The organism is Erwinia typographi, assembly GCF_000773975.1.
Lineage (GTDB): Bacteria > Pseudomonadota > Gammaproteobacteria > Enterobacterales > Enterobacteriaceae > Erwinia > Erwinia typographi.
Window position 1 is genome coordinate 1 of sequence record NZ_JRUQ01000006.1, and the last position, 56,821, is coordinate 56,821.

General features: G+C 48.4%; 57 protein-coding genes, 2 pseudogenes and 3 riboswitches (1 of these 62 cut by a window edge). Of the genes and pseudogenes, 39 read left to right on the plus strand and 20 right to left on the minus strand.

Translation table 11 applies throughout. From position 1 onward, the window contains the following. Positions 1–199 precede the first annotated feature (199 nt). The 3 genes from NG99_RS01005 (at position 200) to cirA (ending at position 4,148) form a co-directional block, all read left to right on the plus strand. Positions 200–1,282, plus strand: coding sequence for a FecCD family ABC transporter permease (locus tag NG99_RS01005; RefSeq protein WP_034887476.1), 1,083 nt, complete (start codon positions 200–202; stop codon positions 1,280–1,282). Continuing rightward, complete coding sequence (locus NG99_RS01010; protein WP_157032522.1) at positions 1,279–2,067, plus strand: ABC transporter ATP-binding protein; 789 nt, start codon at positions 1,279–1,281, stop codon at positions 2,065–2,067. The genes NG99_RS01005 and NG99_RS01010 overlap by 4 nt, the downstream gene beginning before the upstream one ends. 110 nt (positions 2,068–2,177) lie before the next feature. After that, entirely contained in the window at positions 2,178–4,148 is a 1,971-nt protein-coding gene (gene cirA / locus NG99_RS01015; RefSeq protein WP_034887479.1) for a catecholate siderophore receptor CirA, read from the plus strand. 56 nt (positions 4,149–4,204) lie between these two features. Here the strand turns inward: cirA and fghA are convergent, their stop codons facing one another. The 3 genes from fghA to ptrR are packed head-to-tail and all read right to left on the minus strand — an operon-like array spanning position 4,205 to position 7,102. Then, positions 4,205–5,047: an S-formylglutathione hydrolase gene (fghA, locus tag NG99_RS01020; protein WP_034887481.1), complete on the minus strand. Its 843-nt coding sequence runs from the start codon at positions 5,045–5,047 to the stop codon at positions 4,205–4,207. Positions 5,048–5,060: 13 nt separating this feature from the next. Then, positions 5,061–6,185 (minus strand): S-(hydroxymethyl)glutathione dehydrogenase/class III alcohol dehydrogenase, encoded by a 1,125-nt coding sequence (locus NG99_RS01025; protein WP_034887482.1) that lies wholly within the window; start codon positions 6,183–6,185, stop codon positions 5,061–5,063. A gap of 23 nt (positions 6,186–6,208) precedes the next feature. Next, positions 6,209–7,102, minus strand: coding sequence for a putrescine utilization regulator PtrR (gene ptrR / locus NG99_RS01030; RefSeq protein ID WP_034887484.1), 894 nt, complete (start codon positions 7,100–7,102; stop codon positions 6,209–6,211). A 130-nt stretch (positions 7,103–7,232) separates the two neighbouring features. Here ptrR and NG99_RS01035 point away from each other — a divergent pair, with 130 nt between their 5' ends. The 7 genes from NG99_RS01035 to mglC all read left to right on the plus strand — a co-directional run bounded on the left by NG99_RS01035 (position 7,233) and on the right by mglC (position 15,466). Next, on the plus strand, positions 7,233–8,369 hold the full coding sequence (locus NG99_RS01035) for a YbfB/YjiJ family MFS transporter (RefSeq protein WP_034887486.1): 1,137 nt from the start codon (positions 7,233–7,235) through the stop codon (positions 8,367–8,369). A 124-nt stretch (positions 8,370–8,493) separates the two neighbouring features. Then, positions 8,494–9,159 (plus strand): GTP cyclohydrolase I FolE, encoded by a 666-nt coding sequence (gene folE, locus NG99_RS01040; protein ID WP_034887487.1) that lies wholly within the window; start codon positions 8,494–8,496, stop codon positions 9,157–9,159. Positions 9,160–9,179: 20 nt separating this feature from the next. Further along, positions 9,180–10,346: a DUF418 domain-containing protein YeiB gene (gene yeiB / locus NG99_RS01045; protein WP_034887489.1), complete on the plus strand. Its 1,167-nt coding sequence runs from the start codon at positions 9,180–9,182 to the stop codon at positions 10,344–10,346. Positions 10,347–10,497: 151 nt separating this feature from the next. Beyond that, positions 10,498–11,538 (plus strand): HTH-type transcriptional regulator GalS, encoded by a 1,041-nt coding sequence (gene galS, locus NG99_RS01050; protein WP_034887491.1) that lies wholly within the window; start codon positions 10,498–10,500, stop codon positions 11,536–11,538. A gap of 318 nt (positions 11,539–11,856) precedes the next feature. Beyond that, positions 11,857–12,852, plus strand: a complete 996-nt coding sequence (gene mglB / locus NG99_RS01055) for a galactose/glucose ABC transporter substrate-binding protein MglB (protein WP_034887493.1) — start codon at positions 11,857–11,859, stop codon at positions 12,850–12,852. 69 nt (positions 12,853–12,921) lie between these two features. Continuing rightward, positions 12,922–14,442: a galactose/methyl galactoside ABC transporter ATP-binding protein MglA gene (mglA, locus tag NG99_RS01060; protein ID WP_034887495.1), complete on the plus strand. Its 1,521-nt coding sequence runs from the start codon at positions 12,922–12,924 to the stop codon at positions 14,440–14,442. 13 nt (positions 14,443–14,455) lie between these two features. Next, positions 14,456–15,466 carry a galactose/methyl galactoside ABC transporter permease MglC gene (gene mglC / locus NG99_RS01065; protein WP_034887497.1) on the plus strand — a complete coding sequence of 337 codons (1,011 nt, stop codon included), beginning with the start codon at positions 14,456–14,458 and terminating at the stop codon, positions 15,464–15,466. Between the two features lie 56 nt (positions 15,467–15,522). On the opposite strand, the gene sanA is transcribed toward mglC, so the two are convergent. From sanA to metG, 6 genes are all read right to left on the minus strand, one after another. Then, positions 15,523–16,341, minus strand: coding sequence for an outer membrane permeability protein SanA (gene sanA / locus NG99_RS01070; protein ID WP_052130501.1), 819 nt, complete (start codon positions 16,339–16,341; stop codon positions 15,523–15,525). 163 nt (positions 16,342–16,504) lie between these two features. Further along, on the minus strand, positions 16,505–18,202 hold the full coding sequence (locus NG99_RS01075; protein ID WP_034887499.1) for an NAD-dependent malic enzyme: 1,698 nt from the start codon (positions 18,200–18,202) through the stop codon (positions 16,505–16,507). 176 nt (positions 18,203–18,378) lie between these two features. Next, on the minus strand, positions 18,379–19,263 hold the full coding sequence (gene cdd, locus NG99_RS01080) for a cytidine deaminase (protein ID WP_034887501.1): 885 nt from the start codon (positions 19,261–19,263) through the stop codon (positions 18,379–18,381). Positions 19,264–19,390: 127 nt separating this feature from the next. After that, complete coding sequence (locus NG99_RS01085; RefSeq protein WP_034887504.1) at positions 19,391–20,083, minus strand: CidB/LrgB family autolysis modulator; 693 nt, start codon at positions 20,081–20,083, stop codon at positions 19,391–19,393. Further along, positions 20,076–20,471, minus strand: coding sequence for a CidA/LrgA family protein (locus NG99_RS01090; protein WP_034887507.1), 396 nt, complete (start codon positions 20,469–20,471; stop codon positions 20,076–20,078). The genes NG99_RS01085 and NG99_RS01090 overlap by 8 nt, the downstream gene beginning before the upstream one ends. Before the next feature lie 159 nt (positions 20,472–20,630). Continuing rightward, entirely contained in the window at positions 20,631–22,664 is a 2,034-nt protein-coding gene (gene metG, locus NG99_RS01095; protein ID WP_034887510.1) for a methionine--tRNA ligase, read from the minus strand. 174 nt (positions 22,665–22,838) lie between these two features. Here metG and apbC point away from each other — a divergent pair, with 174 nt between their 5' ends. Next, on the plus strand, positions 22,839–23,951 hold the full coding sequence (gene apbC / locus NG99_RS01100; protein WP_034887511.1) for an iron-sulfur cluster carrier protein ApbC: 1,113 nt from the start codon (positions 22,839–22,841) through the stop codon (positions 23,949–23,951). Between the two features lie 58 nt (positions 23,952–24,009). Here apbC and NG99_RS01105 read toward each other — a convergent pair whose 3' ends face one another. The 3 genes from NG99_RS01105 to NG99_RS29035 form a co-directional block, all read right to left on the minus strand. Then, positions 24,010–24,432, minus strand: a complete 423-nt coding sequence (locus NG99_RS01105) for a GNAT family N-acetyltransferase (protein WP_034887513.1) — start codon at positions 24,430–24,432, stop codon at positions 24,010–24,012. A gap of 36 nt (positions 24,433–24,468) precedes the next feature. Continuing rightward, complete coding sequence (locus tag NG99_RS01110) at positions 24,469–24,717, minus strand: hypothetical protein (RefSeq protein ID WP_034887515.1); 249 nt, start codon at positions 24,715–24,717, stop codon at positions 24,469–24,471. Between the two features lie 187 nt (positions 24,718–24,904). Then, complete coding sequence (locus NG99_RS29035) at positions 24,905–25,078, minus strand: hypothetical protein (protein WP_157032523.1); 174 nt, start codon at positions 25,076–25,078, stop codon at positions 24,905–24,907. An 897-nt stretch (positions 25,079–25,975) separates the two neighbouring features. On the opposite strand from NG99_RS29035, the pseudogene NG99_RS01120 reads away from it, so the two are divergent. The 3 genes and pseudogenes from NG99_RS01120 to NG99_RS29625 form a co-directional block, all read left to right on the plus strand. After that, positions 25,976–26,431 (plus strand): annotated as a pseudogene (locus NG99_RS01120) (STM2901 family protein). Further along, a complete protein-coding gene (locus tag NG99_RS01125; RefSeq protein ID WP_034887519.1) occupies positions 26,428–26,748 on the plus strand; it encodes a DUF1493 family protein in 321 nt (106 codons plus the stop codon). Before NG99_RS01120 ends, NG99_RS01125 begins: the two are co-directional and overlap by 4 nt. Before the next feature lie 274 nt (positions 26,749–27,022). Then, positions 27,023–27,436: pseudogene (locus tag NG99_RS29625) on the plus strand (integrase); the annotation flags it as partial. A gap of 39 nt (positions 27,437–27,475) precedes the next feature. On the opposite strand, the gene NG99_RS01135 reads toward NG99_RS29625, so the two are convergent. The 4 genes from NG99_RS01135 to NG99_RS01145 form a co-directional block, all read right to left on the minus strand. Further along, positions 27,476–27,898 carry a hypothetical protein gene (locus NG99_RS01135; RefSeq protein WP_034887522.1) on the minus strand — a complete coding sequence of 141 codons (423 nt, stop codon included), beginning with the start codon at positions 27,896–27,898 and terminating at the stop codon, positions 27,476–27,478. Beyond that, positions 27,879–28,439 (minus strand): hypothetical protein, encoded by a 561-nt coding sequence (locus NG99_RS29815; protein ID WP_232298142.1) that lies wholly within the window; start codon positions 28,437–28,439, stop codon positions 27,879–27,881. Before NG99_RS29815 ends, NG99_RS01135 begins: the two co-directional genes overlap by 20 nt. Before the next feature lie 144 nt (positions 28,440–28,583). Next, on the minus strand, positions 28,584–29,240 hold the full coding sequence (locus NG99_RS29820) for a PAAR domain-containing protein (RefSeq protein ID WP_232298143.1): 657 nt from the start codon (positions 29,238–29,240) through the stop codon (positions 28,584–28,586). A gap of 10 nt (positions 29,241–29,250) precedes the next feature. Next, entirely contained in the window at positions 29,251–29,769 is a 519-nt protein-coding gene (locus NG99_RS01145; RefSeq protein WP_052130502.1) for a hypothetical protein, read from the minus strand. Positions 29,770–29,932: 163 nt separating this feature from the next. Here NG99_RS01145 and NG99_RS01150 point away from each other — a divergent pair, with 163 nt between their 5' ends. The 7 genes from NG99_RS01150 (at position 29,933) to NG99_RS30180 (ending at position 37,924) form a co-directional block, all read left to right on the plus strand. After that, a complete protein-coding gene (locus NG99_RS01150; protein ID WP_034887801.1) occupies positions 29,933–30,337 on the plus strand; it encodes a hypothetical protein in 405 nt (134 codons plus the stop codon). 444 nt (positions 30,338–30,781) lie between these two features. Beyond that, positions 30,782–30,877, plus strand: a riboswitch (TPP riboswitch). Between the two features lie 67 nt (positions 30,878–30,944). Beyond that, positions 30,945–32,246 carry a tyrosine-type recombinase/integrase gene (locus tag NG99_RS01160; protein ID WP_034887526.1) on the plus strand — a complete coding sequence of 434 codons (1,302 nt, stop codon included), beginning with the start codon at positions 30,945–30,947 and terminating at the stop codon, positions 32,244–32,246. 215 nt (positions 32,247–32,461) lie between these two features. Next, positions 32,462–33,364 (plus strand): HamA C-terminal domain-containing protein, encoded by a 903-nt coding sequence (locus NG99_RS01165; protein ID WP_034887528.1) that lies wholly within the window; start codon positions 32,462–32,464, stop codon positions 33,362–33,364. Next, positions 33,361–35,931 (plus strand): DEAD/DEAH box helicase, encoded by a 2,571-nt coding sequence (locus NG99_RS01170; protein ID WP_034887530.1) that lies wholly within the window; start codon positions 33,361–33,363, stop codon positions 35,929–35,931. The genes NG99_RS01165 and NG99_RS01170 overlap by 4 nt, the downstream gene beginning before the upstream one ends. Before the next feature lie 563 nt (positions 35,932–36,494). Beyond that, the gene (locus NG99_RS01175) at positions 36,495–37,088 is read left to right on the plus strand and encodes a phosphoribosyltransferase (RefSeq protein ID WP_034887532.1); all 594 of its coding nucleotides are present in this window, start codon (positions 36,495–36,497) and stop codon (positions 37,086–37,088) included. Next, complete coding sequence (locus NG99_RS01180; protein WP_034887534.1) at positions 37,085–37,639, plus strand: hypothetical protein; 555 nt, start codon at positions 37,085–37,087, stop codon at positions 37,637–37,639. Before NG99_RS01175 ends, NG99_RS01180 begins: the two co-directional genes overlap by 4 nt. A gap of 156 nt (positions 37,640–37,795) precedes the next feature. After that, complete coding sequence (locus tag NG99_RS30180) at positions 37,796–37,924, plus strand: hypothetical protein (protein ID WP_269745662.1); 129 nt, start codon at positions 37,796–37,798, stop codon at positions 37,922–37,924. Positions 37,925–38,327: 403 nt separating this feature from the next. Here NG99_RS30180 and NG99_RS01185 read toward each other — a convergent pair whose 3' ends face one another. Next, the gene (locus NG99_RS01185; RefSeq protein ID WP_034887536.1) at positions 38,328–38,885 is read right to left on the minus strand and encodes a recombinase family protein; all 558 of its coding nucleotides are present in this window, start codon (positions 38,883–38,885) and stop codon (positions 38,328–38,330) included. 1,662 nt (positions 38,886–40,547) lie between these two features. Between NG99_RS01185 and NG99_RS27845 the strand changes: the two genes are divergently transcribed. Genes NG99_RS27845 through NG99_RS01200 form a run of 3 tightly spaced genes read left to right on the plus strand, consistent with a single transcriptional unit; the run spans position 40,548 to position 41,642 of the window. Beyond that, the gene (locus NG99_RS27845; RefSeq protein WP_232298144.1) at positions 40,548–40,739 is read left to right on the plus strand and encodes a hypothetical protein; all 192 of its coding nucleotides are present in this window, start codon (positions 40,548–40,550) and stop codon (positions 40,737–40,739) included. A gap of 20 nt (positions 40,740–40,759) precedes the next feature. After that, on the plus strand, positions 40,760–40,915 hold the full coding sequence (locus tag NG99_RS29630; RefSeq protein WP_198138713.1) for a hypothetical protein: 156 nt from the start codon (positions 40,760–40,762) through the stop codon (positions 40,913–40,915). Then, on the plus strand, positions 40,884–41,642 hold the full coding sequence (locus NG99_RS01200; protein WP_034887542.1) for a hypothetical protein: 759 nt from the start codon (positions 40,884–40,886) through the stop codon (positions 41,640–41,642). Before NG99_RS29630 ends, NG99_RS01200 begins: the two co-directional genes overlap by 32 nt. A gap of 96 nt (positions 41,643–41,738) precedes the next feature. Here NG99_RS01200 and NG99_RS01205 read toward each other — a convergent pair whose 3' ends face one another. Continuing rightward, on the minus strand, positions 41,739–42,176 hold the full coding sequence (locus tag NG99_RS01205; RefSeq protein WP_034887543.1) for a DUF6998 domain-containing protein: 438 nt from the start codon (positions 42,174–42,176) through the stop codon (positions 41,739–41,741). A 46-nt stretch (positions 42,177–42,222) separates the two neighbouring features. Then, positions 42,223–42,462, minus strand: coding sequence for an HTH-like domain-containing protein (locus NG99_RS01210; protein ID WP_001318412.1), 240 nt, complete (start codon positions 42,460–42,462; stop codon positions 42,223–42,225). Positions 42,463–42,659: 197 nt separating this feature from the next. After that, positions 42,660–42,754: riboswitch (TPP riboswitch) on the plus strand. A 67-nt stretch (positions 42,755–42,821) separates the two neighbouring features. On the opposite strand from NG99_RS01210, the gene NG99_RS27400 reads away from it, so the two are divergent. The 4 genes from NG99_RS27400 (at position 42,822) to NG99_RS01230 (ending at position 46,492) form a co-directional block, all read left to right on the plus strand. Continuing rightward, positions 42,822–44,510 carry a tyrosine-type recombinase/integrase gene (locus NG99_RS27400; protein WP_052130503.1) on the plus strand — a complete coding sequence of 563 codons (1,689 nt, stop codon included), beginning with the start codon at positions 42,822–42,824 and terminating at the stop codon, positions 44,508–44,510. A gap of 490 nt (positions 44,511–45,000) precedes the next feature. Continuing rightward, positions 45,001–45,507 (plus strand): DUF2778 domain-containing protein, encoded by a 507-nt coding sequence (locus NG99_RS01220; protein ID WP_232298145.1) that lies wholly within the window; start codon positions 45,001–45,003, stop codon positions 45,505–45,507. Continuing rightward, positions 45,485–45,748, plus strand: a complete 264-nt coding sequence (locus tag NG99_RS01225) for a hypothetical protein (RefSeq protein ID WP_052130504.1) — start codon at positions 45,485–45,487, stop codon at positions 45,746–45,748. The genes NG99_RS01220 and NG99_RS01225 overlap by 23 nt, the downstream gene beginning before the upstream one ends. A gap of 189 nt (positions 45,749–45,937) precedes the next feature. Then, entirely contained in the window at positions 45,938–46,492 is a 555-nt protein-coding gene (locus tag NG99_RS01230) for a hypothetical protein (protein WP_034887547.1), read from the plus strand. Between the two features lie 167 nt (positions 46,493–46,659). On the opposite strand, the gene NG99_RS01235 is transcribed toward NG99_RS01230, so the two are convergent. Continuing rightward, positions 46,660–47,220 (minus strand): tyrosine-type recombinase/integrase, encoded by a 561-nt coding sequence (locus NG99_RS01235; RefSeq protein ID WP_034887549.1) that lies wholly within the window; start codon positions 47,218–47,220, stop codon positions 46,660–46,662. Between the two features lie 816 nt (positions 47,221–48,036). On the opposite strand from NG99_RS01235, the gene NG99_RS27850 reads away from it, so the two are divergent. The 11 genes from NG99_RS27850 to thiM form a co-directional block, all read left to right on the plus strand. Further along, a complete protein-coding gene (locus NG99_RS27850) occupies positions 48,037–48,702 on the plus strand; it encodes a hypothetical protein (protein ID WP_034887550.1) in 666 nt (221 codons plus the stop codon). 1,402 nt (positions 48,703–50,104) lie between these two features. Beyond that, positions 50,105–50,269: a hypothetical protein gene (locus NG99_RS29040; RefSeq protein WP_157032524.1), complete on the plus strand. Its 165-nt coding sequence runs from the start codon at positions 50,105–50,107 to the stop codon at positions 50,267–50,269. Further along, positions 50,238–50,906, plus strand: a complete 669-nt coding sequence (locus tag NG99_RS01245; RefSeq protein ID WP_034887552.1) for a DUF6945 domain-containing protein — start codon at positions 50,238–50,240, stop codon at positions 50,904–50,906. The genes NG99_RS29040 and NG99_RS01245 overlap by 32 nt, the downstream gene beginning before the upstream one ends. Positions 50,907–51,142: 236 nt before the next feature. Continuing rightward, positions 51,143–51,478: a hypothetical protein gene (locus NG99_RS01250; protein WP_157032525.1), complete on the plus strand. Its 336-nt coding sequence runs from the start codon at positions 51,143–51,145 to the stop codon at positions 51,476–51,478. A 16-nt stretch (positions 51,479–51,494) separates the two neighbouring features. Next, positions 51,495–51,833 (plus strand): hypothetical protein, encoded by a 339-nt coding sequence (locus tag NG99_RS01255; RefSeq protein WP_034887555.1) that lies wholly within the window; start codon positions 51,495–51,497, stop codon positions 51,831–51,833. Between the two features lie 291 nt (positions 51,834–52,124). Continuing rightward, a complete protein-coding gene (locus NG99_RS01260) occupies positions 52,125–52,367 on the plus strand; it encodes a hypothetical protein (RefSeq protein WP_034887557.1) in 243 nt (80 codons plus the stop codon). After that, positions 52,364–52,732, plus strand: a complete 369-nt coding sequence (locus NG99_RS01265; protein ID WP_034887559.1) for a hypothetical protein — start codon at positions 52,364–52,366, stop codon at positions 52,730–52,732. The genes NG99_RS01260 and NG99_RS01265 overlap by 4 nt, the downstream gene beginning before the upstream one ends. 24 nt (positions 52,733–52,756) lie before the next feature. Next, positions 52,757–53,797 (plus strand): major capsid protein, encoded by a 1,041-nt coding sequence (locus NG99_RS01270; RefSeq protein WP_034887561.1) that lies wholly within the window; start codon positions 52,757–52,759, stop codon positions 53,795–53,797. A 116-nt stretch (positions 53,798–53,913) separates the two neighbouring features. Beyond that, positions 53,914–54,117 (plus strand): hypothetical protein, encoded by a 204-nt coding sequence (locus NG99_RS01275; RefSeq protein WP_034887563.1) that lies wholly within the window; start codon positions 53,914–53,916, stop codon positions 54,115–54,117. 184 nt (positions 54,118–54,301) lie between these two features. Continuing rightward, positions 54,302–55,996: a hypothetical protein gene (locus NG99_RS01280; RefSeq protein WP_157032526.1), complete on the plus strand. Its 1,695-nt coding sequence runs from the start codon at positions 54,302–54,304 to the stop codon at positions 55,994–55,996. Between the two features lie 159 nt (positions 55,997–56,155). After that, positions 56,156–56,246: riboswitch (TPP riboswitch) on the plus strand. A gap of 34 nt (positions 56,247–56,280) precedes the next feature. Next, positions 56,281–56,821 carry the 5' portion of a hydroxyethylthiazole kinase gene (gene thiM / locus NG99_RS01285; protein ID WP_034887808.1) on the plus strand. Its footprint extends 245 nt past the window's final position, so 541 of the gene's 786 nt are visible here — the first part of the coding sequence; the start codon lies at positions 56,281–56,283; the stop codon falls past the right edge of the window.

Genomic DNA, 56,821 nt, shown 5'->3' on the forward strand with positions numbered 1-56,821 from the left:
GCTATTTAGGACGGGTCACATTAATAAGAACAGGCGCGAATTTCGCGCCTTTTTTATTGGGAGCCTGATGTCTCAAATATTATTGATAACTATTATCATTTGCTTTATTGTTACCGCCGTTACCTTTAAGGGCATCACTTTTACACTTTTCCCTTTATTATCGCTGTTCGTCTGACTTAAGTAATCACAGGTATTGAGAATGAGTGTGACCCACGACCCTGCGCAGTACGCCGCAAAACCGCAGACCGACGGCGTGATGGGCCGCTACCATCACATGCTGCGTCATCGTCTGCTGATGATGAGCGTGCTGGTACTGGCTATCCTCGCTTCGCTGGTGTTTGACTTCACCCTCGGCCCGTCTGGCTTATCGCTGGAAGCGCTGTGGCGCACGCTGCTGTCGCCGGAAGCGGTCGATGCCGGCACGCGGGTCATCGTTTGGGACATTCGTCTGCCTTACGCGCTGATGGCGGTGGTAGTGGGCCTTGCCCTTGGCCTGGCCGGGGCGGAGATGCAAACCATCCTGAATAACCCGCTGGCCAGCCCGTTCACCCTTGGGGTTTCCTCGGCGGCGGCGTTTGGCGCTGCGCTGGCGATCGTTCTGGGGATCGGCCTGCCGGGCATTCCTGACCAGTGGTTTATTTCGGCCAACGCCTTCGTTTTTGCGCTGTTTGCCGCCCTGATGCTGGATGGCATCACGCGCTGGACCAGGGTTGCCACCTCTGGCGTGGTGCTGTTTGGGATCGCGCTGGTGTTTACCTTTAATGCGCTGGTGTCGATGATGCAGTTTATTGCCAGCGAAGATACGCTACAGGGGCTGGTGTTCTGGACGATGGGGAGCCTGGCGAGAGCCTCATGGGAAAAGCTGGGGGTTCTGACGCTGGCTTTTGCCCTTCTGGTGCCGTTCTCAATGATGAGCGCCTGGAAGCTGACCGCGCTGCGTCTCGGCGAGGATCGCGCCGTCAGTTTTGGTATTGACGTCCGCCGCCTGCGTCTCGGCACGCTGCTGCGCATCAGCATTCTTTCCGCGCTGGCCGTGGCCTTCGTCGGGCCGATTGGCTTTATCGGCCTGGTGGCTCCCCATATTGCGCGCATGATTTTTGGTGAGGATCACCGTTTCTATCTACCGGCCAGCGCCCTGACCGGCGCGCTGGTGCTGTCGATGGCCTCCGTGGTGTCGAAAAACCTGATCCCAGGCGTGATCATTCCGGTGGGTATCGTGACCTCGCTGGTTGGCGTGCCGTTCTTCCTGAGCATTATTCTGCGCCACCGGGGGACTGTCTGATGGATGGCTTACGCATCAGTGGGTTCCATGCCGGTTACCCAAAACGCAAAATTATCAGCAATCTCAACGTACCGCTGCTGCCGCGCGGCAAAATCACCGTGCTGCTTGGACCGAACGGCTGTGGTAAATCCACGCTGCTGCGCTCGCTGGCCGGACTTAACCGTGCTGAAGGGGAAGTGTGGCTGAACGGCACCGCGCTGATGTCCCAGCCTTTTGCCCGTCGTGCGGAGAAGGTAGTTTATCTGCCGCAGTCGCTGCCGGCTGGCGTTCATCTGCATGTGCTGGAGTCGATCATTGTTGCCCAGCGGGCTTCAGGAGGGCGCAGCAGCAGCGCGAGCGAAGCGGAAGTGATGTCGGTGCTCGAACAGCTGGGGATTTCGCATCTGGCGCTGAGCTATCTGGATCAGCTCTCCGGCGGTCAGAAACAGCTGGTTGGCCTGGCGCAATCCTTAATTCGCCGCCCTGAGCTGTTATTACTGGATGAACCGCTTAGCGCGCTGGATCTGAATTATCAGTTCCACGTAATGGATTTAGTCCGCAGAGAAACGCGCAAGCGCAATATTATTACCATCGTCGTTATTCACGATATTAATATCGCGCTGCGCCATGGCGAACATGTATTAATGTTGCAGAATGGTGAATTAATTGCCGACGGTCTGCCGGAAGAGGTGATTACTCCGGAAAGTCTGGCAACCGTTTATGGGGTGAAGGGCCGCATAGAGCGCTGCACCCAGGGAACGCCACAGGTGCTGATTGATGGCCTGGTAGCGGAACCCACGCTGTAATTTAAAACCGGAAGATAACCGGAAAAAGTCAGCAGAGTTAACTCTGCGGTTTTTGTGTGAGCAAAGGATATTGATATCACTTTTTTAATTTGCGCCTCATGGAGAATAGCATGCTCAGGTTGAATCCCGTTGTTCGCTGCGGGCTGTGCGCGTCTGCGCTGGCCTTCACTTTCCCGGTTGCTGCTGAAGAATCGGAAGAAAAAAAGCAGGATACTCTCGTTGTCACGGCTTCGGCCGTCGAAGTTAACCTCAAAGAAGCCCCTGCCAGTATCAGCGTGATTACCGCTGAAGAGATCAAACGAAAGCCGGTTCAGAACCTCAGGGATGCCCTGCGCGACGTGCCCGGCGTCCAGTTGACCAATGAAGGCGATAACCGCAAGGGCGTCAGCCTGCGCGGGCTGGACAGCAGCTATACGCTGATCCTGATCGACGGCAAGCGGGTTAACTCACGCAATGCCGTGTTCCGCCATAATGACTTTGATTTGAACTGGATCCCCGCCGATGCCATCGAGCGCATCGAAGTGGTACGCGGGCCGATGTCCTCACTGTATGGATCTGATGCCCTTGGCGGCGTGGTGAATATTATCACCCGTAAGGTGGGCAAGGCGTGGCACGGCACCTTCAGCGCCGACACGACGGTGCAGGAGCATCGCGATCGGGGCGACAGCTACAACGGCAATTTTTTCACCAGCGGGCCGATTATTGACGATCTGCTGGGCGTCAAAGTCTACGGTAGCCTCGGCAAGCGCGAAAAGGACGGTCAGCAGGCATCGGCCAGCTCGGCCACCGGTCTCAGCCCGCGCATTGAGGGTTACACCGCCCGCGACGGTAATGTGGAGTTTTCCCTCACGCCGACGGAAAGCCAGGATATGACCTTCGGTTACGGCTTCGATCGTCAGGATCGGGAGTCAGACTCGCTGGATAAAAACCGTCTGGAGCGGCACAACTACTCGCTTGGTCACAATGGCCGCTGGGACTGGGGCACTACCGAGCTGCGTTTTTACGGCGATCGGGTTGACAACTACACCGGCGGGGACAACATCATTGCCAAAAACAACTCGCTGGAGGGCAAGCTGGTCCTGCCGCTGGGCGAAGTGAACCAGCTGTTAACCTTCGGCGGGGAAGTGCGGCACGATAAGCTTGAAGACCCGGTAAACCTGTCGGGCAGCGGTAAAACCTCGGCCAGCCAGTACGCGCTATTTGTCGAGGATGAATGGCGGATTTTCGATGCGCTGGCGCTGACCACCGGCGTGCGCATGGACGATCACCAAACCTATGGCGACCACTGGAGCCCGCGCGCCTATCTGGTCTACAGCGCGACGGATACCGTTACGGTAAAAGGCGGCTGGGCTAATGCTTTCAAGGCCCCGTCGCTGCTACAGCTCAGCCCCGACTGGCAAACTAACTCCTGCCGCGGCAGCTGTAGCATTGTCGGCAGCCCGGATCTGAAGCCGGAAACCAGCGAAAGCTTTGAACTCGGTATTTACTATGCCGGAGATGAGGGGCTGCTGGAGGGCGTAACGGGCAGCATCACCGCCTTCCAGAACAATGTCGATGATATGATCAGCATTGCGCGCACCTCTTCAGCAAGCCTGGCGCCTGGCTATACCAACTTTGTCGGCTTTGACGACAGCGGCCGTCCGGTATTCCGCTACTACAACGTCAACAAAGCGCGAATTACCGGGCTGGAAACGGAATTGAAGATCCCGCTTGATGACCGCTGGAAGTTAACGCTGAACTACACCTATACCGACGGGCGAGACCTGAGCGATGGCGGCAATAAGCCGCTGCAGGAGCTGCCGCTGCACACGGCAAACGGCACGCTGGACTGGACGCCACTAGAGGACTGGTCGCTCTATCTGCAGGCGAACTACTCCGGCGAGCGGCGAACGCTGAACAACGATGGCTCAACGCCGGGCGGTTACGTGCTGTGGAATACCGGGGCATCCTGGCAGGCGACCAAAGCCGTTAAGCTGCGGGCAGGGGTACTGAACCTCGTTGACAAAGATCTCAACCGGGACAGCTACAGTTATAACGAAGATGGCCGTCGCTACTTCGCGGCGCTGGACTATACTTTCTGATCGGGTGAGAGGAAGTGCGATCGATAAGAAGCCGGGCAGCGCCCGGCTTCTCTGTTTTATGCCAGCAGATGCTGCGCATGGAACCGCAGATGATCTTCCACAAAACTGGCGATGAAGAAGTAGCTGTGGTCGTACCCTGGCTGAATCCGCACGGTAAGCGGATAGCCTTTTTCGCTGGCGATCTCTGTCAGGCGCTCAGGATGCAACTGATCGGCCAGGAACTGATCGCTGTCGCCCTGATCGATCAGCATCGGCAGCTTCGCCGTGCTGTTGCGCATCAGCCAGCAGCTGTCGTACTGGCACCAGGTCTGGCGATCTTCACCAAGATAGGCGCTGAACGCTTTTTGTCCCCACGGAACTTCGGCCGGATTAACAATTGGCGCAAACGCTGAGGCAGAGGTGAATCTGCCGGGATTTCTCAGCGCCAGCATTATCGCGCCGTGTCCGCCCATCGAATGCCCCATAATCGCCTGACGATCGCTGACGTTGAAATTACCGGCAATCAGCGCAGGCAGCTCTTCGTTCAGGTAGTCGTACATGCGGAAATGGTCGCTCCACGGGGCCTGGGTTGCGTTCAGATAGAACCCTGCGCCCTGGCCCAGGTCGTAACCCTCATCATTCGCCACGCTTTCACCGCGCGGGCTGGTATCCGGCATCACCAGTACGATACCCAGTTCCGCCGCCAGGCGCTGGGCACCTGACTTGGTGGAAAAGTTCTCATCGGTACAGGTCAGCCCGGCCAGGAAAAACAACACCGGCGGCGGAGACTCCCGCTTTGGCCCCGGCAGGAAAATGCTGAAGGTCATCGCGCAGTTCAGCGAGGTGGACGGATGGCGATAGCGCTGCTGCCAGCCGCCAAACATTCGGTGTTCTTCAAGAAGCTCCAGAGTGGATGGCATCAATCCTCCTGATTTATTTTTTGAAATGCACCACGGAACGGATCGATTTACCTTCATGCATCAGCGTAAAGGCGTCGTTAATCTCTTCCAGCGGCATATTATGGGTAATAAAGTCGTTAAGTTGGAATTCACCGTCCAGATAGCGCTGAACAATGCCGGGCAGCTGCGAGCGGCCTTTTACCCCGCCAAAAGCGGAACCGCGCCAGACGCGGCCGGTGACCAGCTGGAATGGACGGGTAGCGATTTCTTCGCCGGCACCGGCCACGCCAATGATCACCGACTCGCCCCAGCCTTTGTGACAGCACTCAAGCGCAGAACGCATCACATTGACGTTGCCGATACATTCAAACGAGAAGTCGACGCCGCCGTCGGTCATCTCAACGATCACCTCCTGGATGGGCTTGTCAAAATTTTTCGGGTTGATCAGGTCGGTAGCGCCCAGTTTAGTGGCAAGGTCAAACTTGCTGGTGTTAAGGTCAATACCGATAATGCGGCCTGCTTTGGCCATTTTTGCGCCGATAATTGCCGACAGACCGATACCGCCCAGGCCGAAAATCGCCACGGTATCGCCTTCTTTTACCTTCGCCGTATTCATCACTGCGCCCATGCCGGTGGTCACGCCGCAGCCGAGCAGGCAGACTTCTTCCAGCGGCGCTTCCTTGCTGATTTTTGCCAGCGAGATTTCCGGGATCACCGTGTATTCGGAGAAGGTGGAGGTGCCCATGTAGTGGAAAATCGGCTTGCCGTCCTTGAAGAAGCGGGTGGTGCCATCCGGCATCAAACCCTTGCCCTGAGTCGCGCGAATCGCCTGACAGAGGTTAGTTTTGCCGGACAGGCAAAATTTACACTTGCCGCACTCCGGGGTGTAAAGCGGGATCACATGATCGCCAACGGCAACGCTGGTCACGCCTTCACCGATCGCTTCAACTACGCCGCCGCCTTCATGACCGAGGATAGCGGGGAATACGCCTTCCGGATCTTTACCGGACAGGGTATAGGCATCGGTGTGGCAAACGCCGGTGGCGACGATACGCACCAGCACTTCACCTTTCTGCGGCGGCATCAGGTCCACTTCTTCAATTGAAAGAGGTTCACCAGCAGCCCAGGCAATAGCCGCGCGAGTCTTAATCATTTGCATGTCTCTTTTCCTCTGAGGGGTAATTATGGACGAATTTCGTCACCTGCTGGCGCCTCGTCAATTTGTTCGATAATCAGGTATTTCAGCGCTTCCACGTTGGGGGTGAAAGCATCACGCCGCCAGACCAGCCAGGTGGCGGCATTGCGAACCTCATCCGACAGGGCGTGGCGCCTGATGCGACCTTTCGCGGGCAGCTGCTCCAGTACTGATTCCGGCAGCAGGGCCAGGCCCGCGCCGCTGGCTACGCAGGCAAGCATAGCGTGATAGGACTGAATTTCCATAAACGTGCCGGGCTGGACGCCCGCGCTGCGAAACCAGTTTTCAAACCGCAGGCGGTAGGAGCAGCTTGGGCGAAAAGCAAAGAGGGTATTGCCTGCCGCGTCCGCAGGATCAACGATCGGCGGATGCTCAAGGCTGGAGATCAGCACCATCTGCTCGTGAAAGGCTATGCAGCTATTCAGCTCATCAACGCGTATCGGCCCGTCGGCCAGCGCCGCTGCCAGCGTCCCTTCACGTACGCGCTCAATGATTTCGCCGGAGGTGCCGGTGATCAGCGACAGCGCCACGGCAGGAAAGCGCTGGTGATAGGCTGCCAGCAGTGAGGGCAGGCGGGTAGCCGCAGTGCTCTCCATGGAGCCAAGGGCAAAATTGCCGCCGGGTTCGCCGCTATGGGCCATACTCATCGCTTCCTCGCTTAGCGCGAGGATGCGCTGCGCGTAGCCAAGGAAATTATGGCCCATCGGCGAAAGGCGTATCCGCTGTTTCTCACGGATAAAGAGGTCGGCGCCCAGCTCCTGTTCAAGCTGGCGCAGACGCGTAGTCAGATTCGACGGCACCCGATGCATCAGCTCTGCGGCGCGCGCCAGCGAACCGCTATCGGCTACGGAGCAGAACATTTTTAGCTGGGTTAAATCCATTGATTCTCGTCTCGTAAACAACTTGGTTATTATTATTCACTTTCCGTGAGTATAGCTATCGGGCAGGATAGTGGCAACATTTTATCGGCACTGATGCCGGCTGGTACTGAAACAGGGTAAGGAGTCAATGATGGCTTTACGCGTAGCGTTGAGTGCGTTTCTGTCGCTGGTGGTGGCGATGGGGATTGGGCGGTTTGCTTTTACACCCCAGGTTCCACTGATGATTAATGAACACCAGCTTTCGCTGACCAGCGCCGGAGTTGTCGCCGCCTTTAACTACCTGGGCTATCTCTGCGGTTCATGGAACGCAATGCGAGCTACGCGGCAGGTTGAGCTGCGCCTGAAGCTGGGGATTTGGGGCGCCGTGGCGCTGACCCTGCTTTCCGCCTGTGCCACCGGCCCGTGGCTGCACGGCATTATTCGCTTCTTTATCGGCTGGGCGAGCGGCTGGGCAATGGTGCTGATTGCCGCCTGGAGCAACGAGTATCTGCAAAGGCTGGGCAGGCCGGGGCTGAGTGCGGCGGTATTTGCCGGACCCGGCACCGGCATTTTCCTGAGCGGCATACTGGCGGTGGCGCTGCATTCGCAGCAGGTGAGCGCAACCTGGGCTTGGTGCGCCTACGGCGTGCTGGCGCTGGCGCTGGTGGTGTTAATAGCGCGCAACCTCCCGCGGCGTGGGGAGCTTCATCGTCCTGAGACGGCACCGGAGCCGCTGGTGCTGACTGCCGGGCTGAAAAGGCTGGTATGGAGCTACAGCCTGGCCGGATTTGGCTATATCCTGCCTGCCACCTTTCTCTCGCAGATGGCCGCCTCTCGCTTCCCCGGCAGCCCGGTCGCCCAGTTCGTCTGGCCGATCTTTGGCGGCGCGGCGGTGCTCGGCATTGTTTTGGGGATACTGACGCGCCACTACGGCAGCGCCAATACCCGTCTTGCCATTGCTTTGTGGGCGCAGGCGGCGGGCGTTTTTTGTGCGGACGCCGTGCCGGGAATTGGCGGGCTGGCGCTGGGGGCGGCGCTGATCGGCGGTGGCTTCCTTTGTGTCGTGCAACTCTCGTTGCAATATGGGCGCGAGCTGGCCCCGCGACACACGCGCTACCTTGCCGGTTTACTGACTACGGGATATGCGGTTGGGCAACTGGTAGGGCCGCTGCTTTCGGCCCTTTCCACCACGCTAACCCATCAGCTTGAGCCAGCGCTGTATGTGGCGGGAGCAGGGCTGGTGGTGGCCGGAGCCTTAGTCTGGAAGCGCGACCCGGCGGCTGAATGAAACAGTTTCACGGCTCTTTAAATTGATTCACTGGATTAACGGCGCATTGTGTACCAAAATACCGCCTCAGAATTTATGCAGGCCCTTTGCAGGCCAGCGTTACACCTGCCGGAGAAGAATCATCATGGCTGCGTTAAGTCAGGAAGCCGCACTTGTTCACGAGGCGCTACTCGCTCGTGGACTGGAAACCCCGTTACGCTCACCCGTGCGTGAAATGGATGACGAAACCCGTAAGCGGCTGATTGCCGGCCATATGACCGAAATCATGCAGCTGCTCAATCTCGATCTGGAAGATGACAGCCTGGCTGAAACGCCGCACCGCATTGCTAAAATGTATGTGAACGAAGTTTTCTCCGGTCTGGATTACGCCAACTTCCCGAAAATCACCGTCATTGAGAACAAAATGAAGGTGGATGAGATGGTGACCGTGCGTGATATCACGCTTACCAGCACCTGTGAGCATCACTTTGTGATCATCGACGGTAAGGCGACCGTCGCCTATATCCCAAAAGAAAAGGTGATCGGCCTGTCGAAGATTAACCGCATCGTACAGTTCTTCTCGTCGCGCCCACAGGTGCAGGAACGCCTGACTCAGCAGATCCTTCTGGCGCTGCAAACGCTGCTGGGCACCAATAACGTGGCCGTCTCAATCGATGCGGTGCACTACTGCGTGAAGGCGCGCGGCATTCGTGATGCGACCAGCGCCACCACCACGACTTCGCTGGGCGGATTATTCAAATCCAGTCAGAACACCCGCCAGGAATTCTTGCGTGCGGTGCGCCACAGCTAGTTACCATTAACAGGAATTCCATGCCACGCATTCACACGCTGGATTTTATTCGTGGCCTGGCCATTCTGGGTATCCTGCTGCTCAATATCGTCGCTTTCGGGCTGCCCTCGGCGGCCTATCTTAACCCTGCCTGGCAGGGCAGGATGCCGCCGCTAAGCGACACGCTAAGCTGGGCAGCAACCGATCTCCTCGCGCAGGTTAAATTTCTCTCCCTGTTTGCGCTGCTGTTTGGCGCCAGTCTGCAAATGTTGCTGCCGCGAGGCAAGCGCTGGCTTCAGGCGCGGCTGGTCTGGCTGATGGTCTTTGGGCTGCTGCATAATATTTTCCTGTGGGACGGTGATATTCTGCTCGACTACGGCCTGATTGGGCTGGCGGTGTGGCGGATGATCCGCGATGTTCCTTCCTCCCGACAGCTGTTGAACACTGGCGTGATGCTGTACGTCATTGGCAGCGCCGTTTTACTGCTTCTCGGGCTGGGGACCGGCTCTGCGCCGAATAGCTCCTGGATACCCGGCATGGCCAACGTGCAGTACGAAACGTTCTGGCATACGCAGGGGGGCTGGCAGGCCATTCAGGGCCGGATGAGCCAGTTCTCTTCCAGCCTTATGGCGCTGGCGGCGCAGTATGGCTGGCAGTTAGCCGGATTGATGATGGTGGGCGGCGCGCTAATGCGCAACGGCTGGCTACAGGGCCAGCGCAGTCTGGCGCACTATCGTCGGGCGGCGCTGTTCCTTATCTCCCTGTCGTGGCTGATCCAACTCCCCAGCCTGTATCTACAGTGGAACAGCGGCTGGGACTTCCGCCGGGCGGCTTTCTTTCTCCAGGTGCCGCGTGAGCTGGGCGCGCCGCTTCAGGCCGTGGGCTATGCAGCCCTCTGTTATGGCTTCTGGCCAACGCTTTCATCTCTTAAAATCACCTATGCCGTCAGCTGTGTCGGGCGGATGGCGCTGAGCAACTATCTGCTGCAAACGCTGGTCTGCACCACGCTTTTCGACCGTCTGGGCCTGTTCAACAAGTTCGACCGTCTGCAGCTGCTCGCGCTGGTTCCTGCCGTCTGGGCCATCAATGTGCTGTTCTCACTGCTCTGGCTGCGTCATTTCCGTCAGGGACCGGTTGAATGGCTTTGGCGCAAACTGACCCGGCTAAGCGGTGGCGAGCCGCTGGAAAAAAGCCCTCTCGGAGGATGACGGCCGTCACAAAGGTTGCAGAATTGTATGTAACCGTTTTCATCCTTGTGACGAGATTCACGTAGCACAGCATTGACCCCTGCCAGAATAGCCGCCAGAACACAGTGTCAGGACGGACTATGCAAAACTTACTCTTCCCTGGTAATCCCCTATGATTACCATCCGTGATGTGGCCAGAGAGGCTGGCGTATCGGTAGCAACGGTTTCCCGCGTGCTGAATAACAGCGCCGCCGTCACCCCGGAAACCCGTGAGATGGTGCTGAACATTGTTGAAACGCTGGGCTACCGGCCGAACGCCAACGCTCAGGCGCTGGCTACTCAGGTCAGCGACACCATTGGCGTGGTGGTGATGGACGTGTCCGACCCCTTCTTTGGCGCGCTGGTCAAAGCGGTAGATACCGTTGCCCAACGTATGCAAAAACATGTGCTTATCAACAACTCTTACCATCAGGCGGACAAAGAGCGTCATGCCATTGAGGTGCTGATCCGCCAGCGCTGCAACGCGCTGGTGGTCCATGCCAAGGCGCTGGGCGACGCTGAGCTGCGCTCTTTGATGGACCAGATACCGGGCATGGTGCTGATTAACCGTACCGTGCCGGGCTACGCCCATCGCTGCGTTTGCCTGGACAATATCAGCGGCGCGCTGATGGCGACGCGCATGCTTCAGCAGCAGGGACATCAGCGTATCGGCTACCTCGGCTCCAGCCATCCGATTGAGGACGTGGAGCAGCGGCGGACGGGCTGGCAGCAGGCGTTGGCAGAGCAGGGGATAACGCCTCCAGAGAGCTGGGTCGCCAGCGCTGAACCAGACATGCAGGGGGGAGAGGCGGCAATGGTTGAGCTGCTGGGACGCAACCTGCATCTGACGGCGGTGTTTGCCTACAACGACAGCATGGCAGCTGGTGCGCTGGCGGCGTTGAAAGACAACGGTATTGCGGTGCCACAGCATTTATCGCTGGTCGGTTTCGACGATATTCCGATCTCGCGCTATACCGATCCGCAACTGACGACGGTTCGCTATCCTATTGTTTCTATGGCGAAACTGGCTACTGAACTGGCGCTGAAAGGCGCGGCTGGCGAGCTGGATGAGAGCGCGGAGCACTGCTTTATGCCGACGCTGGTTCGCCGTCATTCCGTGGCATCGCGGCAAAATGTGGCAGCCGTCACTAACTCAAGCGATTCCGCGGTGTAACCGTTTTCAATTTGTGAGTAAATTCACAGTTAATTAACATCACTCTCTCTATGATGGCAGCAGCTTACAGAGGGTGAAACATTATGTAACGTGGCCGGTTCCCGTGATACCAGCCGCAAGCCTCTCAGTGAAACAGTTCATTACACAGCGTTCTGGAAGCGTTACCGCACAGGGAAGTCGGGTTTGTTTTAACAAATAATCGGCTTTGCTTAACGTTTTATTAACTTTATGCCTGCCGGAAAAATTAACGCGCTGCCTTTTCCCCTCGCGGATTGCGCAGAGCGTTGAGTAAGACCCTACAAAAAAACCGGAGATACCATGAATAAGAAGGCTTTCACGCTCACAGCCCTGGTGGCCAGCATGATGTTTGGCGCAGCGGCGCAGGCAGCCGATACTCGCATCGGCGTGACCATCTACAAATATGATGACAACTTCATGTCCGTCGTGCGTAAAGACATCGAGAAAGATGCGAAAGACAGCCCCGGTATTCAGCTGTTGATGAACGACTCACAGAACAGCCAGTCAACCCAGAACGACCAGGTTGACGTGCTGGTGGCGAAAGGCGTGAAAGCGCTGGCTATTAACCTGGTTGACCCAGCCGCTGCGGCCGTGGTGATCGGCAAAGCCAAAGCGAACGACATTCCTATTGTGTTCTTTAACAAAGAACCTACCGCGAAAGCGCTGGCCAGCTACGACAAGGCTTACTACGTCGGGACCGACTCTAAAGAGTCCGGCGTGAAGCAGGGCGAGCTGATTGAGAAGCACTGGAAAGCGACGCCTGCGTGGGATCTGAACAAAGATGGCGTGATCCAGTTCGTGCTGCTGAAAGGCGAGCCGGGCCACCCGGATGCGGAAGCCCGTACTAAATACGTTATTGATACCCTGAATAAAGACGGCGTGAAAACTCAGCAGCTGCATCTGGATACCGCTATGTGGGATACCGCCCAGGCGAAAGATAAGATGGATGCGTGGTTGTCCGGCCCGAACGGCAACAAAATTGAAGTGGTCATCGCCAATAACGATGCGATGGCAATGGGCGCGGTTGAAGCGCTGAAAGCGCACAACAAATCCTCGGTGCCGGTCTTCGGCGTGGATGCGCTGCCGGAAGCGCTGGCATTGGTGAAATCTGGCGCCATGGCCGGAACCGTGCTTAACGATGCCGAAAACCAGGCAAAAGCCACGCTTGAGATGGCGAAAAACCTGGCCGATGGCAAACCGGCTACCGAAGGGACTAACTATAAGCTTGACGGCAAAGTGGTTCGCGTAGCCTACGTGCCGATTGATAAAGAAAATCTCTCTCAGTTCACCAAATAATAGCCGTACCTGTACCGGGCCAGCCGTTTAGCTGGCCCGCTTTCACGCAACGTTCAGCCAGGTAGAATTATGGGCAGCGATAAAGTGCAAACACAGCGCGAATATCTGCTGGAGATGACCAATGTCAGCAAGTCATTTCCTGGGGTTAAAGCACTGGACAACGTGAATTTAAAAATTCGCCCTCACTCTGTTCATGCCCTGATGGGGGAGAACGGCGCGGGGAAGTCCACGTTATTAAAATGCCTGTTTGGCATTTACAGTAAAGATACGGGGAGCATCCTTTTTCAGGGAAAGGAAATCGATTATAAAAGTTCCAAAGAGGCGCTGGAAAACGGCGTGTCGATGGTGCACCAGGAATTAAACCTGGTTTTACAGCGCACGGTAATGGATAACATGTGGCTGGGACGTTACCCGCGGAAAGGGTTCTTTGTCGATCACGATAAAATGTACCGTGATACCAAAGCCATTTTTGACGAGCTGGATATTGATATCGACCCGCGCGACAAGGTTGTGACCCTGTCCGTGTCGCAAATGCAGATGGTCGAAATAGCCAAAGCTTTCTCCTACGATGCCAAAATAGTGATCATGGATGAGCCGACTTCTTCCTTAACGGAAAAAGAGGTGAACCACCTGTTTACTATTATTCGCAAGCTAAAAGATCGCGGCTGCGGCATTGTTTATATTTCGCATAAAATGGAAGAAATTTTCCAGCTGTGTGATGAGATAACTATCCTGCGTGACGGTCAGTGGATTACTACCCAGCCGCTTGAAGGTCTGGATATGGATAAGATCATCGCCATGATGGTCGGGCGTTCGCTGAACCAGCGTTTCCCGGATAAAACCAACGTGCCGGGGGAGACTATCCTTGAGGTGCGCAATCTGACTTCGCTGCGCCAGCCGTCGATTCGGGATATTTCTTTCGATCTGCGTAAGGGCGAAATTCTCGGCGTGGCAGGACTGGTGGGAGCCAAGCGGACCGATATCGTGGAAACGCTGTTCGGCATCCGCGAAAAGTCAGGCGGCACCATTAAGCTGCACGGTAAAAAGATCAATAACCACAGCGCGAATGAAGCGATCAACCACGGGTTTGCCCTGGTTACCGAAGAGCGTCGCGCAACCGGTATTTACGCGTTTCTGGACATCGGCTTTAACTCGCTGATTTCTAATATTCGTAAATATAAAAACAGTATTGGGCTGCTGGATAACAGCCGGATGAAAAGTGATACCCAGTGGGTGATTGACGCCATGCGCGTTAAAACGCCGGGGCACCATACGTCAATTGGCTCTCTTTCCGGGGGCAACCAGCAGAAAGTGATTATTGGTCGCTGGCTGTTAACCCAGCCGGAAATATTAATGCTGGACGAACCAACGCGCGGTATTGACGTTGGAGCGAAGTTTGAAATTTATCAGCTAATTTCAGAACTGGCGAAGAAGGAGAAAGGCATCATTATTATTTCTTCCGAAATGCCGGAACTTTTAGGGATTACCGACAGGATTTTGGTAATGAGTAACGGCATGGTTGCGGGCATAGTAGAAACCAAATCGACAACGCAAAACGAAATTTTACGTTTAGCATCGTTGCACCTTTAATAGGGCTGTTACCATGAAAGCTGTGAATAAAAAGAATGCGCTCACCTGGTTAAAAGAAGGTGGAATATACGTTGTGTTGCTGGTACTGCTGGCGATCATTATCTTTCAGGATCCTACATTCTTAAGTTTGATGAACCTGAGTAATATTTTAACCCAGTCTTCCGTGCGCATTATTATCGCGCTGGGCGTCGCCGGGTTGATTGTGACCCAGGGGACTGACCTGTCTGCCGGTCGTCAGGTGGGGCTGGCCGCGGTGGTGGCCGCCACGCTGCTCCAGGCGATGGATAACGCCAACAAAGTGTTCCCCCATATGGACACGGTGCCGATTCCGCTGGTAATCCTGACTGTCTGCGTTATTGGCGGCATTATTGGCCTGGTGAACGGCCTGATTATCGCCTACCTGAAGGTGACGCCGTTTATCACCACGCTGGGTACGATGATTATCGTTTACGGCATCAACTCGCTGTATTACGACTTCGTTGGCGCCTCGCCGATTGCCGGCTTCGACGACAAGTTCTCGACCTTTGCCCAGGGCTTTATCCGCTTTGGCGACTTTAAGCTCTCGTACATTACTTTCTATGCGCTGATTGCCATCTTCTTTGTCTGGGTGCTGTGGAATAAAACCCGCTTTGGTAAAAACATTTTTGCCATCGGCGGCAACCCGGAAGCGGCAAGGGTATCAGGCGTCAATGTTAACCTTAACCTGATCCTGATTTATGCGCTGTCCGGCGTGTTCTACGCCTTTGGTGGGATGCTGGAAGCGGGGCGCATCGGCTCGGCTACCAACAACCTGGGCTTTATGTACGAGCTGGATGCGATTGCGGCCTGCGTGGTGGGCGGCGTGTCGTTCGCCGGTGGCGTCGGTACTGTGGCTGGCGTGGTGACCGGGGTGCTGATCTTCACCGTCATCAACTACGGGCTGACCTATATTGGCGTTAACCCATACTGGCAGTACATCATTAAGGGCGGCATCATTATTTTCGCCGTCGCGCTGGACTCCCTGAAGTACGCTCGCAAGAAATAGGGCTTCAGTTAAATCAAAAGGCCAGGCTGCAAACGCAACCTGGCCTTTTTTTTATCTTATTCAGGCCGTGCATCCGGTAGCGGCTGAGGCATCGCTTTCTGCTCTGGCTCAGGCGTTTTCTGCGGCTCAGGCTTTTTCTGTGGTTCAGACTTTTGCGCGGCTTCCAGCTTTTGCTGCAACTCAAGCAGCTGCTCAGGCGTGACGGCGGGGTAGCTTTGCGCATCATCAGGGACTTCATGACGGGCAGGGATTGGCACCATTGGCCCCAGGAAGTGCGGTTCGCGCTTCATCAGGTACAGATCGGCCAGCGCGCCAAGCCTGGCTCCTACTTCTCGCAACCTAATATTCAGCATGTTTTTGGGCGACGGCACGGCGTAACACTGTGCCTGAATGCCCATATGCAGAGCGATAAACAGCGCGCGCTCGCAGTGGAAGCGCTGGGTAATGATGATGAAATCGTTGGTGTCGAACACTTTACGGGTGCGGACAATGGAGTCCAGCGTGCGGAATCCGGCAAAATCGAGCACGATGTCGGCCGGATCGACGCCTGCGGCAATCAGATCGCGACGCATGGTCATCGGCTCGTTATAACTTTGCTGGGCGTTGTCGCCGCTAAGCAGCAGGTAGTTTACCTTGCCGCTGTTATAGGCATTCAGCGCGCCCTGCATACGGTAAAGGTAGTACTGATTAATTACGCCGGTACGGTAATACTTAGCCGTCCCCAGCACCACGCCCACCTGGCGGTGGGGCAGCGACTTCAGATCGTCGTAGACGTAGGGCGCCGTTTTCCAGCTCATCCAGCGATCCAGGCCGAGCGCGGTCAGTACCATCAGGACAATGATGATAATCAGACCATAAATCAAGCGTTTTACCATGCCAGACAGCGCTCAGCCTTGCGAAAAAAAAGGTAAATCAAGGCTACTTGACCAGGCGAAGTGAAGCAAGCTACGGCACGTCGGATGGCGGCTTTTCGCACAAATAGACGGAAGAAAGGGAGAAAAATGAGAGCCGGATGCAGAACGCATCCGGCTTTTAGCGTCAGATAGACGTCCGACGGTAGTGGCGGTACTGCGGCAGCCAGAAATTGGCGGCGATGGATTTGGAGAGTACATCTTCAGATGTGACCATGGCAACGCCAGCCAGCTGGGCGGCTTTACCTACCGCCATAGCGATGACTTTGGACACGCCCTGAATATCTTTCACCTCCGGCAGCACCGGACCTACGCCGTCGTTCACCAGCGGAGAGCAGTCTGCCAGCGCCCGGCTGGCGGCCATCAACATGCTGTCCGTCACGCGGGTTGCGCCTGAGGCAATCACTCCCAGACCAATACCAGGGAAGATATAGGAGTTATTGCACTGGGCAATCGGGTAGATCTGCTCTTTCCACAGCACCGGGGAGAACGGGCTACCGGTGGCGACCAGCGCCGCGCCGTCGGTCCAGGCCATAATATCCGCTGGGGTGGCTTCCACGCGGGAGGTTGGGTTAGACAGCGGCATAACGATAGGGCGCGTGCAGTGCTTGTGCATTTCGCGAATAATCTCTTCGCTGAACAGGCCCGGCTGGCCAGAGACGCCAATCAGGATATCCGGGCGGGCATGGCGCACTACGTCCAGCAGCGAAATGGCGTCAGAGTTGACATTCCACTCGGCCAGCCTTTCGCTTTTCTGCACCAGCTTGCTCTGGAAGTTAAGCAGATTCGGCAGCTTATCGGTAAGCAGGCCAAAGCGATCCACCATGAACACGCGGGCGCGGGCTTCTTCATCGCTCAGGCCTTCGGATTTCATCTGGGCAACGATCTGCTCGGCAATGCCGCACCCGGCGGAACCGGCGCCAAGGAACACCACTTTCTGCTCGCTCATCGTGCTGCCTGCGGCGCGGCTGGCGGCAATCAGCGTACCCAGCGTGACCGCTGCGGTGCCCTGAATGTCATCGTTGAAGCAGCAAACTTCATCGCGATAGCGCTCCAGGATCGGCATGGCGTTTTTCTGCGCAAAGTCTTCGAATTGCAGCACCACGTTCGGCCAGCGGCTTTTCACCGCCAGAATAAATTCGTGGACGAAGTTATCGTACTCTTCACCGGTAATGCGCGGATGACGCCAGCCCATATACAGCGGGTCATTCAGTAGCTGCTGGTTGTTGGTGCCCACGTCCAGCACGATCGGCAGAGTGTACGCCGGGCTGATGCCGCCACAGGCGGTATACAGGGAGAGCTTGCCGATTGGGATACCCATGCCGCCAATCCCCTGATCGCCCAGGCCAAGAATGCGCTCGCCGTCGGTCACGACGATCACTTTGACGTTCTCCTTGGTGGCGTTTTGCAGCATATCTTCGATATTGTCGCGGTTTGGGTAGGAGATGAAGACGCCGCGAGCGCGACGATAGATTTCAGAGAAGTGCTCACAGGCTGCGCCAACCGTTGGGGTGTAGATGATTGGCATCATCTCTTCAAGATGATTGTCCAGCAGGCGGTAGAACAGGGTTTCGTTGGTGTCCTGGATGTTGCGCAGATAGACGTGCTTGTCGTTATCGTTTTTGAAATCCTGGAACTGACGCCACGCACGCCTGGCCTGCTCTTCAATGGTTTCCACCGTTTCGGGCAGCAGCCCCCGCAGGTTAAATTCATTGCGCTCTTCTACCGAAAAGGCACTTCCCTTATTTAACAGCGGAAATTCCAGCAAAATAGGCCCAGCATAGGGAATATACAGCGGCCGTTTACTTTCGTATTCGAGTTCCATGCAATTAATACTCATTCGGGTCGGGATGTTGTGGGGCAATCCTAAAATATTTACTCCGAAAGTACAGCTTTTGTTAACCCGTTATAACAAAAGGATCGGTTTTACCGCAAAATTATCGCCATTCAGCAGGATGCAGGCAAAGCCCGCGTCCTTGCTGGTCGACAGAACAGGGGACTTTACGCCAGCGGAATGGTGCTGATGCTGGCGCAGCCGAGCGCCTGTAAGGTGGCGACGGTGGCCTGGCGCTGAATCACTTTAGCGTCCGGCGCTTCAGCCAGAACGGCACGCTGAACGGTCAGCACATCGTAACCTGACAGGTTCATTAAATTCAGCGCGGCCTGCAAAGGAGGCAGGCTTGGGTTAAAGGCCGCGTTCTCCGCATAGCTTCCGGCGAAGAGGGCACCGTCTGCCGCCTGCAACGCGACGCCGCTCCAGGCTCCGGTATAGGGGGCATGGCTGCGGTTCGCCGCCTGTAGCGCGGCCTGAGCCAGCGGTTCGCCTTTAATCGGCAGACCGTGGTCGATCTCATCCAGCAGCAGCGTTTTAATCTGTAAATCGCGTGGACCAAAGGCATCCGGCAGGTAGTCGGCTAGCGTCGCGGGCGCGCGCCCCGGCAGATTGATGTTCAGCGAGGTGCCGCTGTTCAGCTCATTCATAAACTGACGGCAGTGACCGCAGGGCGTGTAATTTACCGTAACGGCTTCCAGCGCCGTTTCACCGCGTAGCCAGGCATGGGTAATGGCGCTCTGCTCGGCATGGAGAGTCTGCTGTAGGGTAGCGCCGACGAACTCCATATTCGCCCCAAAATAGAGGTGGCCACTTTTGCCTCGCGCCACTGCGCCGACGTTAAAGTTGGAAAGCGGGGCCACGGCGCAGGCGGCGGCCAGCGGCAACAGGGCAAAAGCCAGTTCCCGATCGTCCAGCCCGGCGGCGGTTTTGACTTCAGCTACCTGATGGGGCGTCAGGAAAGCCTGAAAATCCGCTGCAGAAACGATCGGTTGCAGGGCAGTTTGCAAAGGTAAAGGCAGCGTGGCAAACGCGGCATGAAAACGTGGGTGCATATCGAACCTCTTTCGGGTGATCGGCCGCTAATTCTAGCGGACAGTCAAAGCGTTATATGTGATTGATATCACGCAGGCAATGCAATTCATGCAAGCAAATTGCAAAATGCGCGATCCCTCGCAAATTTTAACCCCAGAGACCGATCAGCAGCGGAAACAGAAACGGCGCCAGCAGCGAGGTGATAATGCCGCAGATCACCAGCGCCAGCGAACTGTATGCCCCTTCCTGATAGTCCAGCTCGACGCAGCGTGCGGTTCCCAGCGCATGAGAGGCGTTGCCAATGGCTAAGCCGCGAGAAGGCTTACCGGTAATCCTCAGCATATTTAGCAGCATATGACCAAACACCGCGCCCAGCACGCCAGCGATCAGGACGCAGATGGCGCTGATGGCCGGAATGCCGCCCAGCGTGCCGGAAACCGCCATCGCAATCGGCGTGGTAACCGATTTTGGCATAATGGTCGCGGCAATCTGCGGCGTCGCGCCCATCCACAGGGCGATAGCGGTACCGGAGATCATCGCTGTCAGGCTGCCCATAAAGCAGACGCCAATAATCGATTTCCAGCGCGCGCGGATCTGGTGGATCTGCTCATAGAGCGGGATTGCCAGCGCCACGACAGAAGGCTGAAGCAGCTGGTTGAGAATCGAGCTTCCCTGAAAATAGCGGGCGTAAGGCATCTGGATCAGCAGTAGCAGCGGGATAATCACCGCCATTGAAACCAGCAGCGGGTTCACCAGCGAGATCTTCACCTTTGCAGCAACCCAGCGCGCCGCAAAAAACACTATCACGGTCAGCGGCAGCGACCACCACATATCACTCATCGCTGGCTCCTGGTTTAGTCAGAGGACGGCTGTGTAACTTGTGGGAAGCCAGCCCGACGGTCAGCAGGACAATAAACGTGCTGAGCACGCAGGAGACGACAATTGGGCCAAACTGCGCGCTGAGGATATCGGTATAGCTCATAATGCCGACGCTGATTGGCACAAACAGCAGACCCATATAGCGAATGAGCAGCGTGCTGCCCGGCTTGACCCACTCCACCGGCAGAATTTGCAACGCCAGCAGGGTAAAGAGCATCAGCATGCCGATAATGCTGCCTGGGATGGTGACGGGGAGCAGGGCAGACAGGCCAGTTCCGGCATACAGACAGAGGTAAATAATGATAAAGGCGCGAAGGACTCGCCAGCCAACTAAGAGCGCGCTGCGCATGATAAGCTCCTGGTTTTATGAACGTTAATCATACGACGAAATGGCAAAACGTGCTACGGGTCACACTAAGAGGGGCTCGGCCAATAAAAAAAGAGGCGAAAGAAATTTCGCCTCTGCAACCGTGTTATACCGCACTTGCCGAGATGGCCTGCCGGTGGATTATTTCACCTGCATACCCGGCTGAGCGCCGCTGTCGGCACCGAGGATAAACAGGTCTTTGCCGCCGGGGCCCGCAGACAGCACCATGCCTTCTGACACGCCGAAACGCATTTTTCGCGGGGCCAGATTCGCGACCACAACCGTCATGCGTCCTTCGAGCACGGACGGATCTGGATAAGCGGCGCGGATACCGGAGAAGATCTGGCGAGTTTCGCCGCCCATATCCAGTACCAGGCGCAGCAGCTTGTCCGAGCCTTCAACCAGCTCGGCCGTTTTGATCAGCGCCACGCGCATATCTACTTTGGCAAAGTCATCAAAGCTGATGGTGTCAGCCACTGGCGCATCCGCCTGAGACGCGCCGGCAGCAGGTTTGTTCGCCGCAGCCGCATCTTCTTTCGACGCTTCAATCAGCGCATTCACCTTGTCCATCTCCACGCGGCTGTAAAGCGCCTTAAAGGCCGAGATATTGTGGCCCAGCAGAGGCTGCTGAATACCGTCCCAGCTCAGTTCGGCGTTCAGGAACGCTTCGGTACGTTCGGTCAGAGAAGGCAGAACCGGCTTCAGCCAGGTCATCAGCACGCGGAACAGGTTGATGCCCATTGAGCAGATTGCCTGTAAGTCCGCATCGCGGCCTTCCTGTTTCGCCACTACCCACGGCGCCTGTTCGTCAACGTAGCGGTTTGCCACGTCGGCCAGCGCCATAATTTCACGCACGGCGCGGCCAAATTCGCGGCTGCTCCAGGCTTCGCCAATGCTGGCTGCCGCATCGGTGAAGGTTTTGTACAGCGCCGGGTCGGCCAGTTCAGCAGAGAGCTGACCGCCGAAACGCTTGTTGATAAAACCGGCGTTGCGCGAGGCCAGGTTGACCACTTTGTTGACGATATCGGCATTCACGCGCTGCACGAAATCTTCAAGGTTCAGGTCGATGTCATCAATGCGGGATGAGAGCTTAGCCGCGTAGTAGTAGCGCAGGCTGTCGGCGTCCAGATGCTGTAACCAGGTACTGGCCTTGATAAACGTCCCGCGAGACTTGGACATTTTCGCGCCGTTTACCGTCACGTAGCCATGCACAAACAGATTAGTCGGCTTGCGGAAGTCGCTGCCTTCAAGCATTGCAGGCCAGAACAGACTGTGGAAATAGACGATGTCTTTACCGATAAAGTGATAAAGGTCGGCATCCGAGTCTTTCTGCCAGAAGGCGTCGAAATCAATATCGCCGCGCCGGTCGCACAGGTTTTTGAACGAGCCCATATAGCCGATTGGCGCATCAAGCCAGACGTAGAAGTACTTGCCCGGCGCGCCCGGAATTTCAAAGCCGAAGTAGGGAGCATCGCGGGAGATATCCCACTGCTGCAGGCCTGATTCAAACCACTCCTGCATTTTGTTGGCTACCTGCTCCTGTAGCGCGCCTGAACGCGTCCAGGCCTTCAGCATTTCGCTGAATTCCGGCAGATCGAAGAAGAAGTGCTCGGAATCACGCATTTCTGGCGTCGCGCCGGAAACCACGGACTGCGGATTAATCAGTTCGGTCGGGCTGTAGGTCGCGCCGCACACCTCACAGTTGTCGCCATACTGATCCGGCGATTTACATTTCGGGCAGGTCCCCTTGACGAAGCGGTCCGGCAGGAACATGCCTTTTTCAGGATCGTACAGCTGCGAGATGGTACGGTTTTTAATAAAACCGTTCTCTTTTAAACGGGTATAGATCAGTTCAGACAGCTCGCGGTTCTCCTCGCTGTGCGTGGAGTGATAGTTGTCGTAGCTGATGTTAAAACCAGCAAAATCAGTCTGATGCTCCTGACTCATCTCGGCAATCATCTGCTCGGGAGCAATACCCAACTGCTGAGCTTTCAGCATGATTGGCGTACCGTGCGCATCGTCCGCACAGATGAAATAAACCTGATTGCCGCGCATTCGCTGGTAACGGACCCAAATATCTGCCTGGATATGCTCGAGCATGTGGCCGAGATGGATGGAGCCGTTGGCGTACGGCAGGGCGCACGTTACCAATATTTTTTTCGCGACTTGAGTCATAGTAAGACTTGCTATACCTGTTTTAAAAGGGGGGATAGATGGTAACCGAAAGCCTGTCCCTGCGTAAACATTCCCGCGGTCCCCCCTCGGTTTTTTACCGCTCATTGCCATCACCCGCGGCCAGTTCTGGTATGCTTGAATGATCAGAACTGGCAATAAAAGGAAGGAACCGGGATGACGTTACACTCCCAGGGTCAACATTCACCGGAAGCGCTGCGTGCGATGGTGATGGGCATTTTGACCACATTTGAACATCCAACGCTGAAGCACCCCCTCACCACGCTGAAGGCGCTGCATCACTGCACGCTGCTGGACAATACCCTGCATATTGATTTGGTGATGCCTTTCGCCTGGCTCAGCGGTTTTGAAGCGCTGAAGGAAAGTACCAGCGCGGAGCTGCTTCGCCTGACCAGCGCGACGGCGATAAGCTGGCGGCTGAACCACGATATCGCCACCCTTAAGCGGGTAAAAAATCATCCCGGCGCCAGCGGCGTGAAGAACATTATTGCCGTCAGCTCCGGGAAAGGCGGCGTGGGGAAATCCAGTACGGCGGTCAATATGGCGCTGGCGCTGGCGGCCGAAGGGGCGAAGGTGGGTATCCTGGATGCGGATATTTACGGTCCCTCCATCCCTGATATGCTGGGCACGCGGGACGAACGACCAACCTCGCCGGATGGCACTCATATGGCCCCGATTGTGGCGCACGGCCTGGCAACTAACTCGATTGGCTATCTGGTGACCGACGATAATGCGATGGTCTGGCGAGGGCCGATGGCCAGCAAAGCGCTGATGCAACTGCTGAATGAGACGATGTGGCCGGATCTGGATTATCTGGTGCTGGATATGCCGCCGGGCACCGGAGACATTCAGCTGACGCTGGCGCAGAACGTGCCGGTAACCGGTGCCGTGGTGGTCACTACGCCGCAGGATATTGCGCTGGTCGATGCGCGTAAGGGCATCGTGATGTTCAATAAGGTGAACGTGCCGGTGCTGGGCGTGGTGGAAAACATGAGTATGCATATTTGCAGCAACTGTGGTCACCATGAGGCCATTTTTGGCAGCGGCGGCGCGGAAAGGCTGGCAGAGCAGTACCATACGCGCCTGCTGGCCCAGCTGCCGCTGCATATTACCCTGCGTGAAGATCTGGACGACGGCCAGCCAACGGTAGTGCGCCGTCCTGACAGCGAGTTTACTGCTCTTTATCGCCAGCTGGCGGGGCTGGTGGCTTCGCAACTGTACTGGGAAGGGGAGGTCATTCCTGCTGATATTTCGTTCCGCGCAGTGTAAATCCTGCGGGCGTTAATTTTGCAGGTGGAGGGGGATACATTCCATTCTCTGCCTGCTGTTAAAGCACAAAATGCATCAGCCAGTACTCGCCGTGCTCACTCTCGCCATCAGAAATTATCGTCCAGCCATGCTGCTGATAAAAGGCTACCGCTGCGGTATTGGCCTTCATACATTTCAGCGCGCCGGATGAAGTAAAACCCTGCTGCACGGCTTTTAGCAGCAGGCTGCCCACGCCGTTTCCCTGCCAGTTCGGATCGACAAACAGGCTGTGAAGAAAATTATCGTTGGGCAACACGGCGGCGAAACCGGCGCGATGCCCGTTATCTTCAGCCACCAGAATGCGTTCACCAAGGGTGACGCGGTCAAAATCTTCCAGTTTCCAGCCGCTGCTCTCCAGCCAGCGCCAGTTCGCCTTCCGGGAGGCCAGAAAAAGCGTGCGCAGGAAAGGGCGATCCGCTTCGGTAAAGGGCCGTATCTTCATGATCCGCTCCCGTAGCTGCGCAGCCCAACGCGGCGGTTACCAGACCAGCTTGACATGCCGTTCGCCGTCCAGCCCGGTGCCGCGATAGTCGTAGTCGATTTTACCGGCCTCAAAAAGTTCGTTCAGCAACCTGAAATTATCCGGCGGCGTAACGTTGCAGCGGTGGTTAAGCGTGGTGTCGAGAATCGAAAATCCCCGATCTCCGCGAGCGATCTGCCTGAGATATTGCAGCATCTTCAACGCTGCCACGCTGATGCCGTACTGTTCATTTAGCGGTCTGGTCATAGGATGGTCTGTAATTGTCTGTGCTGTGGACGGACTTTTGCCTCAGAGTAGCTGATTTTTGGACTTTAACAAAAAGGCGGGGAAGGGCAAACCACGCATTGCCACAATGCGACACACCCTCCCTCGTATCAACAGGTTGCCACATCACTGACAGGACTGGCTGGCGCTGAGGATGAAAAATGGCCCTTCATTGGGCCACTTCATCATCATCTTCTCTCAACGATTCGATAAATTTTCGCTGTGCGTCGGAAAGCTGCCAACCGTCTAATGGCGCTGGCTTCTCCCGGTCATTTTCATCTACAACGTCATCCATAACGCAAGCCCCCATACAGTGGCGCAGAACATTAGCATTACGATCCATGCAATTTTCCTCATCATTTACTTATATTTAATAGATTTAGTCGATTTGTATTATATTATTGATCGGTTATAACGATCAAACTTTAAGCTTTATCCTACGGATGAAATTTCAGTATTGGTCTAGAGGGTTGGGGGGTGGGAGGTGAACGCCAGGGCTATCTGCTTGTTTAGTGGTGTCGTAGGGCTTCCCGATGTCCTGGTAATGAAGATTTACCCTCGTGACGGACTCGATGAGGAGAGGGACGATGAATGTCCCTATTGGTTAGTTCCTGTCATGGTTGTATAGAGTGTCCTGATTAAAAAATCTGACCAATAAATGGGATTTCAATGGGTAGGATTGAGGTGTAACCGGAACAGAAGGATCTTGGTATGGATACGACTGGAGAGCCTGACGGGACATACTTCAGTTAACTCCGCATCCTCGATCAACGATTCGATAAATTCTCTTAGTTTCCCGGTAAGTTGCCAGTCAGCTAATGGTGATGGCTTCTTGCTCTCTTGCTCATCTATAGCGCTATCCATAACACCATTCCCCATAAGGTTGCACATAACCGCAGCATGACGATCCATGCTATTTGGCTCATCACTAAAATCTCTTTTGATAGATTTAATCGATCTGTACTATAGTATTGATCGATAATAACGATCAATTTTTAGGCGTAGTCTTAGGGCGAAAATCGAGAGTTTGGTATAAAGAGGGCGGGTTATGGGATGGATTCTATGGACAGTTTGTTTGCTGGTGTTGTGGATTATCGTGGGATACGTGATTAACCGGATGTTCCACCATGACGAGTCAGAAGAGGACAAGGACGACTCTTGTCCCTATGAGTAAGCAACCTTGCCTGGAAATACAAAAGGTTTATCATTAGCTGGATTAACCAATGAAAAGGATTTTGGTATGGATACGACTGAAGAGCTTAACGGGACATACTTTTACAAGGGACTACCAAATCTTACACCCCATGAGCTACTTTTTTAGGTGCTTATAGAAGAAACAGAAAAGCAGTTAGGTGTACAGGACGTTGTGGGTGTTGCTGCTCTAATATTGGGTAATAATAGTGTCGATGTTGCTGGTAAACCTAACACGGCCACACAGGGAACATCCCATGCCTCACTGTTCTTTCGGAAACATATCAGCTACAGATTTCAGGCACGGATTTTACCAACACTTACCAGGAAATCTTTTTCTCTGAGAGGGATTAAAATCATGTGGGTAAATAATCTTGGTGCTTTTGTGGGCAGGGCTGTACCCGTATTGGGCTGGATTATACTGGCGCGCGATGTGTCACTGATTAGTTTCCGCACCATAAATAATTACAATTTGATTGTACGATCTGAGGATAAAATCTGGTGAGTCAGGTAACAGATACTGCTGTCAGAGATTTTGTTAAAAACGAATTGCCACTGGTAACAACTCTCTTTCTCAAGAAGGTTGATGTTGATGACCAGTTTGCTTTACAGGAACTTCACGAAGCAGATGATTTAGCGGAAATGGCTGCTAAGTATTTTTCACGATTCAATGTGCAGTCAGCCCCGTTTTCCCTTGAAAACTATTTCCCATGGAAAACTCCAACACTTCTTTGTCGAAAACCCATAAATCAAGATAAGAAACCGTTAACAATAAATATGTTTATTGAGTCTGCCAGAGCTGGTAAGTGGTTGTATGGATGACTATAGGTAGGAGTTAAAATTATGAGTTTTTTATTTTGATGATAATAATGGTTTCAAAACCTATTTAATCAATGGATTGAGAGGTGAGGTTAAAGGTGATTTTTTATATCTCCTGCAATATATAAAATAATAGATGATAGAGTGAATCTTCCCTGAAATTACAAGGTAATAGAAGGTGTTATAGACACAGGCCGTAAGCAATTCATCTCAGGAAAAATGAGTATGCCGGAAGAACTCGAAAAATGAATGATCCGGTTTTCCGGGATACTTACACTACTACTTTCTGATTGCCGAAAGAGGGCAGGGGAAAACCGAGAACGCTACAAGGCAGGTAGTCACCCACCCGAAGTTAATCGAATGGGGTTTCATGGATTACGTTGATCTACAGTGGAAAAATCGGATTTTTTCAGAAATGGCAGTTACTAACATGACGAAGATTGGTAAAGTGTTTGCTGATTTGCGTGATCAGCTTGGTATCCCGTATTTGGATGATTACGGACAGCGACGGTTACTGTATTCTATCCGTCACTCGGTCTGTTCTGCTGCAATGGCTGGTTGGGTGAAAAATATTTTGTATCTTCAACAAACGGTAGGCCACGAGAAAAGCGGAGGGATCACTAAACGCTATTTGCATACGTTTCCCTTATCCTCAGTTTCTTATGTAATTGATGGTATTGATTGGGAGTGAATAAAATAGCCAAGCGTAAAACTTGGCTATTTAGTGCCGTCAAATTAATGATGGCAAATAGAAAACTGATAACATCATGAATAGTAAAATAATACCGATAATGGAAAGTCGCACTTTTACACGTAACCAATCGGTGTAATGATTAGGGAGTTCTTTAATGAAGCGAATTTGCTCATTATTCATTCCTCGAGTATGAAAAGAATTCTCCCTAAAGTATAATGCTTTAATAAAGAACGCATCACGCATAAACGAGAAAAAGAAGCCCCCGTCCTGATAAATTAAGACTTCAGCTGGCCTTGCTCCAAACTTTTCAACAAATAGCGAGCAGAGAGTCATGAATTTTCTCTTGGCTAATTTGTCATAAATCACGGAAGAAACATAATTAATTATTCCGAGAATCAAAAAGATCCCAGCGATTTCAACTCGATGTATCATCAGGAAATTAATTGCCGAAAACGTCATACAACTGTTCTCCGCCTAATTCCCCAACAGCACTCCCCACTGTGCTACCAGCGTACCCTAAACCAACACCTGCAATAACGGTACAAACAAGCCCGCCAACACCAGCAGTACCAACGCCGATTGCGACGCATAATGGTATAGCCCCGCCACCAGCGAGAACACCGCCACCTGTACCCAAAGCAAAACTACCTATCTCAGTATACTTTTTCTTGGTACATTCAGCTTCGCGACCAACAGAACACGCCTCATTAATTTCGTTAAGAGAATGGAGTCCGCTAAAACCAATGCCTAAATAACCAGTGTAACGCATTGCTTTTACGTATTTAGCTGCCCGTTCGATGTGGGTAGCATAGCCTTCAATGTCACTGATCCCCGTTTCGTTCCATTTGTGGGCAATAGAACTGCTGGACAGGCCGAGTGCATTTTTTATTTTGGTATACTCTCCGAATTTCATAGCCTTATTCAGGAAATTGACTTTGAGTATGGATTCAAGCTCTTTAAACAATTGGCTACGTCTGACATAAAATTGTTCACCAATCAACGCCCCTCTTGTTATGTAGGTATTCTTATACGTTTCTTGGATCTCCTTGAGTATTTTTTCGATACTCTCAAAGTATTTTCCAACAGGATCAGCAGCAAGACCAATTCCCGTATCAGCGTAGCTGGTGAAATTAGCTATGGTAGCTTAGTGCTTGTGTAGTAAGTTAGCTTCTTCATGTGTCAACGGTGCCAATGCAACATCAATTCGCGCTTTCGCGGCTTTCATATGTGCGATCTGTTCGTCGTCCTGCTTATCAGGATCAACCAGAAGCATAATAGAACCAGCTTTATAGCTTTTGTCTGCACCGTTCAGCGTAGCAAATAGCTCTTTGGCTCCTGCTGGTGGGTTTTCAGTGAATAGCTGACGTTGCCAGGCTTCTGTAGTATCGCCATAAGGGAGGACGGCGAAACCTGCGTCTATGCCTGTTTTCTTCTTCGCTGTCTGGGCGTGTTGTTCCGGTTCTTGCTGGGCTTGTTGCACCAGAGGTACAGCAGCGGCTGCTGATTTAGCGCTCATCATTCCCGGATGACGTTCCCCAGTGAAGCCGGACATGGCGATCACAAAGTTATCTTTGCAGTTGCATAAAACCAGATCTCCATCACCCGCGATGAAACCAGCTTCGAGTAATCCGGTATAGGTTGCATTGATTTCAAAAGCACCTTTGCAAACATCACACCATGCTTTATCACCAGCTCTCACTAATGGATTATGATCTTCATCAAAAATAGTTGATGAGGCAGAAACGATGTGCCCGTACCTCGTTTTATTACCCAGCTTTGCAAGCGTTCTTTGCTTAACCATCAGTGATCCCTCAGTGAGCAGTTTCTGCTGCCAACATTTTATCTACTTCAAAGTTATCAACAAGAAATCCATTTGCTGCTGGAATTCCACGGCGTAGAACCAGTATTCCCGTTCCCTGAGGAGTACTTATTATTTCATCTCCATTGCTGAGACGACCGCCGACAAGAGCAACGCTACGGCCTGCGTTATTATGGGCTGCCTCTCCTGCACCACTGATTATTGTCGCTTTCGTACCATTGGGATAAACGACAGTATCCTGAGTTTGAGCTACCCTGAGTTTTTGGCCTGTGCTGATCTCTACTTCCGAAGTGGCAGTTGCGGTTTTGAGTATGCCACCGTCACGAGTCAGACTTCCTTTAGCAGCGATGCGGTAGATCTCGATCACTGGATGCTCTTTGAGTTCGGTTTGCTGTTTAGCAATGAGTTCCTGCCATTCTTGACTCATTCCGGCAACTTGTTCATCACTGAACGCTGGTTTATCAAAAGATGCCAGAATTTCCGAGGTAAGATCGTTATTGTACTGTTTCATAAGTCCCTCTACTTGTTATTGAAATAATCCCAGCGGTCATTTTACAAACAATAACCACATGCGCAACAAGTATCAGGCTTAAGTGAAACTTCGTTTCTTAACAGAAGGTTATCCGGTAAAATTGTAAGAGTTGGTCTTCGATAAATTTCAGGTAGGAGAGGTTATGGCAGGTGTCTTGGCAAGCACAGCGGCAGCGGTCGGGATTCTCGATAAAGCGGTGAGTATCACCCAAAAGCTGGCAAATAACAGCGATGAACTGGACAAGGCCACGCTCAAACTTGAGTTGGCTAATCTGATGGTTGAACTTGCTAACGCCAAAATCGAAGCGGTAACCATGCAAACACTTTTGTTAGATGCCGAGCAAAAGATCGAAGATCTTGAGGGGAGTTTAAAAGATAAATCAACTTTCACCTTCAAACAAGGGCTGTACTGGAAAGATGGTGATGAAACTGCATTTTGTCCGAAATGCTATGAGGTCAATCAGATAAAAACGCACATGGTTTTGTTTCCTGCGGGGCAGACGTACAGCGCCTGTTGGTATTGCAAAAACTGTAGCTTTTCAACTTGAGACTTACCAGGTCATAAATCCCTTTAATGGCTCTTACAGTTAACGGCTTGCTTTCCTAAGTAGAGTGTAAGAGGAGGCGATGTTGTCGCGGTCTGCCTGGTCAGGGAAGAGCCTCGCCAGATATTCGTGCCAGAGCGTCAGATCTGCTGCTGGTGGCTTGTCGCTGTGCCATGATCTAAACGTGTTCAGAGTACCCAATGTCTGTTGGCAATGGCAACACGGCAGCGGACAGCAATCTTACAAGGCTGCCTCGTACAATCGCAACAGTCAAAGTAGAGCTGGCGGCTGATGTGACAAATGAGCTTCGGCTCCTTTTTTGTATTAGGGTGGGGGTCAAAAAAAGGGGTTATGTGTGTTTTCACGGTGAAGAAGCGATAACCGAGAGGGCGGGCTTGCGTCAGCAAGCAACTTCCCCTAAGCTGGCAAAAAGTAAGCTAATTTGTACCAAATGACTCGGGGTGCCCTTCCATGTGAAGGCTGAGAAATACCCGTACCACCTGATCTGGATAATGCCAGCGTAGGGGGCCGAAATTCGGCCTACTTATCATGAGGTTGGCTCTCTTTTTGTCGGTGCGCAATGCACTTGAGGTACAAAAAGGGTGTATTTATGGGGTACAGAACTCTTCCATACACGTTTCAGCGAAACGGCAACTACTACCTGCAAATTCGGCTTTCAAATGGCAGGATGTATAAGAAATCCCTTCTCACTGACAGCTATCGCGAAGCATCTGCTTTGATGATTGGCGTTACGGCACACATACCTTTTGTTAAATCATTAGCTACGCCGCTCCTCGTGTTCGAATCATTTTTGTCTAATCTGATTGCGTCAGAACGCAAGGCTGTGAGAAATCCACTTTTGCCCTATCAGCAGATAGCTCCTCCTGTTGAAATCGTGGAATCTCAACCGCCAGCCGAACCGGAAAAAGCGCTAACCCTCTCGGATGCGTGGGCGATGTACAAAGACGAAAAGGGGCGAAACTGGACGAAATCGATCTCAATGGCAAATGAGCGCTACATGGAAGTGTTGCTAACTGTCTTGGGTGGAGAAACTAATGTCGCGGCTATCACCAAGCAGGACATTAAACAGGTGATGGAAGTTGTTGAGAACCTCCCTAAGCGAGTTGTGCAGCCTTACCGGTCAATGACAGTGCAGCAGCTGATTGAATGTGATGAAGTGCCACCAGATGATCTGGTGGGGATTGAAGCTATCCATAAGCATCTCAAAATCTACAAATCACTGTTCAAAACGTTTCTAACTGAAAGCAAAGACGTTTTGCAGAAATCGCCAACTGATGGCGTAGTGGCTGCACCTTCAAAAGCGAGATTTGGTGCTTACAGCACTGCGGAGATGAAAAAGTTTGTAGGGTGGGCGCTCAAGCAGCCAGATAACTGGCAAAAATGGATCACGTTGTTGTTGGCATACACGGGAGCCAGAAGAGGTGAGATAGGCAAGCTGGAGAAGTCACAGATCAAATATGATGAGGATAGCCAGCGTTACTACTTCCTGATAGCCGAAGGAGGGCAGGGGAAAACCGAGAACGCTACAAGGCAGGTGGTCATCCACCCTAAGTTAATTGAATGGGGTTTCATGGAGTACGTTGATCGCCAGTGGAAAGAGCGGATTTTTTCAGAAGTGGCAGGTACAAACATGACTAAGATCGGTAAAGTATTTGCTGATGTTCGGGATCAGTTGGGTATTCCTTATCTGGACGATTATGGACAGAGACGGTTGCTGCATTCTATCCGTCACTCGGTCTGCTCTGCGGCAATGGCTGGTTGGGTGACCAACATTCTTCACCTACAACAGACGGTAGGCCATGAGAAGAGCGGTGGGATCACGAAACGCTATTTACATAAGTTTCCACTATCATCAGTTTGCTATGTTATTGATGGGATTTATTGGATCTGAGATAGCATATTCGTTATGAATGTTTTGCTATGGTAACGTCAGAGTTAAGTATTTATTTGTATTACAGACCATTCCAATAGTGCATTTTTTGAACAAAAACACCAAAACATCACTTGACTGTATATTAATACAGTATCTATAATCAGTGCAAGAAATCGACAACATATACTTGGTATGATAAATTTTGTCCATGATAACAAGAAGGTATTGTGGATATGCTACTACCAATACGAGTTGATAAACGGTTTTTGAACTTATTTAAGACTGTACAAATAGACACTTGCCCACAGCAATCAACGTTAAACTTGCATATATTGAATATTGAAAGCAATCAATTCATATATTCAAAGTTGGTTGAAGAACTTCGGGAACTTATTATTAGTTATGTACATTCTAATAGGCGAATTGAAGAGTTTAAACAAAACTATCCTGCTTATAGTCCTAAGCCATTCTTTGAAGCAATACAAAAATTCCGAAGTTACACTTCAAATGAAGGTGAATTGGGTGAGTTGCTCTTATATGCCTTTCTTGAGGCAGGATTAAATGCTCCCAAACTACTTTCCAAAATGGAATTGAAAACGGATTCAAATGACTATATTAAAGGTTCTGATGGTGTACATTTATTAGAAACAGGCGATAGTTTCCAGTTAATTTTTGGTGAGTCTAAGTTGTATGCCGATCTGTTAGATGGCGCTCGAGAGGCATTTGATTCTATAGTTGACTTCAAGGCTAATGGAATGGGGTTTGAAAGAGGATTAATAGATACACATGTTATAAATGAAATGGTTTCAGAAGCTGGATATGAAAAGATAAAAGAAGTTTTGCTACCCTCTGGTAATAATGGACCGGATCTCGACCTGTCATTTGGCATATTTCTCGGATTCGAACTACCAGTTGATAATTCCATCTTAGCATTGAAGACCAAAGAATTCAGAGAGTGGGTAAATGAATCTGTTAAAGAGCATGCTTCACGTGTTGTTAAAACCATACAAAAAAAGATTATCAATCATGGATTATTTGGGCATGAGTTTCACATATATATAGTCCCTTTTACGAATATAGATATAACGCGTAAGCAGCTAATTAAAGATATGCTAACTATAGAGGGGGATTCATGAGTGAATTAAGCTCTAATAATATTCATTTAGCGGCTCGCCTTGCAGAAGATGCTTTTGCGAGCCCTTATTTTAAAGAAATATATAAGTATATAAGTGAATTATATGACAAGTTTTTATTTGATCGTGGAGCGATAAAAATTCTTGAGCTGTCTGAAACCAATAAGATCTCGCATGCTTTACGTTTTGCCGATATTTTGTCTCACTCCGATGTTGAAGTATATAGAACTCGTGCATTTGAAATAATAAGCAAAATAGCAGCATTCAAAAATGATGATCCATATTTCAAATTTATAGGTTCAGCGGTTATAAATAGAATTGGGGTATACGCAGCTGGAAAATTAATATCTGATGGGGTCTCATTACCCTTAGATCGAGAGATAGACTCCATAATAAAAAAATCGGTACAAAAAACAGATGACGATGGGATATATTTCACGGACAGGCAATATGAGTTGTATCAATTATTGAAAAACAGTTCAACTATTAGCTTTGCTGGCCCAACCTCAATGGGGAAATCATTTGTTATTAACGCCTATATTAAAGAGATTACGTCGAAATATAATGACAAAAATATAGTGTTGATCGTACCTACAAGAGCATTAATAAGCCAAAATGCCCTTAAGCTAAAAAATGAAATGGCGAATTCGGCATGCTCTAACAGCTATACGATAGTTACCACATCATATATGATCGATAGCGAGGTTGATAGCGGTTATATTTTTATATTAACACCTGAAAGATTGGTTAGTCTTATAAGTACTATCCCTGAACTAAAGATTGATTATTTATTTGTGGATGAGGCTCAAAAACTTACTACTAAGAATGACTCAAGGAGTCTTGTTACGTATTCGGCAATAGAGCAGACTCTTAATAATAATCCGGGCGCAAAGCTATTCTTCTCATCGCCTAACCTATCAAATCCTGATGTGTTCAATTCTCTCTTTAATCGTTCTAAATCAAAGGTTTATAGAAGTACAGAAGGTGCCACTGCGCTAAATATGTATTTTATTGATTTATTAAATGACAGTTTTAGTGTTGTAAACACACACGATAGAAACCTTGAAAAAATTGAAAGGGATTTTAACAAGTATAAAAGTGCGAATGATTTAATTTATAAATTAAATCACAAGAAAAGTAAGATCATATACTGTGGTGGCGTTGAAAGTACCCTTGTTAGAACCAGGGATTTTATCAAATATCTTAAAATAAATAACAGAGCTATAAAGCCGAAAAATATAGAGATATCAGCACAAATTAGAGAGTTTGTTCATGATAATTATGAACTTGCTGAAGCTATTAATTACGGTGTTGCCTTTCACTTCGGTAATTTGCCACAATCGATTAGAGATCTAATTGAACATAACTTCAAAATAGGAAATATAGAATATCTCTTTTGTACGTCTACCCTTCTCGAAGGTGTGAACTTACCTGCGAGATCTGTTTTCATTCTAACTCATAAAAAAGGCCTTAGCCCTTTAGAGCCTGTTGATTTTTGGAATTTGGCAGGCAGGGCTGGTCGATTAGCTATGGAATTATCAGGAGATATTTTTTGTATTAGGGATGAAGTTAAGATATGGGATAATAAAGCAATCAATAACATTCTATTATCAGATAGAAATGATATATCATTGACGCCAAGTTTTTATATTGAAGACAAAAAAAGATTAAATGAGTTGCATGAAATAATAGCTACAGGAGAAACAGGAAAGATTAAGAATTCTGAATTTCTGCGAACATTAGGTGATATGATTAGAATTGATACGATGCGGGATGAGAAACATCTTCCGTTAATTAATTATTTTCAGCACAGTGGTAAGCCAGAAATCGTATTAAGTGCAAAAAATAGCACTAAAGATATTAATCTACCACTTAATATACTTCTGGCAAATAGTCATATTCCTGTTGACTCACAGTATAATGCGTTTAATAAAATAAAATCACTCAGTGTTAATGAAATAAAATTGTCATGGCAGCTCTCATATGATGAAATTAAATCGAAGCTGAGCTTGATTTTTGAGCTTTATCAGATAGATAAGTTCGCAACTGGTCAAAATCGTCTATATTCTAATTCGATCCCTTATTACGCACTTATACTTTCTCAATGGATGTATGGTAATAGCCTTCAAGAGATAATATCAGGGGCAATAATATACAAGAAAAACAAAACCATTTATATAAAGAATGCACCAATTCCTTTTGATAGCAATAATTCATCACATATAACAGCATTAGTAAATGACACAATTAAAGATATTGAGTTGCGAGTGGGGTATTTATTGCAGAATTATATTTCACATTATTGTCAGCTCTTAACTTATATTCATCATGGAAATCCAGGCGCAAATTGGTCACAGTTCATCGAATTTGGATCAAATGATCCTATCGTGTGGCATTTGCAAATGATGGGTTTTTCAAGGGATTGCGCAGTATACCTCAAAAGGAATTTTTCAAAACATTTGAAAATGAACGTTGAGTCTAACAAGTTAGTAATAAAAAATAAATCAACAATTAAGGAGTCGGTTAAAAAAAATAAACTTTACTCATTGGAAATTCATTCGCTTTTATGATTTTCGTAAGCCAGAGGTTAGTTAAATAGCCTCTGGTAAAACTCATAGTTTAAGTGTGCCACTTTAATTTGAGTTAGTACTTAATTTTGTAACTATATTGATCTCTACTACCGGTACAACGGTGATAAACCTGCCAAGATGCTTAAACTGCTAAGCTCGATCTTTTCTACCCCGGTCCAGCGATATCCTGAATCTTAAAATATCAGAGAGATGAGCGAATGTCTTAAGTCGGCGAAGGTGGCTTTGCTGGTCGCTATCTATACTGTACCGCTGCTGATGGTGCAACCTTGCACTAACCACTCTCTCATCTGTTCAAATGTCTCTTTGGTAGATCGTACGCAATTATTACTTTCCTACATTATTGTAAACATGGCTTTATCGACTGGCGCAGATAGGGCGACAGCCCTTCTAAAGCAAATGTCAGGATTTAGATTTACTTGTGGGTTGACTAATTATTGCACAAGGGTAGAGCAACCTCTCAAGCTCGACACTTTTCACTTTCGGATGAATCTTAATCATTGTAAGTTTATTCCTTGCTCATTTCTTACGGTAAAGGAAGACAGATGAACGTGAATATCAAGCCAATTTTTGGCAATTGGGATTTAGGATATGCAATGGATAAGCATATGATTAAAAGTACCTATTTGGGTGATAATGAATATGGACGGCCTCAGTTTCATAACGAACGTACTGAAGTTGGTGAGGCACTTTATCAGCTGAAATATCAGCATGACTGGAACCAAGTTGAACCACTCGCGCAGTGTCTTTTTGAAAAAGCACTCCCTCTTTTTAAGGGTATTCAGCTAATCATTCCGATGGCTGCCTCTAATCCAAGAGCCAGACAGCCAGTCACAGCAATTGCTGAAGTTCTTGCAAGTAAAATGGGATTTGGGATGAATTGTTTTGACGGATTAATCCTGAAAAAAGCCGGTGGTCCCTCTCTCAAAAATCTGAGCACCAGAGCAGAAAAACTTGAAGCTGTAGCGAATATGTTTTCATATCAAGATCTTATATCTTATGAAGGGACTTACAACGCACTTATCATTGATGACCTCTATCACACGGGTGTATCGATGGAGGCGGCGGTTGCGGCGCTTCGTGGATATAGTAAAATAGATATAATCTATGTCGCGGCCCTGACTTGGAAACCAGAATGAAAACCGTTTTTGTAGCTGGATCGATAACCATTAAAAAATTGGCCCCTCAAATCGTTGAGAGGTTGAAGAAAATCGTCGATAAGAATTTCAACGTTGTGGTCGGTGACGCAACAGGCGTTGACTCATCCGTGCAGCAGGAGTTGTTACAGTTGGGATGTCGTGCTGCTACGGTATTCAGTAGTTCTATAAGACCACGCAATAACCTCGGCTCGTGGCCCGTCAACGTTGTTCATACAGATCATACACCTGGCACGCGCGCATTTTTCACCGCAAAAGATATTAAAATGGCGGAAGCCGCTGATTATGGTCTCATGGTGTGGGATACCAAAAGCCCTGGCACATTAAGTAATGTTATTGAACTTTTATCCCGTAAAAAGTATTCAGTAGTATTTATTAATAAGTCTAAGGAGTTTATTGTTATCAAAGAACCAAAAGATGTAGACAAGTTGATAAGCTGTATGTCTGCTTCCGCACTCGAAAAAGTTGAAGAAAAAATAAAACTTTCCGAAAGATTGGCGCGACTAAAAAATGAGCAGATAGCACTTATTTAACTAAAAATGGACACTTTAATAATGGATAAAAAACAGCTTTAAGAGGCTATTTTAAAAGAAATACAAGCACTGATTGATATCCGCTCTCGCTATGAGACGGCGCGAGACGCATGCCTTAGCGAGTTGCAAAGAAATTGTGAACGTAGTGAGGAGAGCATGGCGCAGGAAGCCAGACGTGAAGAGTATCAGATTGAATTGCGTAATGCTGACCATTCAGCTAAATTAGCGTTAGATGCTCAGGAAATAATTGTCTCTGACCTGACTAAGTTGTATTCAACTTTTTAATGACAACCGTTTCCGAGCGATTTACCCCAGCAACCATGGGTATATGAGTATTTACGGATCATCCTGTCACGCGGCTTTTATTAATTGTATAAAATCCGTTCAATGCTCATCGCTTAAAGCATTAAGAAATTTCATTTTCTCCCCGATCTCTATCTTTTAACTGGATGAAATATCGCCAGTAAATAATTTGATATTGAAATGAATATTTATTGGATAAATGTCCCATTGTTTCTTTTGGGTATAAGCAAATGAGACAAACTATAGTAGTTAACTACTTGCACTTATTTAGCATCCTTAGTCGCTACTGCTGAGAATAAGTTATCTTGTTGCTTGAACTGCTAAGCTCTAACTTTCCCTACCAGCTACCTGAGTAGCCAGAATCCTTAAATATCAGTGATGTAGATCAGAAGGTCTTTAGTCGATAGAAGGTGGCTTTGCTGATACCTAACTTGTGTTGTACCACTGCTGGCGGTAAACCTTGCGCTAACAATTCTCGCACCTGTTCAACGGTTGCTTTTATAGGTCTGCCGCAATGTTTTCCTTCAGACTGAGCACGCTTGATACCTGCTGTTCTACGCTCTGCGATCAGATCTTTTTCCAGGCTGGCAAGCCCTGCCATCATAGTGAGCATCGCTTTACCAACTGGCGTTGACAGGTCGAACCCTTCACGCAAGCTGACAACTTTCACGCCTTTCGTCTGCAATTTTTCCACGGTGGAAAGAACGTCAATCGTGTTACGCCCCAGGCGGTCTATAGCAATCACAATCAGCGTATCGCCTTCTCGCACATAATTGAGTAGTTCACCAAACCCTGGACGCTCTTCCGCCTTGATTGCACCACTCACCGCTTCATCACTGAACCAGCGAATAACGCTATAACCAGCATCGGCTATCTGCTGCTTCTGGTTTTCAACGTTTTGGTCGCTGGTGGAAACTCGCACATATCCGATCACAGTTGTCATGATGTTCTCTAAGTCTCAAAAGGTAGTATCAAAATAATAGCTGTCCCAAAATTAAAGATCAATCTTTTGAGACAAAGCGAAGCTGCATTCTGTCGTTGCGTTGGTGTGGTCTTATAAGGAGAGACTTTCGACACTCAGGATTCAGAGTAGAGGCTGAATAAAATAGGAAGTGTTGTTTAACTTCATGAAAAGACAGGTGTGCTTAGCACAAGCCTCCAACAGTTTGATTGTTATTTCTGCTGATAACGGCACGGCGCAAGGCTTTAAGCAAGGTTATTGATAGTTTCAATTGTTACTATTTTTGTTGGTTTGGCAACTTCCCCCAGTATCAGCGGTGCTTCTTTACCTGCCAATTACCGCCGGATTAGATGTATGTTTGATGGTAATTATCTTAAGGTTATTGCATGGGGTGCTGCTGCAACACGTATCAGGCAGACGCAACGAGAAGCCACTGCAACACTCGCACAGTGTAAGAGATGAGATTTTCCAGGCACACCGGAAGGGCGCTAAAGTGGCTCAGTTGATGGAACGGTACGCAGTGAGCAGGGCGACGATCTACCGTTGGGTGAGGGTTGAGGGTTGAGGGTAGGCAATGATTACCCATGTACCCCGGCAATCAATGCCGCACTACCCCGGCAATGTTTACCTACCCACCCCGGCAATGATTGCCACCAATACTATGACCGATAACATAACTAATACTATATCTTTATACTCTTTTAGATCTTCTGGTCTTTGCGCTGACTTAGGTCAGGCTACGCCGCGCAAGAATGATCTTCTTCATTATTTCTTTTGCATTGTCCCTGCTCGGTACTCTCCGGGCAAGCTCACTGGTACGCCTTTTGGTGGCTCCCCGTTCGGCCCCGTACCGCTCAGGAACCAGCGTAAGCTACACTTCTGTACCTTCTGGACTCGTGCAAACTTCGTTTCTGACGTGAGTCAGGCACGAATGATATTATGCCGTAGGCATGAAGTACCATTGCGCTGTGCGCGGTATGTAACCATGCACCCAACCATCTAACGATGATTGACCACATGCTAACTCTACCTAACGACAATTAACCCTCCTACGTCCTGTTGTCCGTAGTCGTGCTCATTCTCGAAGGTAGAGCGGCTAAAGTTCACTGTTCACCTTGCTGCGGTTCCAGTTCACCAAGCCAACATATCCAATCATCTACACCCGTCCGATCTCACTACCGTTCAATCTTCTGAGTGCAGATTCTTGGTGTTGGTGTGGGATAAGTGCCAAAGGTGCGCCATACGTCACCAGAACGCACAGGAAGCCCGTAAAGCGATTTAAAGAGGGTGGGTGATGAAATGGTAGCCTGAAAGCGTCAGAACGTCGCATAGAGCGTTACAGGCTGTTTTTTTTGTGTTTCTTGTGGCTGTATCCTCTGACGGCAATTTCTACCATAAATTTCAGTCTACAGCAACCATTAACTTTTGGTATAAAGCACTTAATACGCTTGACTTTTTCGAAGTTGTTGAAAAATAGCTTGACAACAGGTGCGTCTTTAGTGTACCATGAGAAGTATAGTGATAAGCGTTATCATTTGAACCCCCATGTAACAACATTCCATCACGCATGAATTGCAGCCTCCACCAGGTCTTTGGTGCGGGGGCTTTTTTGCGTCTGGAGAAAACCAAACAGGAGCAAAAAACATGCGTTACTTCAACGTTGACCAAATCTACGCAGATTTGATTACAGGCCGAACAACACGAACACTTGTTTACAGTTTACTTGTCCGAGCACGTAAGCGCGAACAGCCCGGCAGAGTGGAGATGTTTGAAGAAGCGATCCGACGCTTTGACGAATGGCGAGCAACGCCAAACTTCACACCCGTGACCAACTAACCCAGAAGAAGGAACAGATAATGAAGATCAACTTTGACTCAACAACTTTCCAATCTTTATTACACCGTGCCAACGCAGAAGGGAAATCGATCCCGAAATTGGTAAACGAACTATTAACCGCCGTCCTTACTAAAGAGGAAACAAATGACAAAACAGAAATCAACACCCGCAGTTAAAACCATTGAAGAAGCAAAAGCGCTATGCCGCCGTGCCAAAGGTAAACAAAGTTACGTAGCCACGGAAATCTGGCTGACAAAATTTAGATATTGGTATTCGCCATCTGGGAAAAGATATAAAGCCACCGCCTCAGCGATAGCAATTTATAGCTTTATCGCAGGACTTAACGAGCAAGGTAAAGAATGCTACGCCAACCAAGATACATTAGGCAAAGTTGGCAGGGTGGAGGCCCGACAGGCACGAAACATTATCAGGATGTTTGAAGATTTGGGAGTTGTCCACGTCGAGGACAGGAAAGGGCAAACGAGCATTTACACTGCATTTCCTTTCACCGATGCTCACATTACCCCACCAGAAGCATTAACAGAGCAGCCGCCTGTAGCAGTGTCTGACGAAGTGCCAGCCCCTGAGCCAGTTAAGGCCGCAGAGGAACAGTCAATTCCTGATTGGGATGATATTCCTTGTGTCTGGGATGACTTTGATTATCAATCGGCACCAACGATGCCCATTCAGCAGGACAGGCCAGAGTTTCCCTGGGGCGGTGTAGCTATTTGCAAACCGAATGGACAACCACCAGATGCCGCTGTGGAATGGGCGCTAACAGAGACAATGGGTGATGAGAAAACAGCCTACCAACTAATTTCCAGAGTGGTTTCTGAACGTACTGGAAGAACAGAAGTCTTTACTCCGCAAACGGAAGAAGATTTTGATTCAATACCATTTTAACCAGGAGGATTATGATTACCCAGCTCTACATCTTCTTATTCTTTCGCGCTGTTTGGTACATTGCTACCCGCATCCAGAAAAGAAATAAACGAACACTTAGGGATTACACTGACGAAACTCTTCAGTGACGTTTTCTACGCCGGGCGTTTTAAGAAGCACGCCATTAAGATGGATCACAAATTTGTTATCATGGCTGGCATATCCGGCAATTTGGCGACAAACATCTACAGGGACACGAACTGCCAACATGACTTCGGCATCGTCATTAAGCTGAATACCGATCAGGTAATCGAAATCCCAGGAGCGAATTCCGCCTAACTGGGTTTTATTGACTCTGGTTTTGACCTGCAACAGCGTGCCATCGCCTAATCTGACATCGGCGCTTTTATGGGAGTTTGGCAATAATTCACCACCATAAAGTTGCTTTACGAGATGTTCACCATAATCACCAGTGACATTACCACCTCGGGCAAAAATGCATTTGCAAGCAGCCACCGCTTCTTGATACTGCCGATATGCTTCACTTGCACTCATCCATCTAACCTCGTTAACTAAACGTAGATACCTATGATCTTGTTAATCACAGCTTCGAGGTATCAAGCCCAGCGGCTTTAAGCCGTTCGGTGAGATTCCTCATTTTGCTGAATTCAGTACCAAAACTGGCTTTAAGTCCCACACCCTCGCAAAACTCTTTAGCAGTGACGTTTTTCAGGTGGTCGGCGTATTTGATCATCTGGAGGTGCATTTCAACCGTTTGACCATTTCGCGGTGCGCTGTTGATGGCTTGCTTAATGTTCTCGTAGATCTGGGTTTCTGTCATTTGCATATCTCACTTATCAAGTTTAGATAAATAATATAAATTAGCTAATTTAGATAATCAAGGGGTTTTGTCATACAGATATGGGGTACAAACTGAGGTACAAGGTGGGGTACAGCGTGAAGAAGCGATAACCGGAAGGGTGGGCTTGCAAGAGCAAGCAACTTCCCCTAAGCTGGCAAAAAGTAAGCTAATTTGTACCAAATGACTCGGGGTGCCCTTCCATGTGAAGGCTGAGAAATACCCGTACCACCTGATCTGGATAATGCCAGCGTAGGGGTAACATTGATTGGTTTATTTCTTTGGTTTGCATCACTTACCTTATCAATCAAACAGTTATGGGATAAGGTGAGAGATCTGCTATGGGATCAAAATCTATTAAAAACACGCTTAACCGGAACGGAACCTTCTATTTCCAGTTTCGTGACTCGAACCAAAAACTTTTCAAAAAATCCCTGAAAACTGACAGTGCCAAACAGGCCGCCATATTCATGGCGCAACTCTCCGCATACATCCCGCTCGTGCAAACTGGCTCAATACCCGTTGAGGATTTTCGTTTGCGCGTTGACCAGGTTCTATCTGGCAACAGTGAGGTTGAAACCGCTCAGGCTGTCAGCATTAAAAATAACTCGCACAAACCAATAACCAGGGCTGAACTGGATGAGGTCCTACACAAATTCCTGACAGGCGACTATCAGGAGGCCCAGCGAATCCCTAATACAGCACCATTAGTCAGAAAAATAGCTGGTGAGCCAATCTCAGGTGCTGAGCAGGCAGCTACAGCCGGGAAGGTCAATGAGTTGTATATTAACGAGTACGTCAACGGCAGTGCGGGAACTAAACGCCTGATTGAATCTGTTCTAAATCTTCAGGGCAAAACCGCCGAACAGTTGCCATTTGAGATGGATTCGGCAGCGGTGGAAGTTGATATGCATCGGGCGATGTTACATAGAGCGTATCAGCAGTTTTATTCGGGTGATATCAACGGCTACCGACAGACGTTAGAGGCTCTGAAACCTACGGTTAAACCCGATTTGTTTGGTGATGTGCCAAATGGCGTAGGGGTGACGCTGGCGGATGCTTGGAGCGACTACAAACGCGATAAAGGGCAAAGCTGGACCGGGCCAATTAGCGCAGCAAATGAGCGTTTTATGGAGGTGATTTTCGCTGTGTTGGGCCATGACCGCGATGTTGCATTGATTACCAGACAAGACATTCAGATGGTTATGGGCGTGGTGTCTGGATTACCTAAGCGGGTAGTTCAGCCGTATCGTTCAATGACTATCCAGCAGATGATCGCGCTTGAAGATATCCCCGATGACCAGCTTTTAGGGATTGAGGCTATCCATAAGCATCTCAAACTCTACAAATCACTGTTTAAAACCTATCTGACCGACTCTAAAAACATTCTGGAAAAATCCCCAACAGATGGAATATCGGCTCCTCCATCAAATGCTCGTTTCGGTGCCTACACTCCGTCTGAAATGAGGAAATTTGTCTCATATGCTATTAACGAGGAAAAACGAGACTGGCTGAAATGGATTATATTGTTGCTTGCTTATAGTGGAGCGCGGCGGGCCGAGATCGCCAGACTGACAAAATCACAGATCCGCTTTGATGAGGATAGTAAAAGGCACTATTTGTTGATTGCTGAGGGCGGGCAGGGGAAAACCGAAAATGCTACACGGCAGGTTCCATTGCATCAGTATCTGATTGATTTGGGATTCCTGGACTACGTAAATAGCCAGTGGAAAGATCAGGTTTTCTCAGCGGTGGCAGGTAAAAACATGACCATGATCGGCAAGCTGGTTTCTGACATTCGCGATCAACTGGGCATATCTCACACAGATGACCACGGACAGCGGCGATTGTTGCATAGTTTCCGACATAGCGTGGTCACCACTGCGTTAGGTGGATGGGTGACAAACATCGCTCATCTACAACAGGTTATCGGCCATGAAAAAACAGGAACGGGGATAACCCGGCGTTACCTTCATACGTTCCCATTATCAAGCGTTTGTTACGTCATTGACGGCCTCAACTGGGGTTAACAGTTCATCCTCTATCAACGATTCAATAAAATCTCTCTGTTTGTCAGTAAGTTGCCAAGCATCTAATGGTGCTGGCTGCTTGCTCTCATGCTCATTTACAGCACCATCCATAGCAGTAGCCCCCATACAGCAACACTGAACATTAACACCAGTATCCATGCAGTTCGCCTCGACATTGAAATCTCTTTTAATAGGTATAATCGATCTGTACTATATTATTGATCGATAATAACGATCAATGTTTAGGTGTAGTCTTAGGGCGAAATATGGGGTTATGGTCTAAGAGGTGGGTTCTATGGTCGGTTTGTTTGCTGGTGTTGTGGTTGGTTGTAGGCTTCGTGATTAACCGGGCGTTCCATCGTGACGAGCTAAAAGAAGAAGAGAGCGACGACTGCCCGTATGAGTGATTAGCATCACTTGATTGATAGAAGAAAAAGTTTATCATTAGCGGAATTCATGAATGAGAGGGTAACGGATGATCCAGTGTGAGATGGATTACAACAAAGTGAGTGCTGACGGGAAAACCGTAAAGCTTCTCTGCTATGGCGTTGGCACTTTTGATGTTTTCTCTGGTGATAACCCAACAACTAACATTGCGGAATGTGCCTGGAAGAACAAGGCCGCATTGCCACCCGGCACTTATTGGATTGTTCCACGGCCCGTTGGCAGCTTCGCTAACCGTGTATTGAGCGCTATAAAGGACTGGAATAATGGCACTGACCATAGTGAATGGTTTGGCCTGTATAGCGATACTTCAATGAGTGATCATATGTTCGTTCATGGCGTCGATAGAGGCGGTTTCAGGCTTCATCCCCTGAGGCCCAATGGCGGGGGTGAATCATGGGGATGTATCACATTCCACCGTATTACTCAGTTTGAAGTATTGCGCCGGGCGCTGCTGTCTACCCAAATGATTAGGGTTAAAGCAGGGATTATGGCATACGGACGTGTAATAGTTAAAGGGAGAACGGACTATGACAACTGTCAAATCAAATAGCCGCTGGCGCTCTCTCCTGTTGTTTGTCTTGCTCTACCTTGTGTGTTTAGCTGTCGTCCTCCTTGTCCGTCCTGTCTGGGACATGATAGAGCAGCTTTCCTACCGGATTGATGATGTTTTGAATGCAACAGGCCTTGCTATGGCCGATGGAGAGTATGACCCAGCAGGACTTTGGGTAATATTGGGTGTTCCTCTCATTGTAGCGGCGGTGCTCTTCTTCCTGATACGGCGATTCCGTTAGTCCTCATCAGTGTCAAACGTCTTAGCAGCAGGACAGTCCCGGCTGGCTGGCACCTCAATGGTGCGGGTTATGCCGTGTCCGCTATAGACGCGATGAGCGGTTATTTTACCACCAATGGGCTTTATGACTTCTATTTTTTCAGTAAATGGAATATTATCGGAACAAGTTTACCCCTTCGAACGGTGGAAGATGAAAACTAAAAGAAAGAGTTTTGAGCAATTTCTATGGCATGATATAAATATTGATATTGAAGATGATGCTGAAAAACAAGAAGAATATCTTAAATCTGCATTGCCACTTGTTGGGCAAATAGTTATGTATTTCAATGCTCTGGAGAAAGAGTTAGATAAGTTTATTTACGAATGTATCAGTGACCGTTCAGACCAGTTAGGAATAATCATAGTTCATAACATGAATTACGCTTCGAAAGTAGAGCTATTCAAACGATATTCAGAACTATTTCATCTGAACTTTGGGGAATATGTTGATATGTTTGAAGCTCTTATTAAAGACCTCAAAGAGTGCGGAAGACTTCGAAATATCACTGTACATGCTGATTGGGATAGTACGGATGCAGAGGGATATACGTATTTAGGCATAAAAATTACCAATAATGGAATATCTCAGGAATATATTCAATTTGACTTAAATTCCTTGAATAATATTCTCGATCTAATTTTTAGTACGAGACATAAGCTAAGTGATTATTCGAAAATAAGAGAGGGCATTCTCTCTTCATATTAGTATTGCCATTTTTTTTTGACCCCAAATTATCTCATGCATTAACTATTGATCTGAATTAATTTTACTAAATGATAACGTGTGAAGCACACACAAGAAGAGTTAGAACTGCATGTGAAAAATGATTCTTGAAATATGATAAGCATTTGCAGCAAGATCGTGTTATTACATCAATAATCAATCGATGCATAAACATCCTCGATATCTTTATCCATAATCCCGCAATACGCCAGCGTCACCGCCTGCGAACTATGCCCGTACAACTTCGTTAGGGTAGGCAGACTAACGCCACGTTTCAGAGCGTGAAAACCTAGATTTTTTCGTGGTGTATGAGCCGCAATATGCAGGTTCAGGATATCGCCAGCCTCTTTAAACTTAGCACTGACCGTGACCCTTGAAATGGGTTTGCCCTTAGCTCGGTTCGAATCAACCTCAAACAGGTAAGTATGCTCAGGGTTATCAGCACGGCGGCGGGCGACCAACTCCAACGCCTTAGGCGTCAGCATGATTGAACGCGTTTTCCCTGTTTTCTGCTCCCTCAGGTTCAACATATTCCCCTCAATGCGATCAAAGTCGCTGTAACGCAGGCTAAGCGCATCGCTAACACGCGCGGCTGTCTGATTCAGGAATACCCACAAATCAGCATAGATAGTTGAGCTATTGTGCTTTGAAAGTAACCTTTCCACTTCTGCTATTTGTTCTTTGATTCTGACTGGTTCTACTCGTTTCATGTTAAATCCTCTATTTGTAAGTTAGCAGGATTATTGATCACAACATGATCATTTACAAGTGATTTATAACTTAATTAAGTGGCATTTACCCCCTATTTAATGGCTATTTATGTCTATTAAAGGTTTATTAGCAATAAGCATATGAATATTATTAATATCAATATCTTACGCTCAGTATGAGCATGAGTAGCTGTGAGCACTCCTCCTGAGGCCTTGCTACGCCTGGGTTTACCCAGATTGACCCATTCCCCAGAAAAAATATCTCAATGGGCGTCCCAGTCCCCTCATTTGCATATCGAAAATATCAGCTACTAGCTGGCCTGCATGTACCTTTACCCGCTCTAAGTCACCACCGCTTAGCAAGATACATAGCAAGCTAATAATCACGCCAATAATTTCAAAATATCAGGCCCCATGCGGGCTGCGAAGGTATGCATAAACCCTGCATAAACGATGCATAACACTCTATTTGAGAGGTAACGCGCCTCCAGCGACCATGAACAGGCGGTAGAATGCGGCTCTGCTATGTAACACTATTGCATTGTGTAAGTTAGGATTGATGTAGTTACATATGAAATGATTGCATATGAAATGATTTGAATTGCATCTATTTGCCGTTCAGAAATTTCAATTTTGAAAGATTTTGGCTTCTTTGAATATTCGAGAGAGGAAAGAGAAAAGTTTGTTTAGCAAATCTATATGGAAATCTGGATGTTTAGATAGCTAAATGAAAGTTTAATGTAATATGAATCTACTTTCAAAGTTAACATTTAAGTATAAAATGGATTTACGAAACTCTTGCTTGAGGTAAGTTAGATGAGCTTTTTTCACACATTAACAGAGCTTTTTAATTTAATTCCTGGATGGCTATCAGCATTTGTGAAAATTATCCTTAGTGCTTGGTTCGGTGCTCGGTTGGCTGGCATAAATACGATTAAAGGTATCAATGCACAGGCTAATTTAACCGAAAAAAAAGCTATTACAGAATCGCTGAAATTGCAACTATCAGTGCTTAAGGGGATCAAAGGTGAAGTTTCTATTCTTATTGGGTTATATAATAAGAGAATGAGAAAACATATAGATGCTATAGTGCCTGGTGAAATGTTACAAGTTACTTTTCCAATAGGTGAAGGGTATTTCACATTTTATGAACAGAATGCAAAAGAAATAGCCAAGCTTGATGACCATTCTCGTGATTCAATAATAAGCATATATACTTACGCAAGATCAATGATCCAGACTTACAAGTTTAATAATGAACTTCTAGAAGATCTTGAGAGTATTAGCTATACAATAAAAGAAAAAGGATTTGATGAGTTTTATAGGAAAGTATTAAATGCTAAAAAAGATGCTCTTCAGGAATATGCACAAAGTATTAAGTTGATTGATGAGGAACTTCGGGTGGCAATCGAAAAAGGATTTTTTACTATGGATAGTGAAATATTATGTATAAGCCACGAATTAAATAGTAAAGACAAGTAACATCATTCGTCATTTTGACCTATGGTATGACATAGGGTGTATTACGGTTGATACAGGTAACTTTATTGCCGTGGGTCAATTTGGCCTATGGTCTGATATGCTAATCCCTTTTTACCATAGGTCATTTTGACCTACAGATAACATTATAAGATATTACCATCGGTCATTATGACCTACGGTCTGACGTAAGAGATCCCTTCACCGTCGGTCATTTTGTCCCTGACCATAGGTCATTTTGTCCGTCACCGTCGGTCATTTTGACCTATTAATGAGAACAACTAATCAGAACAAAAGAATTAGATCAATATATATTTATTAATAATAAATCTATTAATTATATAAAGAGAAAACCATAGGTCATTCTGACCAACTAATCAGATCAAGATCTTTTCTTTTATTGTTTATTAGTAGTTAAATAGAAAAGAAAGATTACTTAGTCCTGTGAGCGACTTCGTCCTAGTCCGCTCACAGATATATTAGTGCCTCGCTGGACGAGTCCGTCCACCAGAGCACGGCACAATACTGATTAATGAATGACACAATCAAGATACAACCTTTACTTGTGCCATCCCTTAATCCTCTATTATGCAGGCTAACCTACGGTTCTCTCCGCGCTGCATAGGTGTAACAAGCCATCACCCAATGAACGATAAACCTATTCATTGTGCTATGCCTTTAACACTCATAAACCAATCGAGATTTATCTCGATTGGATTCGTGTCTATGTGTAAGATACTTTCTACGTCTCGCTATGCTAACACTCGTTATCAAATCGATAATACAAAAAACGTATTACCCCTTTGACTCGTGCTGGCTATTTCCTGGAGCGGAAGCGCAGGGGGCATATTCATGGTAAATACTTAGGTGACATCTAAACGGTGGCTTAACCAGAGCCTCTGTATTAAGTTGAATCACTATAGCTAATGCAGATGGATAGCTGCTTAATAAAGTCGCTTATAATGGCTCACAGGTGGTTTAAATTCGATATGTGGCTAATTAGGTACATTTTTATTGTAAATTATGTTGCCAGAATAGCTGTGGAGTGATATTCTTACGAGGATTTATATTTATTTATACAAATGTATTGACAATGACCCTATTTTACTGGTAATATAACTACAGAGGGAATAAAACTCTATAAAATAACCTATTAATCCATATATACAGGAGGCTTTATTACAACAAGATCACCACTATTTGATACGCAGCGCGATTTCCTAAACGATTTGAACAACGGTACATTCACCAGAGCACGCTTGCAATCTCACATCAGCAGATATCCCGACTCTCCCGCTAATTCCAAAATCCGAGATGCATTAAACATCCACGCGATTCTTATTGCGGCTTCCGTGTACCTGGAAGGGAAGGGGTCAGGAAATGAACTTAATCAAGAGGAATAAAAATGAATATCCGATTTGAACCAGAAATATTTGGAAAGCTGCTCAAGAGAGCGAATGCGGAAGATACCAACATTCCCGCATTAACAAATAAGATCCTAAGGGAATACTTCAGCAATCTCAGCAAAGAGGAAAACAATGGCAGAAAAGAACAACCCGTTAGAAGTTGATATTTTTTATAAGTTACCAAAGATACTCTTCAATCATAACACAATAATCAATACCCAAACTGGTGAGGTTGTCGAGCTAAATGTTAGCGACATTGTGTTATATAGCTATATGTTGGATCAATACACCTCATATAAAAAATCAGGTAATGACTTTTTTGAAAGTACCCAGAGCATTGCTGATAAATGCAGCCATCTTTCAGATAAAACTATCAGGCGTTCCTTGGTCAGATTGAAATCGGCGGGACTGATTGAGGTAGGAAAAAAGTCAACTTCGGGCCAGTGGGCCAGCAACCTATATACTGTCTACTCCGTGGATGAACTATTGCGAACCGGGCATATTGCACTGCCTGAAGCTGTTGAGCCTGAAGAGGCTGAAGTTATATCACCGGAGCCAGTAGTCATCACGGCAGAGCCAGCAGCGATGCCAACACCTGAAGAGGGGCTGAGCCAATATTTCCTGAAGTATTTTGCTGCCGGACAACTATCGAAATGCCTCGATTTCACTGCTGCAATGACAGAGTTTAAAAAATTAATTGATGCTGAACGGGGAACATCGGTAAATATCCCCCTGGGATTCACAGAACATTTAATATTAAATCATCCCCACGTTTATGACAGTTGGGGTATACCATTTTAACCATTGGAGGTTTATTGAATAATGACCCATTCGCACAGACGCTAATCATCACAGAAAAAATTGCAATAGCCTGGGGAATACCCACTGATGCAGAAAAAGAATTCACAAAATTATTGGATGTTATCTACCTCTTGGTTAGACGAGGTAAGCCAGCAGATAAAATTATTTCTACATTTATTTAAATTGGAGGTCTTATATCATACGTATCACAATCAAATCTGGAAAACGCAGCATTATTGAATATCCCCGCTATTAAACGCAAACCCAGAAGAAAAACTAAAACTAAAAAATCGTCTTATCAGATGGTAATCGAGTTTCTCCCGCCGCCACCGCTTAGCGAAGAAGAAAGAAAAATAATGCAGGAGATTGAAGCCAGTGGGGCAGCTAAATATCAACCCCGCTCAATCTGGCATACGCGCTGGACGGGACAGCCGGGAAGCTGGGAGGGGATTTTCCCAAATCTCATTGAATATGAAGGCTGGCTGGAGGCGAACCGGCTGGAGAACGAATTTTATGCCGGTTATGATGCTGATATTCTGGATGTAATGGCAGGTGGCGGAAGCATTGAATAACAATATGGAGAATAAAATGAATAATGAACAAAATTTAAATGCGCTTAATGAAATGTTGAATACTGTTGAGCCGATTGTAACAGATTTGATTGAAAAGGATTATGCCGACCTTGGTACATACAGGAGCAATCACTGTTGGGCAACATCTCGGTTTCTCGAATATCAGTTTCCTGATGACCGGGAATTTACCTTGTATTTAATTGAGGCCGACTACAATGCATATGCCCGTTGGGCTGCTATCAGTAATGTTTTATTCAGCATTGAAAACTGTCTGGTGCAGGTTGATGCGCATCAGGAGCGGTTGCAGGCGGTGGCATGGCGCTCTATGCAGGGTGACAAGTCGAAGGCTCACTAATGCATAAATATGCATTTGGTGTGAATATATATTGATAATTACACAGATTTGTGCCATAATAGAACTATAGGGTAAGAAGCGACCTTATATATTCATTGAGAGGTGGGATTTAAATGTTTATCCACCATTTTGAAACGGGGTGATGCCCGAAAATATTTGCCTATTTCCTGCTCCAAAAAAGGGTCTGCTTATCGGCATTTGCAAGCCCTCTTTATTTAGTTATTTCCATAATAATCAATCTGGGTCGGCATTTGCTGGCCCATTTTTTTATGCATCAAAAAGAATGATAATATGAAAGATAAAATTTCAATCACCTTGTATACTTCAGACCTTGAAGTTACAAATCAGTTATATTTGTTAGCCAAACAGGCTGGCATTGAATCACAAATAAATATTCCCGAAGAAGAAAAATCTTCTTTGAAAAAAGCGCATTCCCGCATAAAAGAAATTGCGGATGAATTAAATAATGATGAGGATGAAGATTTAAATTCTATCCTGTCAAAAACAATTAAAAAAGGAAATCATAAAAAATGAACCTTGGACAACCCTACACAAGCTTTAAAACCGATGCTGATGTAATTGCATTCAGTGCAAGCGACACTTTCGCTATTAAAAAAGTCACCTTATCTAACGTTGCTATCGACCTGGTTCCAGGTACAGTAATTGCGGCGGATGGTTCAAAACTATCTGATGGCACCGATTCAGAATTTATTATTTCACTGGATTATGTAGACGCAGGGGTTAATAAAACTTTCCGCGCCGTTGACCGGATGGTTATTGTTAATCCAGATGGTCTGGTATTTGATAATGCAAACCGTGATGCTGTCATTGCGATGATTACCGCTGATGGAAATATCCGTGTAACTACTCAGACGCACCTGTCAATTCCTACTACCTGATTATAATAATAAAAGGATGTTTTTATGCCTATTACTTCATTGGATTCATTCCAAAATGCGGATTTAACTTCAACTTTTGTTGATGTATTTAAACCAAAAAATCTACTATTACAGGAATTGAATTTTTTTAGCTCAGTTCCATCTGCAAGCCGATTTGCGACTGTTGATTATTATGTTGATGAAAGCACCGATGTACTATTACAGGCCGATAATCAGCGTTTCGGGACCGACACGAACACAGTTAATCTCCGTAAAACCAGCACTGTTAGCCTTGAGGTGCCTTTCACCGAGAATACAGTAACCCTAGGCCCTAAAGATTGGCAGGACCTGCGCGAATTCGGTGGGATTCTGGAAAAATCTTTAGAGCACGTTGTTGCTGAGGCGCTCGAATTGCAGGCTGAAGCTCGTGACCAGTGGGTTGAACACAAACTGACCCAGGCGCTTGTAAGCGCTACTCAGACGGCGGAGGATACAGCAAATCCAAATATCAATTATCAAAGTATGTTTGGTTCTGATTATCAGGTATCCGCCCTGGATTTAGCAGCGGCAACCGATGTGCCACTATGGATTACCAAAACTCAGGCTGCTGTTCGCCGTAAAGCATCTGGTCTGCCAGTTGATAAGATTTTTGTATTCTGTGCTCCTGAGGCCTATTACGCCGTATTGAGCCATCAGAGCATCAAAGACATGATGAAATATACCGTGGACCCGTTCAACAGTAACAATTTCCTGACCAATTTCGCTACCTACGGCGGGCTTGATACTGTTCAGGCTTTCACGTTCAATAACATGGTATTTGTATTAGTTGAAGATCGCTTTTATGGAATGCTTGGTGAAGATGAAATGCTTATCGCACCTCGTTTTGTCGATGGTCCTCGCAACCCTCTGAAGAAAATATATACTCGTGCGAGCCGCGACGGTGTTATTGCTCAGCAGGGAGCACAGGAAAGTTATGCATATTCTTATTTAACTGAGCGTCGTCATATTTCCCTGTATACCGAGACATCTGCACTTGCTGTTAATATGTTGCCAAGTCTTTATACGAAAGTAACTGCCACGGTCTAATATTATCAAAGTCATATTGCTAATGACTCTTTGCATATTATCAATGAGTTTATTCGTTGGGGCGGGAGTCTATCTCCCATTTCATATTATTGCAATATGGTTTATGGAGAAAAATAATGAAAATTACATTTGAGACCAGCGGGAAAACTGTTACCTGGAACTTAGATGGTGATGATGAAGAAGTCCTAAAGCAAGTTTTAAATATTACTGGCTGTGCCAGAGTATTTAATGTGAGTAGGGATGTTATCGCACATCGAGTTTACCGAAAGAAAATGCCAGTGCTATTGGCACTTGCTACCGAAGAATCTGAACAAGATTAAAAATTAAAATAAACAGCCCTGCCCGCATCAAGTTGGCGGGGCTTTTTTATGCCCATAGGGCAGGGAGAAATAAATAATGAGTACAAAGGTAGTTGCTGCAACTCTCACGAACAGGGTCATATATGAGACTAATAGAGCCAGCCTAAAGAGAGTACGTGCTGAACTTAAAAACCTAAAGAAACAAATGGCAAGCAACTCAGCCGCCGAAAGCCGCTTGCAAATTGCAGCTGTCAAATCCGTGCATCAGGCACAAGTAAAAGCTCAGAAAGCAACAGCTCAACAGGCGGCAACTAATGCCAATAAATCTAGTCGCCAGCAGCAGATAGCCGATGCAAAAGCCGCTTCTGCTAAATCTCGTGCAGATGAAAAAGCTTTGAAAGCTGCTGAGAGGGCAAAACTTAATTCAGTCAAGAGAAACCAGACTGCCGATTTACGTTTTAACAAATCCGCATTCGATATAAACCGTTTGCAGGGGCTGGACTCTCAGGAGCGATACAAGGCATTGAGGGAGGCTCACAGGATTACTGAGGAATATCGCAATCAGAAAATTAGCCTCCAACAGGCTAATGAGGCATTGCGCCAGCAAAAAGCGATTCTGTCATCTGTTGCACGTCAGCAACGTAGTGCAAATAAACAGAGCGCTGGCGGAAAGTCGATAAACAGATTCAATAACAATAGAATGCTCTCATTAGGTGGATTACTGGCAAGTCCGTTAGGCAGCACTTTATCGGTGGGGGCCGGTGCCTGGCTTGCGTACGACAGCGCAAGAGACGCTTTAGCGGGGGCAACAACGCGCCAGCAGGGGCGCAAAATGGTTGCTACCATGGGGTTATCTCCAGAGGAAGCTACAGCGCTGCAACAGGTAGTCAAACAATTTGCTGGATTTGATTTAAGCTATGAAAAAATAGCAGATATCGCCAAGGACTCACAGGATAAGATCGGCCAGTTAAGCCTAGGCTCTTGGACTAAAACCAAAAATGGTCAGGCTTCCTTCTCAGGCGGTGGGGAAATGGCGGACTGGCTAAATATAATGGTCAATAGGGCGGGTTACTCCCAGCAGGGTGCTCTCTCAACTCTCCAGAATGTTAAAGGCCCGGTTGAGTTAGCCGTCTTACTTCGTTCATTACAGAAGTCAGCAAAACTGACAGACAGCGAATTTACTGCACTCAGTGAAACGATTAATGATTTCAGTTATGTCACAAAATCAGTTAGTTACAACGGACAAAACGTAATTGATACTTTGGATAATCTCGTTAGTACGGGCCAGATTCTGAACTCATCTCAACAAAAAAACGTAGATTACCTGAATACATTAGGCCAGAAGTCTGAGCAGGTAGGGGACTCCTTAGAAGACACTTTCGCTTCAAGTTTTGGTAAGGCAATGAGTGATGCAGGCATATCGACCAAATCACTCGATGAGGCTTTTGTAGCAGCGAAACCCCTCATTGAAGGACTGGGGAGCATGGCGGGGGAGACAACAGCTAAGTTATTGCAGTGGTCTACTGCATTAGCCGGATGGGCTAACCGGATGAACACAGAACTATTCGGGACAAAGCAGCACCTGTCAGAGGGTGGGACGTACTATACAGATTCTCCAATCGGCTACGGGGTAGAGAAGGCCCAACAGGCTTACAACTTCTTAACTGGTGGGTCATCCCAGATTGCGACAATGGCACAGACTCAACCTCAGGCGAGCAACATGTTCAGCAATGCTTCTCAAGGTGTCCCTGCAATCAACAATAATTTGGGGATTCAGGTTAGCGTAGTGCCCGATGGAACAGCATTCTCAAGTGCTGTAAGCGCGACAGCATCCGAGGTCTACAACAACGGGATTGATAATTTAACCTTTGATATGAACAATAGCATGTTGAAGAAGTAACCTTGCACATAAGCCACCTTCAGGGGTGGCTTTTTTGTGCCTTAAATCTGATTCAAAAATGGGATCACAAGTGGGATCAAAAGTGGTTTACAAAGTGGGATCAAGTCACTTATGCTTGATCTAACTTGGTAAGTGAAATAATCAAAAATTTACTGATTTATCAATGACTCGGGGTGCCCTAAGGGGCTGAGAAATACCCGTACCACCTGATCTGGATAATGCCAGCGTAGGGAAGTCAGATGCCTGACCGCATCGCCTTCTTGATCGCCGGTTGGGAGCTTTACATGATCCAACCCCAAGCCTTTACGGCGGCGAATGCCGCAGCCTCTCTACACCTCTTTCGCGAAAAATCTCCGCTGGTTCACTGCCTGACCAATGATGTGGTGCAGACGTTTACCGCTAACGTATTGCTTGCGCTTGGCGCTTCCCCTGCAATGGTGATTGAGCCTGAAGAAGCCGCTCAGTTCGGCGCGCTGGCCGATGCGGTGCTGATCAACGTCGGCACGCTGACCCAATCGCGTAGCAAAGCGATGCTGGCGGCGGTGCAGGCGGCTGGCAATGCTCAGCGCCCCTGGACTCTGGATCCGGTTGCCGTTGGCGCGCTGACCTTTCGCAGCGACTTCTGCCAGCGGCTGCTTGAGCATCGTCCCGCCGCCCTTCGCGGCAACGCCTCGGAAATTATGGCGCTGGCGCGTCAGTCTGCCTCCGGGCGCGGAGTGGACAGCCTGCATGATTCTGCCGCCGCGCTGGATGCCGCCACGCTTCTCGCCCGAAGTAGCGGCGCGATTGTCGCCGTTACCGGCGAAATAGATTATGTCACTGACG

Excerpts from the sequence above, each read along its gene's own strand:
- NG99_RS01005 (WP_034887476.1), top strand. The coding sequence starts at position 200 with ATGAGTGTGACCCACGACCCTGCGCAGTACGCCGCAAAACCGCAGACC.
- cirA (WP_034887479.1), top strand. The coding sequence starts at position 2,178 with ATGCTCAGGTTGAATCCCGTTGTTCGCTGCGGGCTGTGCGCGTCTGCG.
- fghA (WP_034887481.1), bottom strand. The coding sequence starts at position 5,047 with ATGCCATCCACTCTGGAGCTTCTTGAAGAACACCGAATGTTTGGCGGC.
- NG99_RS01025 (WP_034887482.1), bottom strand. The coding sequence starts at position 6,185 with ATGCAAATGATTAAGACTCGCGCGGCTATTGCCTGGGCTGCTGGTGAA.
- ptrR (WP_034887484.1), bottom strand. The coding sequence starts at position 7,102 with ATGGATTTAACCCAGCTAAAAATGTTCTGCTCCGTAGCCGATAGCGGT.
- NG99_RS01035 (WP_034887486.1), top strand. The coding sequence starts at position 7,233 with ATGGCTTTACGCGTAGCGTTGAGTGCGTTTCTGTCGCTGGTGGTGGCG.
- folE (WP_034887487.1), top strand. The coding sequence starts at position 8,494 with ATGGCTGCGTTAAGTCAGGAAGCCGCACTTGTTCACGAGGCGCTACTC.
- yeiB (WP_034887489.1), top strand. The coding sequence starts at position 9,180 with ATGCCACGCATTCACACGCTGGATTTTATTCGTGGCCTGGCCATTCTG.
- galS (WP_034887491.1), top strand. The coding sequence starts at position 10,498 with ATGATTACCATCCGTGATGTGGCCAGAGAGGCTGGCGTATCGGTAGCA.
- mglB (WP_034887493.1), top strand. The coding sequence starts at position 11,857 with ATGAATAAGAAGGCTTTCACGCTCACAGCCCTGGTGGCCAGCATGATG.
- mglA (WP_034887495.1), top strand. The coding sequence starts at position 12,922 with ATGGGCAGCGATAAAGTGCAAACACAGCGCGAATATCTGCTGGAGATG.
- mglC (WP_034887497.1), top strand. The coding sequence starts at position 14,456 with ATGAAAGCTGTGAATAAAAAGAATGCGCTCACCTGGTTAAAAGAAGGT.
- sanA (WP_052130501.1), bottom strand. The coding sequence starts at position 16,341 with ATGGTAAAACGCTTGATTTATGGTCTGATTATCATCATTGTCCTGATG.
- NG99_RS01075 (WP_034887499.1), bottom strand. The coding sequence starts at position 18,202 with ATGGAACTCGAATACGAAAGTAAACGGCCGCTGTATATTCCCTATGCT.
- cdd (WP_034887501.1), bottom strand. The coding sequence starts at position 19,263 with ATGCACCCACGTTTTCATGCCGCGTTTGCCACGCTGCCTTTACCTTTG.
- NG99_RS01085 (WP_034887504.1), bottom strand. The coding sequence starts at position 20,083 with ATGAGTGATATGTGGTGGTCGCTGCCGCTGACCGTGATAGTGTTTTTT.
- NG99_RS01090 (WP_034887507.1), bottom strand. The coding sequence starts at position 20,471 with ATGCGCAGCGCGCTCTTAGTTGGCTGGCGAGTCCTTCGCGCCTTTATC.
- metG (WP_034887510.1), bottom strand. The coding sequence starts at position 22,664 with ATGACTCAAGTCGCGAAAAAAATATTGGTAACGTGCGCCCTGCCGTAC.
- apbC (WP_034887511.1), top strand. The coding sequence starts at position 22,839 with ATGACGTTACACTCCCAGGGTCAACATTCACCGGAAGCGCTGCGTGCG.
- NG99_RS01105 (WP_034887513.1), bottom strand. The coding sequence starts at position 24,432 with ATGAAGATACGGCCCTTTACCGAAGCGGATCGCCCTTTCCTGCGCACG.
- NG99_RS01110 (WP_034887515.1), bottom strand. The coding sequence starts at position 24,717 with ATGACCAGACCGCTAAATGAACAGTACGGCATCAGCGTGGCAGCGTTG.
- NG99_RS29035 (WP_157032523.1), bottom strand. The coding sequence starts at position 25,078 with ATGGATCGTAATGCTAATGTTCTGCGCCACTGTATGGGGGCTTGCGTT.
- NG99_RS01135 (WP_034887522.1), bottom strand. The coding sequence starts at position 27,898 with ATGACGTTTTCGGCAATTAATTTCCTGATGATACATCGAGTTGAAATC.
- NG99_RS29820 (WP_232298143.1), bottom strand. The coding sequence starts at position 29,240 with ATGGTTAAGCAAAGAACGCTTGCAAAGCTGGGTAATAAAACGAGGTAC.
- NG99_RS01145 (WP_052130502.1), bottom strand. The coding sequence starts at position 29,769 with ATGAAACAGTACAATAACGATCTTACCTCGGAAATTCTGGCATCTTTT.
- NG99_RS01150 (WP_034887801.1), top strand. The coding sequence starts at position 29,933 with ATGGCAGGTGTCTTGGCAAGCACAGCGGCAGCGGTCGGGATTCTCGAT.
- NG99_RS01160 (WP_034887526.1), top strand. The coding sequence starts at position 30,945 with ATGGGGTACAGAACTCTTCCATACACGTTTCAGCGAAACGGCAACTAC.
- NG99_RS01165 (WP_034887528.1), top strand. The coding sequence starts at position 32,462 with ATGCTACTACCAATACGAGTTGATAAACGGTTTTTGAACTTATTTAAG.
- NG99_RS01170 (WP_034887530.1), top strand. The coding sequence starts at position 33,361 with ATGAGTGAATTAAGCTCTAATAATATTCATTTAGCGGCTCGCCTTGCA.
- NG99_RS01175 (WP_034887532.1), top strand. The coding sequence starts at position 36,495 with ATGAACGTGAATATCAAGCCAATTTTTGGCAATTGGGATTTAGGATAT.
- NG99_RS01180 (WP_034887534.1), top strand. The coding sequence starts at position 37,085 with ATGAAAACCGTTTTTGTAGCTGGATCGATAACCATTAAAAAATTGGCC.
- NG99_RS30180 (WP_269745662.1), top strand. The coding sequence starts at position 37,796 with ATGGCGCAGGAAGCCAGACGTGAAGAGTATCAGATTGAATTGCGTAAT.
- NG99_RS01185 (WP_034887536.1), bottom strand. The coding sequence starts at position 38,885 with ATGACAACTGTGATCGGATATGTGCGAGTTTCCACCAGCGACCAAAAC.
- NG99_RS27845 (WP_232298144.1), top strand. The coding sequence starts at position 40,548 with ATGCGTTACTTCAACGTTGACCAAATCTACGCAGATTTGATTACAGGC.
- NG99_RS29630 (WP_198138713.1), top strand. The coding sequence starts at position 40,760 with ATGAAGATCAACTTTGACTCAACAACTTTCCAATCTTTATTACACCGT.
- NG99_RS01200 (WP_034887542.1), top strand. The coding sequence starts at position 40,884 with ATGACAAAACAGAAATCAACACCCGCAGTTAAAACCATTGAAGAAGCA.
- NG99_RS01205 (WP_034887543.1), bottom strand. The coding sequence starts at position 42,176 with ATGAGTGCAAGTGAAGCATATCGGCAGTATCAAGAAGCGGTGGCTGCT.
- NG99_RS01210 (WP_001318412.1), bottom strand. The coding sequence starts at position 42,462 with ATGACAGAAACCCAGATCTACGAGAACATTAAGCAAGCCATCAACAGC.
- NG99_RS27400 (WP_052130503.1), top strand. The coding sequence starts at position 42,822 with ATGGGATCAAAATCTATTAAAAACACGCTTAACCGGAACGGAACCTTC.
- NG99_RS01220 (WP_232298145.1), top strand. The coding sequence starts at position 45,001 with ATGGATTACAACAAAGTGAGTGCTGACGGGAAAACCGTAAAGCTTCTC.
- NG99_RS01225 (WP_052130504.1), top strand. The coding sequence starts at position 45,485 with ATGACAACTGTCAAATCAAATAGCCGCTGGCGCTCTCTCCTGTTGTTT.
- NG99_RS01230 (WP_034887547.1), top strand. The coding sequence starts at position 45,938 with ATGAAAACTAAAAGAAAGAGTTTTGAGCAATTTCTATGGCATGATATA.
- NG99_RS01235 (WP_034887549.1), bottom strand. The coding sequence starts at position 47,220 with ATGAAACGAGTAGAACCAGTCAGAATCAAAGAACAAATAGCAGAAGTG.
- NG99_RS27850 (WP_034887550.1), top strand. The coding sequence starts at position 48,037 with ATGAGCTTTTTTCACACATTAACAGAGCTTTTTAATTTAATTCCTGGA.
- NG99_RS29040 (WP_157032524.1), top strand. The coding sequence starts at position 50,105 with ATGAATATCCGATTTGAACCAGAAATATTTGGAAAGCTGCTCAAGAGA.
- NG99_RS01245 (WP_034887552.1), top strand. The coding sequence starts at position 50,238 with ATGGCAGAAAAGAACAACCCGTTAGAAGTTGATATTTTTTATAAGTTA.
- NG99_RS01255 (WP_034887555.1), top strand. The coding sequence starts at position 51,495 with ATGAATAATGAACAAAATTTAAATGCGCTTAATGAAATGTTGAATACT.
- NG99_RS01260 (WP_034887557.1), top strand. The coding sequence starts at position 52,125 with ATGAAAGATAAAATTTCAATCACCTTGTATACTTCAGACCTTGAAGTT.
- NG99_RS01265 (WP_034887559.1), top strand. The coding sequence starts at position 52,364 with ATGAACCTTGGACAACCCTACACAAGCTTTAAAACCGATGCTGATGTA.
- NG99_RS01270 (WP_034887561.1), top strand. The coding sequence starts at position 52,757 with ATGCCTATTACTTCATTGGATTCATTCCAAAATGCGGATTTAACTTCA.
- NG99_RS01275 (WP_034887563.1), top strand. The coding sequence starts at position 53,914 with ATGAAAATTACATTTGAGACCAGCGGGAAAACTGTTACCTGGAACTTA.
- NG99_RS01280 (WP_157032526.1), top strand. The coding sequence starts at position 54,302 with ATGGCAAGCAACTCAGCCGCCGAAAGCCGCTTGCAAATTGCAGCTGTC.